This is a genomic window from Marinobacter sp. (assembly GCF_048266785.1).
Lineage (GTDB): Bacteria > Pseudomonadota > Gammaproteobacteria > Pseudomonadales > Oleiphilaceae > Marinobacter.
In genome coordinates this window covers 1-41,405 of sequence record NZ_JBLWYX010000023.1, presented here as the reverse complement: position 1 = coordinate 41,405, position 41,405 = coordinate 1, and the positions used below count along the sequence as shown (strand labels likewise).

The 41,405-nt window shown below is 55.1% G+C and carries 39 protein-coding genes, 1 tRNA gene and 1 pseudogene; 14 read left to right on the top strand and 27 right to left on the bottom strand.

Annotated features, from left to right (window positions below; translation table 11 throughout):
- The 3 genes and pseudogenes from ACN0V1_RS19705 to ACN0V1_RS19695 form a co-directional block, all read left to right on the top strand.
- Positions 1-252, top strand: a pseudogene (locus ACN0V1_RS19705) (hypothetical protein); the annotation flags it as partial.
- Complete coding sequence (locus ACN0V1_RS19700; RefSeq protein WP_417546613.1) at positions 249-1,241, top strand: tyrosine-type recombinase/integrase; 993 nt, start codon at positions 249-251, stop codon at positions 1,239-1,241. The pseudogene ACN0V1_RS19705 and the gene ACN0V1_RS19700, both read left to right, overlap by 4 nt.
- 101 nt (positions 1,242-1,342) lie before the next feature.
- Positions 1,343-1,570 carry a hypothetical protein gene (locus tag ACN0V1_RS19695; protein ID WP_417546612.1) on the top strand — a complete coding sequence of 76 codons (228 nt, stop codon included), beginning with the start codon at positions 1,343-1,345 and terminating at the stop codon, positions 1,568-1,570.
- A gap of 77 nt (positions 1,571-1,647) precedes the next feature.
- Here the strand turns inward: ACN0V1_RS19695 and ACN0V1_RS19690 are convergent.
- The 4 genes from ACN0V1_RS19690 to rpsU form a co-directional block, all read right to left on the bottom strand.
- Positions 1,648-1,724 (bottom strand) — tRNA-Ile (locus ACN0V1_RS19690).
- Positions 1,725-1,820: 96 nt separating this feature from the next.
- Positions 1,821-3,662 (bottom strand): RNA polymerase sigma factor RpoD, encoded by a 1,842-nt coding sequence (gene rpoD / locus ACN0V1_RS19685; RefSeq protein WP_291943704.1) that lies wholly within the window; start codon positions 3,660-3,662, stop codon positions 1,821-1,823.
- A gap of 118 nt (positions 3,663-3,780) precedes the next feature.
- A complete protein-coding gene (dnaG, locus tag ACN0V1_RS19680; RefSeq protein ID WP_417546611.1) occupies positions 3,781-5,508 on the bottom strand; it encodes a DNA primase in 1,728 nt (575 codons plus the stop codon).
- Positions 5,509-5,658: 150 nt separating this feature from the next.
- On the bottom strand, positions 5,659-5,874 hold the full coding sequence (rpsU, locus tag ACN0V1_RS19675) for a 30S ribosomal protein S21 (RefSeq protein ID WP_072794797.1): 216 nt from the start codon (positions 5,872-5,874) through the stop codon (positions 5,659-5,661).
- Between the two features lie 240 nt (positions 5,875-6,114).
- On the opposite strand from rpsU, the gene tsaD reads away from it, so the two are divergent.
- Entirely contained in the window at positions 6,115-7,173 is a 1,059-nt protein-coding gene (tsaD, locus tag ACN0V1_RS19670; protein ID WP_417546610.1) for a tRNA (adenosine(37)-N6)-threonylcarbamoyltransferase complex transferase subunit TsaD, read from the top strand.
- Position 7,174: 1 nt separating this feature from the next.
- Here the strand turns inward: tsaD and plsY are convergent, their stop codons facing one another.
- Positions 7,175-7,765, bottom strand: a complete 591-nt coding sequence (gene plsY / locus ACN0V1_RS19665) for a glycerol-3-phosphate 1-O-acyltransferase PlsY (protein WP_417546609.1) — start codon at positions 7,763-7,765, stop codon at positions 7,175-7,177.
- Positions 7,766-7,921: 156 nt separating this feature from the next.
- Here plsY and ACN0V1_RS19660 point away from each other — a divergent pair, with 156 nt between their 5' ends.
- Positions 7,922-8,284, top strand: a complete 363-nt coding sequence (locus tag ACN0V1_RS19660; RefSeq protein ID WP_417546615.1) for a dihydroneopterin aldolase — start codon at positions 7,922-7,924, stop codon at positions 8,282-8,284.
- Entirely contained in the window at positions 8,274-8,801 is a 528-nt protein-coding gene (gene folK, locus ACN0V1_RS19655; RefSeq protein ID WP_417546608.1) for a 2-amino-4-hydroxy-6-hydroxymethyldihydropteridine diphosphokinase, read from the top strand. The genes ACN0V1_RS19660 and folK (ACN0V1_RS19655) overlap by 11 nt, the downstream gene beginning before the upstream one ends.
- On the opposite strand, the gene pgi is transcribed toward folK (ACN0V1_RS19655), so the two are convergent.
- The 10 genes from pgi to dksA all read right to left on the bottom strand — a co-directional run bounded on the left by pgi (position 8,784) and on the right by dksA (position 20,709).
- Positions 8,784-10,445 (bottom strand): glucose-6-phosphate isomerase, encoded by a 1,662-nt coding sequence (pgi, locus tag ACN0V1_RS19650; RefSeq protein WP_417546607.1) that lies wholly within the window; start codon positions 10,443-10,445, stop codon positions 8,784-8,786. The genes folK (ACN0V1_RS19655) and pgi overlap by 18 nt on opposite strands.
- Positions 10,446-10,478: 33 nt before the next feature.
- Entirely contained in the window at positions 10,479-11,327 is an 849-nt protein-coding gene (panC, locus tag ACN0V1_RS19645; protein ID WP_417546606.1) for a pantoate--beta-alanine ligase, read from the bottom strand.
- Positions 11,324-12,118: a 3-methyl-2-oxobutanoate hydroxymethyltransferase gene (gene panB, locus ACN0V1_RS19640; RefSeq protein ID WP_417546605.1), complete on the bottom strand. Its 795-nt coding sequence runs from the start codon at positions 12,116-12,118 to the stop codon at positions 11,324-11,326. The genes panC and panB overlap by 4 nt, the downstream gene beginning before the upstream one ends.
- Positions 12,119-12,179: 61 nt before the next feature.
- Entirely contained in the window at positions 12,180-12,677 is a 498-nt protein-coding gene (folK, locus tag ACN0V1_RS19635) for a 2-amino-4-hydroxy-6-hydroxymethyldihydropteridine diphosphokinase (RefSeq protein ID WP_417546604.1), read from the bottom strand.
- Positions 12,677-14,059 (bottom strand): polynucleotide adenylyltransferase PcnB, encoded by a 1,383-nt coding sequence (pcnB, locus tag ACN0V1_RS19630; RefSeq protein ID WP_417546603.1) that lies wholly within the window; start codon positions 14,057-14,059, stop codon positions 12,677-12,679. Before pcnB ends, folK (ACN0V1_RS19635) begins: the two co-directional genes overlap by 1 nt.
- Before the next feature lie 694 nt (positions 14,060-14,753).
- On the bottom strand, positions 14,754-16,151 hold the full coding sequence (locus ACN0V1_RS19625; protein ID WP_417546602.1) for a sigma-54-dependent transcriptional regulator: 1,398 nt from the start codon (positions 16,149-16,151) through the stop codon (positions 14,754-14,756).
- 7 nt (positions 16,152-16,158) lie between these two features.
- Positions 16,159-19,122, bottom strand: a complete 2,964-nt coding sequence (locus tag ACN0V1_RS19620; RefSeq protein ID WP_417546601.1) for an ATP-binding protein — start codon at positions 19,120-19,122, stop codon at positions 16,159-16,161.
- Positions 19,112-19,288 carry a hypothetical protein gene (locus ACN0V1_RS19615; RefSeq protein ID WP_291946205.1) on the bottom strand — a complete coding sequence of 59 codons (177 nt, stop codon included), beginning with the start codon at positions 19,286-19,288 and terminating at the stop codon, positions 19,112-19,114. The genes ACN0V1_RS19620 and ACN0V1_RS19615 overlap by 11 nt, the downstream gene beginning before the upstream one ends.
- A gap of 50 nt (positions 19,289-19,338) precedes the next feature.
- Complete coding sequence (gene gluQRS, locus ACN0V1_RS19610; protein ID WP_417546600.1) at positions 19,339-20,214, bottom strand: tRNA glutamyl-Q(34) synthetase GluQRS; 876 nt, start codon at positions 20,212-20,214, stop codon at positions 19,339-19,341.
- A gap of 63 nt (positions 20,215-20,277) precedes the next feature.
- Positions 20,278-20,709, bottom strand: a complete 432-nt coding sequence (gene dksA, locus ACN0V1_RS19605; RefSeq protein ID WP_417546599.1) for an RNA polymerase-binding protein DksA — start codon at positions 20,707-20,709, stop codon at positions 20,278-20,280.
- 180 nt (positions 20,710-20,889) lie between these two features.
- Between dksA and sfsA the strand changes: the two genes are divergently transcribed.
- Entirely contained in the window at positions 20,890-21,621 is a 732-nt protein-coding gene (gene sfsA, locus ACN0V1_RS19600; RefSeq protein ID WP_417546598.1) for a DNA/RNA nuclease SfsA, read from the top strand.
- On the opposite strand, the gene ACN0V1_RS19595 is transcribed toward sfsA, so the two are convergent.
- The 3 genes from ACN0V1_RS19595 to ACN0V1_RS19585 form a co-directional block, all read right to left on the bottom strand.
- Positions 21,605-21,979 carry a Rieske (2Fe-2S) protein gene (locus ACN0V1_RS19595; RefSeq protein ID WP_417546597.1) on the bottom strand — a complete coding sequence of 125 codons (375 nt, stop codon included), beginning with the start codon at positions 21,977-21,979 and terminating at the stop codon, positions 21,605-21,607. The two genes, sfsA and ACN0V1_RS19595, sit on opposite strands and share 17 nt — an antisense overlap.
- Positions 21,976-22,332: a pentapeptide repeat-containing protein gene (locus ACN0V1_RS19590; protein WP_417546596.1), complete on the bottom strand. Its 357-nt coding sequence runs from the start codon at positions 22,330-22,332 to the stop codon at positions 21,976-21,978. Before ACN0V1_RS19590 ends, ACN0V1_RS19595 begins: the two co-directional genes overlap by 4 nt.
- 87 nt (positions 22,333-22,419) lie before the next feature.
- Positions 22,420-23,997, bottom strand: a complete 1,578-nt coding sequence (locus ACN0V1_RS19585) for an AAA family ATPase (protein ID WP_417546595.1) — start codon at positions 23,995-23,997, stop codon at positions 22,420-22,422.
- Between the two features lie 207 nt (positions 23,998-24,204).
- Between ACN0V1_RS19585 and mrcB the strand changes: the two genes are divergently transcribed.
- Both mrcB and ACN0V1_RS19575 read left to right on the top strand, forming a co-directional pair.
- The gene (gene mrcB / locus ACN0V1_RS19580) at positions 24,205-26,448 is read left to right on the top strand and encodes a penicillin-binding protein 1B (RefSeq protein WP_417546594.1); all 2,244 of its coding nucleotides are present in this window, start codon (positions 24,205-24,207) and stop codon (positions 26,446-26,448) included.
- Positions 26,445-27,023, top strand: coding sequence for a tetratricopeptide repeat protein (locus tag ACN0V1_RS19575; protein WP_417546593.1), 579 nt, complete (start codon positions 26,445-26,447; stop codon positions 27,021-27,023). Before mrcB ends, ACN0V1_RS19575 begins: the two co-directional genes overlap by 4 nt.
- A gap of 114 nt (positions 27,024-27,137) precedes the next feature.
- Here ACN0V1_RS19575 and ACN0V1_RS19570 read toward each other — a convergent pair whose 3' ends face one another.
- From ACN0V1_RS19570 to ACN0V1_RS19540, 7 genes are all read right to left on the bottom strand, one after another.
- Positions 27,138-27,704, bottom strand: coding sequence for a PEP-CTERM sorting domain-containing protein (locus tag ACN0V1_RS19570; protein ID WP_417546592.1), 567 nt, complete (start codon positions 27,702-27,704; stop codon positions 27,138-27,140).
- Between the two features lie 407 nt (positions 27,705-28,111).
- Positions 28,112-29,032 (bottom strand): lipase family alpha/beta hydrolase, encoded by a 921-nt coding sequence (locus ACN0V1_RS19565; protein ID WP_417546591.1) that lies wholly within the window; start codon positions 29,030-29,032, stop codon positions 28,112-28,114.
- Between the two features lie 336 nt (positions 29,033-29,368).
- The gene (hemL, locus tag ACN0V1_RS19560; RefSeq protein ID WP_417546590.1) at positions 29,369-30,649 is read right to left on the bottom strand and encodes a glutamate-1-semialdehyde 2,1-aminomutase; all 1,281 of its coding nucleotides are present in this window, start codon (positions 30,647-30,649) and stop codon (positions 29,369-29,371) included.
- Positions 30,646-31,332 carry a thiamine phosphate synthase gene (thiE, locus tag ACN0V1_RS19555; RefSeq protein WP_417546589.1) on the bottom strand — a complete coding sequence of 229 codons (687 nt, stop codon included), beginning with the start codon at positions 31,330-31,332 and terminating at the stop codon, positions 30,646-30,648. The genes hemL and thiE overlap by 4 nt, the downstream gene beginning before the upstream one ends.
- Positions 31,320-32,108, bottom strand: coding sequence for a bifunctional hydroxymethylpyrimidine kinase/phosphomethylpyrimidine kinase (thiD, locus tag ACN0V1_RS19550; protein ID WP_417546614.1), 789 nt, complete (start codon positions 32,106-32,108; stop codon positions 31,320-31,322). Before thiD ends, thiE begins: the two co-directional genes overlap by 13 nt.
- A 12-nt stretch (positions 32,109-32,120) precedes the next feature.
- Positions 32,121-32,543, bottom strand: coding sequence for a protoporphyrinogen oxidase HemJ (gene hemJ, locus ACN0V1_RS19545; protein ID WP_417546588.1), 423 nt, complete (start codon positions 32,541-32,543; stop codon positions 32,121-32,123).
- 3 nt (positions 32,544-32,546) lie between these two features.
- Positions 32,547-34,337 (bottom strand): chloride channel protein, encoded by a 1,791-nt coding sequence (locus ACN0V1_RS19540; protein WP_417546587.1) that lies wholly within the window; start codon positions 34,335-34,337, stop codon positions 32,547-32,549.
- Between the two features lie 155 nt (positions 34,338-34,492).
- Between ACN0V1_RS19540 and argC the strand changes: the two genes are divergently transcribed.
- From argC to erpA, 4 genes are all read left to right on the top strand, one after another.
- A complete protein-coding gene (gene argC / locus ACN0V1_RS19535; protein WP_291946231.1) occupies positions 34,493-35,530 on the top strand; it encodes an N-acetyl-gamma-glutamyl-phosphate reductase in 1,038 nt (345 codons plus the stop codon).
- 10 nt (positions 35,531-35,540) lie between these two features.
- Entirely contained in the window at positions 35,541-36,281 is a 741-nt protein-coding gene (locus ACN0V1_RS19530) for a DUF6776 family protein (RefSeq protein WP_291946233.1), read from the top strand.
- A gap of 2 nt (positions 36,282-36,283) precedes the next feature.
- Positions 36,284-36,763, top strand: coding sequence for a bactofilin family protein (locus tag ACN0V1_RS19525; RefSeq protein ID WP_291946235.1), 480 nt, complete (start codon positions 36,284-36,286; stop codon positions 36,761-36,763).
- An 84-nt stretch (positions 36,764-36,847) separates the two neighbouring features.
- Positions 36,848-37,180 (top strand): iron-sulfur cluster insertion protein ErpA, encoded by a 333-nt coding sequence (erpA, locus tag ACN0V1_RS19520; RefSeq protein WP_222120526.1) that lies wholly within the window; start codon positions 36,848-36,850, stop codon positions 37,178-37,180.
- Between the two features lie 39 nt (positions 37,181-37,219).
- Here erpA and ACN0V1_RS19515 read toward each other — a convergent pair whose 3' ends face one another.
- Positions 37,220-38,317: an anhydro-N-acetylmuramic acid kinase gene (locus tag ACN0V1_RS19515; protein ID WP_417546586.1), complete on the bottom strand. Its 1,098-nt coding sequence runs from the start codon at positions 38,315-38,317 to the stop codon at positions 37,220-37,222.
- A 6-nt stretch (positions 38,318-38,323) separates the two neighbouring features.
- Positions 38,324-39,712: an OapA family protein gene (locus ACN0V1_RS19510; protein WP_417546585.1), complete on the bottom strand. Its 1,389-nt coding sequence runs from the start codon at positions 39,710-39,712 to the stop codon at positions 38,324-38,326.
- A 301-nt stretch (positions 39,713-40,013) separates the two neighbouring features.
- On the opposite strand from ACN0V1_RS19510, the gene tyrS reads away from it, so the two are divergent.
- The gene (gene tyrS / locus ACN0V1_RS19505) at positions 40,014-41,216 is read left to right on the top strand and encodes a tyrosine--tRNA ligase (RefSeq protein WP_417546584.1); all 1,203 of its coding nucleotides are present in this window, start codon (positions 40,014-40,016) and stop codon (positions 41,214-41,216) included.
- Positions 41,217-41,405 lie beyond the last annotated feature (189 nt).

The following is a 41,405-nucleotide window of genomic DNA, read 5'->3' as shown; positions in this document are numbered from 1 at the left end:
TACAAACGCGCAAAAAAGGAACCCGGTTGCGGCAACGAAAAGAACGTCTCCCTGGCCTTCGGAAACCTGCTTTCCATATATGCCCGCAACCGGTTTAACCCTCGTCAGGCCTGGGACTGCCTCAAAAAATCCGGCCTTTGGGAGGATCTGTGCGCCTATTACCGAAGGCGAGAAATCTATGAAAACGAACTCTTCCAGCTCGTCCAGGATGGACTCATAAGACGACGACTGCTGACCAAGGTGGCAGCATGATTAAGAAGTTATCTTCCGGGAAATGGCAGGTCGATATCCAGCCAGGCGGAAGAGGGCAGAAGCGCGTCCGGAAATCCTTTGACTCAAAGACAGATGCGCAACGGTTTGAGCGTTGGGTTATGGCTCGTAACGATGCCGGGGAAGAGTGGAGCCCGAAAAAAGATAGACGAACGCTCCTGGAGCTTATCGATCTTTGGTATCTCCACCATGGGCACTCGTTGAAGGACGGGGAGTCCAGAAAGCGAAAGCTGGTAGCCATCTGCGAAAAGCTCGGGTATCCAAGGGCTGCCAAGGTTACATCGGGAGATTTTGCTGCTTACCGGCTTGTCCGTATCCAGGAAGGCATGTCACCAAACACGCTGAACCATGAACAGGCCTACCTGACAGCCGTTTACAACGAACTGATACGCCAGGGGCAATGGAATGGTGAGAACCCTCTGGCAAAGCTCAGGCGGCTAAAGATCGACCAGACGGAACTAGCGTTTCTGGACCAGGATCAAATCAATCTTCTCCTGGATGAATGCAAGGCATCTTCCAATCCATCGGTGTACTACGTAACAATTCTCGCGCTCTCCACGGGGGCCCGTTGGTCAGAAGCGGAAAGCGTAACCCAGGCAAACTTCACCCCCTATAGGGTGACCTACAACGCCACCAAGTCCGGTAAAAGTCGATCGGTCCCGCTTTCCAAAGAGATCTACAGCCAGGTCATCGAGGAGCTGCCGTTCCAATCCTGCTACAGCGCTTTCCGGTCGGCATTGGAAAGAACGGAGATAACTTTACCCAAAGGCCAGTTAACCCACATCTGCCGCCACACCTTCGCCAGTCATTTTGTGATGAATGGTGGTCACATCCTGACTCTCCAGAGAGTCCTTGGGCATTCCGACCTGAAGCTTACTATGAGATATGCCCACCTCGCCCCGGATTTTCTGAGTGAGGTAGTGGAAAAGGGTCCAATTAAAACAATTTCGAAGCTGAGGCAAGTTGTCTGATTGCGTAAGTTATATTATAAAAATACAATAAAAAACAACAAGTTGAATAATATTAGGTGGCGGTGTATGTTGGTGCTTCAAATACACAATGTAGGTGTCTCATGTCAGAATTCAAGAAAATCACGACGGTTGGAGTCAAAGGACGAGTTTGCGAAAAGTACGATGCTAATTCAGACCCAGTGCCTGGATATTTGTTTATCGTTTTCTGGGACGATAAACAGATCGGCGTCGCAACTACTTTCGAAGAGGCGGAGAAAATCGTTTACGCCCATCGTTTGAAGCTAAAAGCCGAGCGCGATCACTCGAATAGACCAAGTCTAAAAATGTGAACATCCTAGCCACCGTTGACGTTCTGTTGACAGTTTTGGTTCGTGATGTAACAGAGGGGTGGTAAGTCATTGAAAAATGGTGGGCCCACCTGGACTCGAACCAGGGACCAAAGGATTATGAGTCCTCTGCTCTAACCAACTGAGCTATAGGCCCGTTCAGCGAACGCTGTCAGGAAGGTGTTTCCTGTGAGGGAAACAAAGCGGGCGCCATTATACCGGGGAGGCGCGGCGCCCGCTACTGTTGTGGTACTTATCCGTTGCCCTGATCGTCAATAAAGCCGCGCAGGTGGTCCGAACGGGACGGGTGACGCAGCTTGCGCAGTGCCTTGGCTTCGATTTGACGAATCCGCTCGCGGGTTACGTCGAACTGTTTGCCGACTTCTTCCAGCGTGTGATCAGTGTTCATTTCGATGCCGAAGCGCATGCGCAGTACTTTGGACTCACGAGCAGTGAGGCCGGCCAATACGGAGCGAGTGGCTTCGCGCAGGCCTTCTGCGGTTGCAGAATCCACTGGCGAGAGCGCTTGGATGTCTTCGATGAAGTCGCCCAAGTGGCTGTCTTCATCGTCACCGATTGGCGTCTCCATGGAGATTGGCTCTTTCGCGATCTTCAGTACCTTGCGAATCTTGTCTTCCGGCATCTCCATGCGCTCGCCCAACTCTTCCGGCGTGGGTTCACGACCCATTTCCTGAAGCATTTGACGGGAAATCCGATTGAGCTTGTTAATGGTTTCAATCATGTGCACCGGAATACGAATGGTGCGCGCCTGGTCCGCAATGGAGCGGGTTATGGCCTGACGAATCCACCAGGTAGCGTAGGTCGAGAACTTGTAGCCTCGACGATATTCAAACTTGTCGACGGCCTTCATCAGGCCGATGTTGCCTTCCTGGATGAGATCCAGGAATTGCAGGCCGCGGTTGGTGTACTTCTTGGCAATAGAAATAACCAGACGCAGGTTGGCCTCAACCATTTCTTTCTTGGCGCGACGGGCTCTTGCCTCACCAATGGATACGCGGCGGTTGATTTCCTTGATGTCGACAACGTCCAGATCCACTTCGGTCTGCACATTTTGTATGCGCTTCTGAAGCCGGATGATTTCATCAATGCGCTCGCCCATTGGCGCAGCGTAGACCTTTTTGCTCTTGATGATTTTTTCGGCCCAGTCCTGATTCGCCTCATTGCCCGGGAAGGATTTGATGAAATCCTTGCGTGGCATTTTGCAGTCACGAACGCAGATCTGGAGTATTGCACGCTCATTCTGTCGCACGAGGTCGTTGGTGGAGCGCACGACGTTAACCAGCTCATCAAAAGCTTTGTTGCCCAGTTTGAAGGGCGCAAAAACCTGACCCAGCTCGTTTAGCGCATGCTGGGTCTTCTTGTCAGCGCGACCGTGCTTTGACAGAGACTCCTCTGCGGTGGCCAGTTTCTCCCTGAGCTGCTCGAAACGCAGACGAGTCTCTTCGGGATCCGGACCGCTCTCGGGTTCTTCTTCCTCTTCGTCTGAATCGTCTTCAGATTCTTCACCTTCCGGCACCTCAGCCTTTTGGGGAGGTTCCGGCATGAAGGGTTCGGCGCCGTCGGGATCAAGAAAACCGGTAACGATATCGGTGATTCGGCCTTCGTTTTCGATGATACGGTCGTAGGCCTGAATAACGGTGCCAACGGTGCCGGGAAAGTGGGCAACCGCTGCCATGACATCACGGATGCCTTCTTCGATGCGTTTGGCGATGACAATTTCGCCTTCACGTGTCAGCAGCTCAACGGTGCCCATCTCACGCATGTACATGCGTACGGGATCCGTTGTGCGGCCGGCATCGGATTCCACGGCGGCGAGAGCAGCAGCAGCTTCAGCGGCTGCTGCTTCGTCGGCTGTGGAATCGCCGTCGGTCATCAGCAGTGTGTCGGCATCCGGTGCCACTTCAGATACCTGAATGCCCATGTCGTTGATCATGCGAATGATGTCTTCGACCTGATCCGGATCGGCAATGTCTTCCGGGAGGTGGTCGTTCACCTCGGCGTAAGTCAGGTAGCCTTGTTCCTTGCCTCTTGCGATGAGGTCTTTCAAACGTGATTTCTGCGAATTGCCTGACATAGACACCCTGTGAACCCGCTTAAATAAAGATAAAATGAAACAGCCATTATAGCTGCCGCTCTAATGCTCTGCCACCGAATGGTTAGATGGTGATCAATGTGCCAAGTTTCAAGTGCTGTTAATCCGGGGTTCCCCCGCTCAGCGCTCTAAGCTCTTGCCGCTCCTCGGCAGTAAGGTTCGCGAAATTGCGTAACAACGTGGCCAGCTTTTGCTGCCTTGCTGCTTCTTCATTCGGGCTCAGCATCTCTCGTGCTGCGGCCAGAGTGCTTTCCCTTGCCGGGATGTGCTCAATGCCGTCAAACAGATGATAGAACCGCTCGCGCGCCCGGCTGTCGAGAGCCAGTGTTGTTATAAGTGCTTTCCGATTCCGGATATCATGTTCCAGAATAAATCCGGCAAAATTCCCGGCCTGAGTGTACTGGCGGGAGTGCTGCGCCAGTTCAGTGACTTCACTCGCCATATCCGGCGCTTCCAGAAGCGCCAGGCACAGAATGCTGTCTTTGCTCAGCTTTACGTCGATACGCTCTTCGGTGACACGATCGCGCCGCTCACCTTTCCAGTTTCCCCGCTGCTGGGGTGGGCGGTTCTGCCACTGAGTACGGCCCCCACACAAGCGCAACATTTCGTGCCACATAGCATCCCGCAGGGTGCTTCTGGGCATCTTGTTCAGCAGCGGCTCGGCTCTGGCTCTGAGCTCGCCCCGGTTTTCCGGTAGCTGAAGATCCAGACCCTCGCTCTGACGGTCAAAAAGATACCGGGAGAACGGCGTCGCGCCATCAATGCGTTTCTGAAACGCTTCTCGGCCTTCCTTGCGTACCAGCGTATCCGGATCTTCGCCCTCCGGGAGCATCAGGAACTGTAAATGCAGCCCGTCTGCCATAAGCTCAAGAGCATTATCCATTGCGCGATCTGCGGCTCGGAAGCCCGCCTGATCGCCGTCAAAGCAGAACACCACATGCCGTACCTGCCTTAACAAGGCGGTCAGACTGTCCTGATTTGTTGCTGTGCCAAGGGTCGCAACGGCGTAATGAATGCCATGCTGGGCCAGGGCAATCACATCCATGTAGCCTTCCACTACGAGCAACTTGTCGAGCTGTTTCAGTACCTGCTTTGCTTCAAAAAGGCCGTATATCTGGCGGCTTTTGTGAAAAACATCCGACTCCGGGGAGTTGATGTATTTGGCCTTGTCTTCGCCGAGCGTCCGCCCGCCGAAAGCTATGGTTTTGCCCCGGCTATTGCGGATCGGGAACATGACCCGGTTACGAAACAGGTCCCGTGGTCGGCCATACTTGTCAGAGACAGTGCCGGTTTCAATCAGCGGCCCCTGTAAATCCTTGCTTGCAGCATCAAACAGGGCTGTGCCTGCTGCCGGCGCATAACCCACCTGATATTGCTGGATAATATTCTCATCCAGGCCCCGCTGTTTCAGATAGTCGCGGGCAAAGGCGCCTTGCTGGCCATGCAGTTCGGACTGGTAGAATCGACTGGCGAAGTCCAGCGCATCTGTCAGCGTTCTCGCCTGCTGGATTTCCTGCTTGGCAGCCTGGTCGTATGGCACTTCCAGCCCGGCCCTGCGCGCCAACTCTTCGACAGCTTCGGTAAAGCCCAGACCCTCAAATTCGCGCACAAAGCTGATGGCATCACCATGAGCGCCACAGCCGAAACAGTGATAGAAGCCTTTGTCCGGCCTTACATTGAATGAGGGCGTTTTTTCATCATGAAACGGACAGCAGGCTTTGTAATTGGCGCCGGCCTTTTTGAGTGTAATGCGCGAGCCGATCAACTCTGCAAGATCTACCCGATCGAGCAGGTCTTCAACGAAGCGTTGGGGGATCAGTCCGCTCATAGAGGCTCCACTTCAGGCCGGCTACATGCCAGGACCAATAGCCAAAAATGCCGCCGAAGCCAAGCCCCGGCGGCATTTTTTGATCGCTCTGTGCAGCCTGTGGCTTTACAGGCAATCAGTGCTTTGCAGTCAAGCGGCGTCTGCTAAAACTCAGTACAAACGCTCAAACTTGCGCTGTTCACGCTGAAGCTTCTTGAGATGACGCTTAACGGCAGCAGCTGCTTTGCGCTTACGAACGGAAGTCGGCTTTTCATAGTGCTCACGACGACGTACTTCCGAGAGTACACCCGCTTTTTCGCAAGAGCGCTTGAAGCGACGCAGTGCTACGTCAAACGGTTCATTCTCTTTCACTTTAACAGCTGGCATTCGACAATCACCTACCTGATAGATTCGGTTTCATTTGGATGCGCATCTGGCAGTGCCAGACCGGCTCGATCCCTGGTCAAATTGGATAAAACGCGACCAGTTCGTAATTTAGGGCGGCAATGATAGCGCCTGGATCGTGGCAAGGTCAATGTTTGTTCGATGAAACTGCCAGTGAGTTTCGGGTTTCTGCTAAAATGCGAACCGTTTATTCATTTACGCCAACCGATATGGCCAGGTTATATGTTGATTCTGGGTATTGAGACCTCCTGTGATGAAACCGGCGTCGCCTTGTTTGACACCGACAAAGGGCTGCTAAGCCATGCGCTGTTCAGCCAGGTTGACATGCATGCCGATTATGGCGGCGTGGTGCCAGAGTTGGCATCCCGTGACCATGTTCGCAAGCTTCTCCCGCTGTGTGACCAGGTTCTCTCCGCGGCGGGTCTTACCCGTAGAGATATTGAGGGTATTGCTTATACGGCAGGGCCGGGCCTGATTGGCGCTCTTATGGTGGGTGGCTCGGTTGCCCATGCCGTGGGGTTTGCCCTCGATATACCGGTGCTTGGCGTGCATCACATGGAAGGCCATCTGCTGGCGCCCATGCTTGAGGACAACCCGCCGGCATTCCCGTTTGTGGCTCTTCTCGTGTCGGGCGGACATACACAACTGGTGCGTGTGGATGGCATCGGCGAATATCAGATGCTCGGTGAATCTGTGGATGATGCCGCCGGCGAGGCGTTCGATAAAACGGCCAAAATGCTGGGGCTGGACTATCCTGGTGGCCCCCGGGTAGCCGCGTTGGCAGAAAAGGGCGTTCCGGGCAGATACCGGTTTCCACGGCCGATGACGGATCGGCCGGGCCTGGATTTCAGTTTCAGTGGTCTGAAAACCTTTACTCTCAATACGGTCAATGCAGAAAAGAAATCAGTTGATGGGCTGAGTGATCAGGTGCGAGCTGATATCGCCCTGGCTTTTGAAACTGCTGCAGTGGAGACCCTTGTGATCAAGTGCCGGCGGGCACTGGAGCAAACAGGCTGCGATCGCTTGGTGATAGCGGGCGGAGTGAGTGCTAACAAGCGGTTACGGGCAGGCTTGGAGAAAATGGCCGAGAAGTTGCGCGCCCATGTGTTTTATGCGCGCCCGGAATTCTGTACCGATAATGGTGCGATGATTGCCTATGCCGGCGCCCAGCGTATGAAAGCGGGGCAGCGCGATGGTGAACGGATTGTGGCTGTGCCCAGGTGGCCGATGAATGAGCTGCCGTCGCTCACCGAGGCGCGGCTGACAGGGCTTGTCGATTGAGCTAGAAGCCAATTTCCCGCCCTTGGGCGAGCCGTATAAGATTATCGCGGTGACGCACGATAATCAGGATCGCCAGTAAGCCGAACATGGGGAGGTTTGCCGGATCGATGAATGCGCTGATGGCTGGGCCGCTTACGATGGCTACCACAGACGCCAGTGCGGAAATCTTCCAGCGCCAGAGTACCAGTAACCATAGTGCAGTCATTATGAGCGTAGTGATCGGCGCCAGGGCAAGGCCTGCACCCAGTGCAGTTGCAACGCCTTTGCCGCCCTTGAACCGGTAGAACACCGGAACCATATGCCCGGTAACGGCACACAAGGCCACAATTGCCTGTACCAAGGGGGATAGCCCTGCGTTGTATGCGAGCCAGACGGGCAGCCAGCCTTTTGCGGCATCCAGGGCCAGAGTTGTCAGAGCAGGGAGCCAGCCACCGGTGCGGTATACGTTGGTTGCGCCCGGATTGCCTGAGCCCTGGGCCCGCGGGTCGGGCAGGGCCCAGAGCCGGCAAACCGGCAGTGCGAACAGCACTGAGCCACCCAGGTAGGCAGCCATACACAGCAGAACAGTTATTGTCGGATCACTCAGGGCCATTTTGCGAGCTCGGAGACAAAGACGTGTCAGGGTAATGTGTGCGAAAATGCCCGCCCTCAATTGGCAGGCCTGTGTGGTTACAGTATCCGCAGTCTGTACGTTATTCAATCAGCAGTGTGCGGGATCGCCCCGGGAGACCCTTTGGCAGACAGTGTAATGATCGAAGGCCTGGTTGTAGAAACCGTAGTGGGTGTATACGACTGGGAGCGCGAAGTGGCCCAGGCACTCGTTGTAGATCTTGAGATGGCGTGGGATAACCGTATTCCAGGCGCGTCTGATGATGTGGCGGACGCACTTGATTATGCTGCCGTAAGCGCGCTGGCTGAGCAGTGCCTGAAAGACCTCAAGCCAAAGCTGCTTGAACACGGTGCTGAGGTTCTGGCGGATAGACTGCAGCGGAAGTTCGGCATTGGCTGGCTTCGTCTTACGCTGCGCAAGCCCGGCGCCGTGCCTGCTGCCCGATCCGTGGGTGTCTGCATTGAAAGATCTGCTTCGAAAGGAGAGCTCGGTGGTAGCTGATCAGGTTCCGGTTTATATCAGTATTGGCAGCAACATCGACAGGGAGCGCAATGTACGTGCGTCTCTGGATGCTTTAGCAGGCTGGTTTGATGAGCTTGAAATCTCCCCGGTATATGAAAGTGAAGCTGTAGGGTTTGACGGCTCGCCATTTCTGAATCTGGTTGTGGGTGTTAAAACCCATCTTTCCGTAGGCGAGCTTTCACAGTACTTCAAACAACTGGAAACAGAAAACGGCCGTCGCCGGGATGCTCCGAAATTCAGCGCAAGAACGTTGGATCTCGACATTCTCACCTATGGAGAGGCGGTGGGCCGAATGGACGGTGTGGAGTTGCCCAGGGGCGAAATTCTCCAGAATGCGTTTGTGCTGCGCCCGCTGGCAGATATTGCTCCGACAGTGAAACACCCTGTGTGCCGGACTAGCTACCTTGAGCTTTGGCAGGCATATAACACCGACCAGAAACTCTGGCCGGTGAACTTCATCTGGCAGGGGCGAACGATTTCACAGGTGGTTTGCTGAGCGAAAAACTGCGATCAAATTATCTGTGGCGCTGTCACTTGCTTCGCTCGATGTGTTCGATCCCAGCAGTCTTGGCAGAATGTTTTCGCCCAGCTTTTTGCCCAGCTCAACGCCCCACTGATCAAACGAATCAACGTCCCAAATGACGCCCTGAACAAAAGTCCGGTGTTCGTAAAGCGCGATCAGCGCGCCGACGGTTTCCGGAGTCACCTTGTTCATCATCAGTGTGTTGCTGGGCTGATTCCCGGGTATCACCTTGTGTGGCGCCAGGCGCTCAATGTCTGTTTCTGCCATGCCGCTGGCTGCCAGCTCGGCCTTGGCTTCTTCAAGCGTTTTTCCGGCCATCATTGCGCGGGATTGGCCCAGACAATTGGCGAACAAGTCCGCATGATGTGTGGCGACCGGGTTATGGGTTTGCAGGGGGATGATGAAGTCGGCCGGAATCAATCGGGTGCCTTGGTGAATTAGCTGGTGGTATGCGTGCTGGCCATTGGCGCCGACACCGCCCCAGATTACGGGGCCTGAATGGTAGTCCAGAGTTTTTCCTTGCTGATTCACCCGTTTACCGCTGCTTTCCATGTCCAGTTGCTGCAGATGATCCGGCAAGCTACGGAGGTAGTGGTCGTAAGGCAGTATGGCGTGTGTTTCCGCGCCCCAGAAATTGCTGTACCAGATACCCAGCATCGCCATGACCACGGGCAGGTTCTTTTCCAGCGGCGCGCCGCGGAAGTGAGTGTCCATGGCGTGGGCTCCGGCGAGCAGTGCCCTGAAGTTGTCCATGCCGATGGTCAGTGCGACAGGTAGGCCAATGGCGGACCAAAGCGAGTAACGCCCACCTACCCAGTCCCACATCGGGAACACGTTTTCCGGATCGATGCCAAAGTCCTGCGCGGCGGCTTTGTTGGCTGTAACGGCCATAAAATGACTGGCAACCGCCTGCTCGTTATTGCTACGCTCCATGAACCAATCCCGGGCGACTTTGCTGTTTTCCAGGGTTTCTCGCGTGCCAAACGATTTTGACTGAACCAGGAATAATGTGGTTTCAGGATTAAGCCTTTCGAGAGCTTCACAGATTTCAGTGCCATCGATGTTGGCCACATAGTGGCAACGAAGGCCGGGTGTCCGGTAAGGCTGCAGTGCCTCGGTCACCAGTTTTGGGCCGAGGAAGGAGCCACCAATGCCAATGCTGACCACATCGGTAAACGCCTTGCCTGTAAAGCCGGTGCGTGACTGGTTTCGCACTTCGTGAACGAAGGTGTCCATACGTGCCAGCGTTGCGGTTACCTCAGCGACCACATCCTGGCCATCGACGGCGATGGTGTCAGTTCCGGGGTTACGCAAAGCCGTGTGCAACGCCGGGCGGTCTTCGGTAACGTTCACCTTTTCCCCGCAAAGCAGGGCGGCCCTGCGCTCTTCCAGCTGGCAATGGCGAGCCAGTGCTATCAGCGCTTCGAGGACGTCGTCTGTAAGCCGGTTTCTGGAGAAGTCGAGAGACAGACCCGCACCATCAATGAAATAACGCCTTGCCCGTTCCGGATCGTCAGCAAAAAGCGCCCTCATGGGGCGGTTTTGCAAGCGCTCCTTCAAGTTCGCCAGTTCTTTCCATTCAGAAGAATTGGTCAGTGCGGGGTGTGGCGAAGTCATCAGAGAGTCCTTTCCTGGTGGATCGACAGCGCCTCAGCGCGTTACTGAGATGTTATCAATCAGCCGGGTGGTGCCAAGAAAAGCGGCTGCCAGAATCGTGATGTCTCTGTCTTCTGGCGTGGCAGGCTTCAGGGTATGGCTGTTTGCAATGTTAAAGTAATCCAGGTGCAGACCGGCTACGCGCAGACTGTCTCCAGCTTCTTGTGCAAGCACCTGAAAATCACTGCGTCCATCGGTAATCTTTGCAGCTGTAGCTTTCAGTATTTGATAAATGGCCGGGGCAATCTGGCGCTCCGCTTCGGAGAGATAACCGTTGCGCGAGCTTTTGGCCAAACCGTCTTCTTCCCGGACGGTTGGCGCGCCGATCACCTCAATCGGCATCATCAGATCTCGCGTCATCTTGCGGATGACCGCCAGTTGCTGGAAATCTTTCTCACCGAACACGGCAAAGTCGGGTTGAATCATGTTGAAAAGAACAGAGACCACCGTCGCGACGCCTTCAAAGTGCCCCGGGCGGCTGACGCCGCAATGCCCATCACTGACCTCCGGCACCACTATGCGGGTGTGCCGGGCAAGGCCCTCCGGATAAACTTCCTCGGCAGTTGGCGCAAAAACCAGTGTGTTTCCGGCGGCGCCGAGCTTCTCCTGATCATCAATCAGGGTGCGGGGGTAGGTATCGAGATCCTCATTGGCACCAAACTGCATCGGGTTAACGAAAATGCTCGTGACCACAATATCGGCTGCTTCGGCCGCTTTGCGAACCAGTGAAATGTGCCCCTCATGCAGGTTGCCCATGGTGGGGACCAGGCCAATGGTTTTTCCTTGCTGGCGGTAACCGCGGAGGATGGCACGCAGTTCTTTTAGTGAATGGACGGTTCTCATGCCTTGAACGTATGCTCCTCAGCGGGGAATGTGCGCTCGCGCACTGCTTTTGAGTAGGCCGCGATGGCGCCCCGAATAGAGCCGTTTTCGGCCAGAAAGTCTTTCACGAAACGCGGTTTGCGCCCCGTGGTAATGCCCAGCATGTCGTGCAGTACCAGAATCTGGCCATCGGTATCAGCGCCTGCTCCAATGCCAATCACAGGCGCTGTGACTGCTTGAGCAATCCGCGCGGCCAGAGGTGCAGGCACGCATTCAAGAAGAATAACGTCAGCACCTGCGGCTACAAGTTCGCAGGCGTGATCTATCATCATGTCCGCTGACTTTTCATCGCGGCCCTGCACTTTGTAGCCGCCAAATTTGTTGACGAATTGAGGCGTCAGGCCAAGGTGAGCGCATACCGGTACGGCCCGTTCAGAAAGCGCGATAATGGTGTCTTTCATCCAGTCAGTGCCTTCCAGCTTCACCATGTGAGCGCCCGCCCGCATGAGTTCAGCAGCATTCTCCAGAGCAGCGTCTACGGTGCCATAACTCATGAAAGGCATGTCGGCCATGATCAGAGAGCCGCGGTTTCCTTTGGCAACACAGCTTACGTGGTACACGATCTGGTCCATGGTGACGGGCAATGTGCTGTCGTGGCCCTGAAGAACCATGCCCAGCGAGTCGCCAATCAGGATGACGTCCACCCCGGCTTCGCTGACAACCTGAGCAAAAGTGGCGTCGTAGGAGGTGAGGGCAGAGAAGGCTTCTCCCCTCTGTTTGTATTCCCGCAGGGTATTGATGGTAACAGCCATAAAATCCTTGCCTTTTGGGTAGGTGGGCCAAGACCGTGCCGGGATGACCGGCTTTCAGTTGCTAAGAGTAATCCGGAGGCAGAAGGCGGCGCAACCGGTTGTCTGGGCATTGTGCCCTCAAAGCCGCGATTGCGGTACCGTTTGGCAGCGTCAGGTCGGGCTTCAGGTCCAGTAGCGGCTGCAGAGCGAAATCCCGGTTGGGGAGCTCGCGGTGGGGAACGCTAAGCCGGTCGTCGTTGAGTACATGGTTGCCGAAAATCAGCAGATCAAGGTCCAGTGTGCGTGGGCCCCAGTGGCTTAGCCGTTCCCGCCCATGGGCCTGTTCTATGGCTTGAAGCTGATCGAGCAGAGCATGTGGCTCAAGCCCTGTGCTGAGCCACACTGCGCCGTTTACGAAATCCGGCTGGTCCTGAGGCCCAACCGGGCTGCTGGTGTAAAAGGGCGCCTGGGCGATCAGAGTAGTGTCGGGTAACGCGGCCAGCTCTGCTACTGCTCTTGCCAGCTGGGCTGCGGGCTCTTGCAGGTTGCTGCCCAGGCCGATGAAGGCATCCGTTCTCATCAGGGCGCTGGCCGTGTGACCGGTTTGCGGCGGCGACGCTTTTTCGGTGCATCGCTGCTGAGTTCTGAAAGCATGCGTTCCTGTCCACGCTCGTCCAGACGCTGGAACTCAGTCCACCAATCCCCGAGGCCCGGCTCGATCTCACCGCAGGCTTCCCGAACCAGCAGGAAATCGTAGGCCGCACGAAATCTGGGGTGGCTCATGGTTACGAAGGCCCGCTTGCCTTGACGACGGGGCAGGCGCATCTGAAGCTCCCAGATTTCTTTCATGGGGCCTGAGAATCGCTTGGGTATAGAGGTTGCCTGCACTTGCCGGCCAATGACTTTGCCGATTGCGCCGTGCAATGCCGGCTGCACCGGGTCGCCGTTATCCTGGCGGTGATGCCACTCTTTTTGCAGCGCAGGCCAGAGCATGGCGGCAAACAGGAAGTAAGGCGTAACGGACTTTCCTTGTGCGATACGAGCATCGGTGTTGCGCAATGCCTGGCGAATCAATTCGTCAGGCTCGCCGGAATCGATCGCTTTTACGGTCTCAGGGAATAATGGGGCCAGCAGGTTATGGCGGGTGAGGAGGTCGTAGGTGGCTTCGCCGTGGCCGGCGGAAAACAGCTTCAGGACTTCTTCAAACAGGCGCGCTGCCGGGATGTGAGTCAGCAACGGGGCGAGCTTTCCGATAGGAGCTTCGGTTTCTGGCTCTATATCAAAGCCAAGCTTGGCGGCAAAGCGGATGGCGCGAAGCATGCGAACCGGATCTTCCCGGTAGCGGGTTTCGGGGTCTCCAATCAGGCGGAGTTGCCGGTTACGGAGGTCTTCAATGCCGTTGGCAAAATCAACGACGGTGAAATCGCGGATGCAGTAGTAAAGGGCGTTGACCGTAAAGTCGCGGCGCAGCGCATCTTCTTCCTGGTTGCCGTAAACATTGTCCCGCAGCAGCAGGCCATGTTCGCTGGTTTTGCGATCGTCGTCCGGACTGTCGTTGTCGGCTTCCGCCGCGTTACCACGAAATGTGGTCACTTCAATCACTTCGCGCCCGAATACAACGTGAACGATCCGAAAACGCCGACCTATCAGGCGAGAGTTACGGAACAGGTCGTGTACTTCTTCCGGGGTGGCGTTGGTGGCTATATCAAAATCTTTGGGCTGCTTCCCCAGAAGGATGTCGCGTACACCGCCGCCAACAAGGTACGCCTCATAACCGGAATTGTTGAGTCGGCCGAGAACTTTCTTGGTCGGCTCGCTTATAACGGAGCGTGAGACGTTGTGCTGGTCTCTGGAGATTTCCCGTCTCTGGTAAACTCGGGCTTTCTTCTTCCCGTTTCCCGGAATGAAAGAGCGGAGCTTGTCGACGGACTGCTCGAAGATGGAGGAAAGTGATTTTGGCATTGAAATCCGTGGTTGCGTTGAGCAAAACCGAGAGTTTAACGGTTTGAGCAGGATTTGCACACGTTTGCCTTGGAATCTTGCGTACCCGGATAATCAAAAGGCGGACCCGCTTTCACGAATCCGCCTCCAAAACGTTGACGATCTGCATTGTTTTTATTTTTTAACGGGATTCTTCTTCGTTTTTGTACCCCACTGTATATCCCCAAAATTGAGGCTTCTCAGCAGTGCAAACGGAAAGCTTTGAACACAGCGAGCAGTCAAAGACATCGAACGAGTCATTGGTAGGTGCTGCGTCACCTCGAAGGTGATTCTTCTCTGCATCTCTACAACTCGCACGTGCCAAGGGACTACCAAAAAAGCAAAGTACCCAAAACACTCAATTCGCTCACGTTCTGTTGTTGTTTTTGTTACTGAACGTATTCCCGCAGCTTTTTGTTTTTGTTGAAGCGCCGCTTTGTCACTCTTGTTTTTGTTGTCGTGCGCTAATAAGAGTGCAGTTGGTGTGCCAGTTTTTGAAAGTTGTTTATTAACAATTGGTTGGGGTTTTGCGACATGTAAGTGTTACCCCGTATGCGGTATAAGTGTTACCCGCAACGAGTGCTTTTTCTGCGAAGTGTTACCAAGGGGAACATGCGGTAACAACTGGGTAAGCGTTCATGCTTTTGGAGGGCAGACGGCCCATGCCCGGAAGAAATCAGTCTCCGGAGGTTTTCTTGCGAGGGATGCCAAGGCGTTGCCTGCGCTCCCATAGGGATTTTCGGCTGATGCCCAGTTTCTGGGCTAGCTCCGTCTCGCTCATGCGGTCCTGGTTTTCCAGTACGAAGTGTTGGAAGTAGTCTTCCAGAGAAAGGTCGCTGGCGCCTTCGGTGTCGCGGGTGCGAAGCTGCTCGTTGTCACCCTCCACCAGCGATTCGGGGATGTATTCGTCACCACCCTCGCCGTCGAGATCCAGCAGTGAAGGGGTGATAATATCGCCATCGCACAGGATACTGGCCCGTTCAATGGCATTTTCCAACTCCCGAACGTTGCCCGGCCAGCGGTGTCGCTCAAGCGTTCGCATTGCCTCGGGGTTCAGGTTCAGGTTCGGCTTGCGCACCCTGTCGCCCTGGGTAACAAGAAAGCGCTGGGCGAGCCCGAGGATATCGCTCTGGCGTTCGCGCAGAGGTGGAATCCGTATCTGCATCACGTTGAGGCGATAATACAGGTCTTCGCGGAAACCACCGGTGCGGGTCATTGCTTTCAGGTTCCGGTGGGTTGCAGCGATCATCCGCACATTGACCTTCCGGCTCTGGGTTGACCCCACTTTTCGGATCTCCCCTTCCTGGAGGACGCGCAGCAGGCGCGCCTGTGCTTCGGCTGGCAGCTCACCGATCTCGTCCAGAAACAGGCTGCCACCATCCGCTGCTTCAATCAGGCCTGTTCGGGCAGAGACTGCACCGGTGAAAGCACCTTTTTCATGACCGAACAGTTCAGATTCAATAAGGCTTTCAGGAATGGCGGCGCAGTTCACAGAGATCAGCGGCTTTGTAGCGCGCGGGCTTAAAAGGTGAAGCGCTCGGGCGACCAGCTCCTTGCCGGTGCCGGATTCGCCCTGCACAAGTACGGTTGTTTCTGTTGGTGCTACTTTGCGTATAAGTGTGAACACCCGCTGCATCGGTTCACACCGGCCGTACATTATGCTGGCAGGGTCCCCGTTTTCTGACGGCGCTTCTGAACCGTTGTGACGTTCGGAAGCCGGTGACATGGTGCGAGCGAGAATGCTTTCCACGGCGGCCAGCATTTCATCGTGATCAAAGGGTTTGGCGATGTATTCCACCGCCCCCATTTTCATGGAGTCCACCGCAGAGCGCAGGCTGGCGTAACTGGTCATGATCAGCACAGGTGTACTCGGTGCTCTGTTAATCATTTCCGTGCCGGCGGCACCGGGTAGGCGCAGATCTGAAATAATCAGGTCGAACTGGTCCGGATCGTGGTCCTGTTCGGCCTCTTCCACTGAGCCGACATCCTCAACGTCATAGCCGGCGTGCAGTAGCAGCTTGCGGACGGCGGAGCGAATAATGTCTTCATCTTCCACGATCAGAATACGGGGCATGGCGGTTTCAGAACCTTTCATTCGGGAGGGTGGTGGAGTTGTCTGTCTCCGGCTCATATGCGGGCAGTTTCAGTCGCATGCAGGTGCCAAGTCCGGTTGCGGGGTTGGCAGGGCTTTCAACCTGAATATTACCGTAGTGCTCTTCAACTATGCTGTACACCAGCGACAAGCCCAGCCCAGTTCCCTTATTGGTTGCTTTGGTGGTGTAGAAGGGCTCAAACACGTGGTCAAGCTGATCTGATGGTATTCCTGAGCCTTGGTCAACGACTTCGATGATAGCTGAGTAGCCATCATCCTTGCCAGTTACCCGGATTGAACCGCCCTCTGGCGACGCGTCCCGGGCGTTAGCCAGGAGGTTTACAAAAACCTGCACAAGCCGTTGCTCGTCACCCAGTATCTGGAGTGTTTCGGGGCAGTCGTTGATGTAATGAATGCCAAGTCCTTTGTCGCTCAGGGACAACAGGTTGATGGATTCGTCGATGCAGCGGCGGATGCTCACCGGCTCATATCGGTTCGCCTGAGCATGGTTGCCGGTGCGCGCAAAATTCATCAATGATTGCAAAATGGTTGATATGCGCCGGGTTTGCTGTTGAATCTGGCTTGCGGTATCGAGAATTTCCGGATTATCGGTTTCCAGCTTGAGGTTCTGTGCAAGAGAAGAAATGCCGGTCACCGGGTTGCCTATTTCGTGTGCTACGCCTGCGGCCAGGCGTCCAACCGAGGCCAGGCGCTCGCTGTGCATCAGTTCATCTTCAAGCAACCGGATTTCGGTCTGGTCTTCCACCAGAATGATACTGCCACCATCCGGATGGTCAGGCCCACTGAGGGCAGCCTTGTGCAGGTTCAGCCAGTGGGGTCTGCCCTTGAGGTCCAGCCGGTGTTTGTAGCGATGCAGATCTTCGCCGCTGTTGAAGTCATCCAGCAGGTGGTGCCAGTGGTCTGGCAGCGCCATCAGCCGGGCGCCCACAACATCGTCGGCGGTGATTCTCGTGAGTGCTTCAATGGCATGGTTCCACATGAGGATTTCACCATCCTCGCCCACGGAACAGGCCGGAATCGGCAGGTTCTGCAGGGTCTGGCGGTAGTGCCGGCGAAGGTTGTCCAATTCGCCTGCGAGACCGGTTAAACGGTTCTGATAATCTCCTAAAGCGCGCTCTACGTAGCGAATATCCTGAGCCGTGCCGCCCTGGGCCATGGGTTTGAAACCGAGGTGGCGCTTGACCATATCCCGGGCTACTGACGGCCCCAACAATCCTGAGAGGTTGATTTCAACCTGGTCGCGAAGTCGTCTTAGTTGGTAGGGCCGGTACTCAACATTGGGGAGTTTCAGTTGCCCGAGAGCCCGCTCAACTTCTCGTTTCGCAACTCCCAGACCCAGGGGTTCTGCCATTTGTCGCACAAAGTCAGCGGAGGAGCTTGCAAGCAGTTCGCGGCGTTGCGGGCGGGAGAGTGCGCCCAGGGAGCAAGCCTGTGCGGCGCTTGTTTCCTCACTGGTGCTTGTGCTGAGAACCGAGATCAGTGCGAACACCGTTACGTTCGCTGTCAGGCTTACAAACGTAAATATGTGCCAGTTGCTGTAATCCGGAATCAGGGGAGCGCCCAGCCACTCAAGCAGGTTGGCCGTATGGGAGAACGGCAGCACCAACGTAACCACCCAGATCACCAGCCCGGCAACAAGCCCAGCAATCAGCCCGCGACGATTCCCTTCCGGCCAGTAAATAACGCCCAGGGCACCGGGCAGCAATTGCAGGGTTCCGGAAAGCGAAATTGCCCCGAGAATGGACAAGTCCAGGTTCTTGCCAAGTGTTTCATGGAATAGCAGTGCCAGAAGGATGATTGCGGCAATCAGCAGGCGCTTGGTCCATTGCAGCCAGCGATAGATATCGCCCTGGTCTTTTGGCGTTTTCAGTGGCAACACGACGTGGTTGAGCACCATTCCGGCGAGTGCCAGGCTGCTGACAATCATCAGGCCGCTGGCGGCTGAAAGCCCGGCAATGTACATAAGCAAGGTGAGGGCCGGGCTTTCCAGTGCCTGGGCTATTCCCAGCGTGTAAAAGTTCGGGCCTGTAGTAACCCCCAGCGCCTGACCACCCCACAGAATCAGTGGAACGGGAATGCCCAGAAATAACAGGTAGAGGGGTAGCCCCCAGCTCGCCTTGGCGAGAGCTTTGGGTGACGGGTTTTCGCTGAACGTCATGTGGTACATGTGCGGCAGCACAACCGCGCCGGCGAATGACATCAACATAAGTGCACGCCAACTGCCGTCATCAACGCTAAGGGACATGGTAGTGGCCGGGGTGGTGTTGCCTTCCAGCCAGACGTCCAGGCCGCCCATGCCACCGAATACGCCGAAGAGAACAGCGCCGCCAATGACCAGAAGGGCGATAAGTTTGACCAGCGAGTCGAAGGCAATGGCGAGTACCAGCCCTGGATGGTTTTCGCCATCCTGGTTGCGGCGGGTGCCAAACAGCATGGCGAACAACACTACGATCAGGCTGAACATAAAGCTGATCAGATGTGGTGAGGTTTCCGGGGCGAGGATGCTGGCAGATGTCGATACGGCCTGTATCTGCATGCTCAGCAGAGCAAGGATGGCAACGCCCGAGCACAGAGTAACCAGTGTCCCTGCCCATTGGCTGCGATACCGGTAGGCAAACAGATCGGCGAGTGAGGTCAGTTGATAGGCCCGGCCGATCCTCATGATGGGGTTGAGCAGAACCGGAGCCAGTAAGAAGGCGCCGCTAATACCGAGATAATAGGCAAGGAAGCCGTAACCGGATTCGGCCGCCATGCCGACTGCTGCGTAAACCGCCCAGATTCCTGCGTACACACCAAGGCTCAGGGTGTAAACCAGCGGGTGACGTACCCAGTGGCGAGGCACTATGCCTCGCTCGGTCATCCAGGCAATGCCGAACAGGAGGACAAGATAGAGCAAGCTGGCGAGCAAAAGCCCTGACGCACTAAAACTCATTCGGGTCCCGCCGCCATTCCAGCCAGAACCCTATGGCTATAAGGCCTGCCCATACCACGAAGGGGCTATACCAAGCGTTCCCGGGAGAGGTCCACCAGTCAAGAATGTTGGGTGAAAATATATAGATGGCCAGAACCAGCAGAAAAACCAGACGGTATATATACATCAGGCATGCTATCCGCGCTGAGGTTTGTGAAAGGCTTTATACCATGTCGATCATCGGTCTGTCAGGTGAATGGCGCCACGTCGCCAGTGCGTTCGGGCCCACTCAAGTGACGCTTCGACCGACCCTGCCAGCAAAGATTGCGGTGGCTGCTGGCCCAGCGCCCCGAGAGCCTCAAACAGATTCTTTACCGCACTGGGGTTGTCCAGAGCAGGTGCGCGGTTCTGTTTGCTCAATTTTTGCCCCTGCTCGTTAACGATAACGGGAACGTGGAGCCAACGTGGTGGTGTTGCCGCCAAGGCGTGGTAAATCTGTAGTTGCTGAGCGGTCATGTCGAGCAGATCCGAGCCGCGGACCACGTCGGTAATACCCTGTTCTATGTCGTCCACCACAACGGCAAGCTGGTAGGCGAAAAAGCCCTCTTTTCGCAGAAGAACCGGATCATTGATTTCTGCACGTACACGATGGTGTTGCCGCCCCAATAGCTGGTCCTGCCACTGACGTTGCTCGTCGTTCAGAGCAAACCGGATGGCGGACGGTTGATTGCTGATCGCCGCATTGCTGTTCCTGCAATGCCGGGGATGTCGGCCATTATTGGCCTGCAGTTGTTTGCGTGAGCAACTGCAACGATAGGCAGCGCCCTCACTCAGCAAGTGTTCGACGGCGGAGTGGTAAGCCTCGTGCCGTCGAGACTGGAAGAGGACTGGCTCGTCAGAAAACAGGCCGTGTGCATCAAGGCTATTGAGGATTTCGCCGGTGGCTTCTGGCGGCTCTCGCAGAGGATCGAGATCTTCGATACGGACGAGCCATTGTCCTCCGCAGGATTTCGCTTCCAGATAGCTGGCCAGAGCGGTAACAAGTGAGCCGAAATGAAGCGGCCCTGTGGGGGAGGGCGCAAAGCGGCCCCGATAGTTGCGCGAGTTTGTCATGGGTACGACAGATTGGCCGGCAGGATCTTTAGGGTCTGCGCCGGCCATGTCGATCGTATGGCTTTAGATGCCAGTCTGGCGCTCTCGGATTTCGGCAAGTGTTTTGCAATCAATGCACAGCGTCGCGGTTGGGCGTGCCTCAAGGCGACGGGTACCGATTTCAACTCCGCACTGGTCGCAAAAGCCGTAATCATCTTTGTCGATGCGATCGATGGTCTGGTCGATTTTCTTGATCAGTTTGCGCTCGCGATCGCGGGTGCGCAGCTCCAGGCTGAACTCTTCTTCCTGGGTTGCGCGATCACTGGGATCCGCGTAATTTGCTGCATCTTCCTGCATGTGATGCATGGTGCGGTCCACTTCCTCCATAAGCTGTTGTTTCCATTGCAGTAGCAGCTCTTTGAAGTGCTCGAGCATGTCAGCACTCATGTAGTCTTCACCCTTCTTCATTTCATAAGGGGTGAAGTTGGTGAAATTTTCGTTTGATGTGTTTGCCATTGAACCCGGCCTCTTTTTTATACTTCACAAGGACGCTTTGCTTCCCTACGCACCAGCCCCCGTGGCGGCGCGGCCATAACCTGGATGAAGCGGTCGTCCTGAAACGGGATTTGGCGGAAAATAGCAGATTAGTCACCGGGGTGCCAGCCCTGTGATGCCCACTTCGCATTTGGAGAGCCTATGAAGTTTCCGGAACCCTTGATTGAAGGGCGTCTGATTCAACGTTATAAGCGTTTTCTGGCCGATGTCCGGTTACCTGACGATACGCAAGTAACGGCTCACTGCCCGAATACCGGTTCCATGCTCGGTTGCCAGCCAGCGGATGGCAGGGTTTGGCTGAGCCGCAGCGATAACCCGACGCGCAAACTGGCCTATACCTGGGAGCTTGTTGAAACGACTCCCGGAGTGCTTGCCTGTGTGAATACCGCAAGACCCAACGCTCAGGCACGAGAGGCGATTGAGGCAGGTCGTGTCAGCGAGCTGCCCGGATACGGTGAGTGCCGCTCAGAAGTAAAGTATGGCGAGGAAAAAAGCCGGATTGACCTGTTGCTTTCAGGGCATGAGACAGAACCTGATGCTTGGGTAGAGGTAAAGAACGTAACCCTTGAGGAAAACGGCCAAGGCTTCTTTCCCGACGCGGTAACAACCCGCGGGCAGAAGCATCTGCGAGAGCTGATGACGCAGGTTGCGTTGGGTGATCGCGCTGTGCTGTTTTTTGTCGTGAACCATACTGCCATTGAAACTGTGAGGCCTGCAGATCATATCGACCCGCACTACGGCCAGTTGTTGCGGCAAGCGTGTGATGCGGGTGTGGAAGTGATCGCCTATCGCGCATCCCTGGCTAACGAAGATGGCAGTCCATCTGGCGAAATGACCTTGGCTGAACCGGTGCCGGTTATTCTGGAAGTCTGACTTCCAGAATAACCCCGGCTTCCCGTATATCCAGTGCTGTGAGTGCGTCACCCTGGCAAGGCCCGGCAATACACTCACCGTCCCTGGGTTTGAACAGGGCGCCATGGGTTGAGCACTGAAGGAACAGGTTGTCGGTATCCTTGAAGCGACCGGGCACCCAGTTCAGCTCAATGCCCATATGAGGACATCGATTTACGTAGGCTCTGGGCGTGTCGCCATCCAGAAAGGCGAAGCCGGTGAGAGGCAGGGTGTCGACATTCTGTTCGGCAACGGCCAGCGAGAACTCGAAAAACTGTCCGTTTTCCAATGCTTGTCTAGAACATATTGCCTGCCAAGGGGGCGCGTGACTGCACGTCATTGTTGAGCACAGTATCGCATTCGCGTGCCGTGGTTCAGAGACATCACGATTTCTTCAGCGGCAAGTTTGTGAGGGAAGAAACATCCGGAGATCTTGGCGCCCGCAATGCTCGCTCCTTCCATGAGTGAGTGGCTAAAGTCTATACCTCTGAGATCCGCGCCCCGAAAGTAGGCGTGGCTCAGATCAAGCCCTTGAGCATCCAGCCCGCGCAAGTCGAGCCCTCTGAAATCTCCATGGGCAAAGCTGGGGAGCTCGCTTCGCGCTGATTTTTCGGCATTGAAGGCGGCAATATCTTCCTGGCGAAGCGTTTCGTAGAGCGGATCTTTGATATGGCGCACGGCGTCGGTTTCCATGATCATTCCTTATAACGTTTTATTCCGGTTCTTCAGCGGTGTAAAGGTTGCCCGGGCGTTTTACGGCCTTGATATAGTGCTCGCCGATTAGCTGTGAGTCAGGCCAAAGTGCTGTCGAATTCTGTCAGCAACCGCCTCCGCTACATGCTCCTGATCGCTGCGAAGGTGAGCCGTGTAGGTTTTTTCTTCAACTGTAAGGGGTTCAAACCAGTCTTTCTGGGCATCCAGCAATTCTTCTGTTGCTTCCGAGGCGTCGCCCTTGCGTTTGCGCACCCATTCCTTGCGTAGCTCCTCGGGAGCCTCGCAGTGGATCAGTGCAAAGGGAACCCCCTGGCTCTCTGCGACAGCAGCAAACAGGGCGCGCTCACGTTCTTTCAAGCAGGCGGCATCGATGATAACCGGCAAGCCGGCAGCGAGCAGGTCGCTGGCAAGCGTCGCCAGACGTTCATAGGTCTTTTCGTTGGCGTCGGTGGAGTACAGGTTTCCTCCGGTAGGCGACTTACTGTCCTCCAGCGGTGCCAACCCATGCAGCCGTTTGCGCTCAACGTCGGAGCGCAGGCGGATAAGGCCGAGCTCGCCCGACATGGCTGCGCTGACACACGTTTTACCGCTGGCGGACAGGCCCACGGTGGCCAGCAGGTAACGATTCGGGATGCTGCTGTAATCTTCTGCCAGCTGAGCATACTCGCGGTAACGCTGCATCAATCCTTCTTTTTCCTGCTCGCTCAGTGTCGGGTTGGCCCTTGTGAACAGCGCAATCTTGGCACGCACAAGCGCACGGTAGGCTTTGTACAAGGGCAACAGAGGCAAGGCTTCAAAATCGTCGCGGTACTCCAGATAAGTATTCAGGACCAGGTTCGCCAGAGCAGGCTCGCGTCGGGACTCCAGATCCATCAGCAGAAATGCCAGGTCATTGATGACATCAATCCAGCGGAAGGGCTCGCTGAATTCAATGCAGTCGAAAACCGTAACCTTGCCTTCGTAAACAGTGATGTTAGCCAGGTGCAGGTCACCGTGACATTCGCGTACAAAACCGTCGCTACGACGCCTGGCAATAAGCTCGCGGTGGCGCTCGAAGGTGGTTTGCGTCCAGGCTTCGAGGTTGTCGAGCTGGCTGAGCAGGGTGGCATCGCTGATCATTGGCCGGATCTGGTCGAAGTTTTCCTGCATGGCCGCGTACACCGCTTCCGGTGTGCCCAGAGGTTTGTCTTCTGGTATCGGCTTCAAGCTGTCGTGGAAATTTGCCACCTGCTGTGCAAGGCTGGAAAGCAGCTCCGGTTTTAACTCTCCGGATTCCTGTTGCTGGTCAAATAGCTGGCTCTGGCGGAACTGACGCATTTTCAGCACGTATTCAAACGGTTCGCCTTTGCCGTCAATCTCCGGCTGCTCCGGGGTTCCGGTAATCGGGAGTACTTCCAGATAAAGTGGTTCCGCCAAGCGACGATTAAGGCGCAATTCTTCTTCACAAAAGTGCTTGCGGCGCGCCAGCGTGGAGAAATCAAGAAACCCGAAATCCATAGGTTTTTTGATCTTGTAGGCGTACTGGCCGGTCAGGATTACCTGAGAGATGTGAGTTTCGATAATCTGGAATCCGTCAACCGGATGGTTGTACAGCTCGGGGTTCTGCAGTGCCAGTAACAGATTGCCTGGGGATGTTTCACTCACGGTGTGCTCCTCGCTTCCCTGAACTCATTGATTTTTATTGCCCTATCATAGCGGCCAGGTTACAGAAATAACACATAGTTGATGTGCCTTATATCGTGCAGGCTTCGTTATAATCCGCCTATGAAAAAAAACAGATCCTCTTCGAAGCCAAATAGAAAACCCCAAAGTAAAAACAGCCGGAACGGTCGCAGCGCCTGGTTCTGGAAAATGTTTGTCCGTGTGTCCGCCATCGGCCTTGTGTTGCTGGCAGGCTGGATGGTCTATCTCGATGCGGTTGTCACTGACCGGTTCGAGGGGCGGCGGTTTGAAGTGCCCTCGCGGGTTTATGCGCGCCCTCTGGAGCTATACGACGGTGCCGGTGTGAGCTCCGGAGCACTTGAGCGTGAGCTGGCGCTGTCTGGTTACAGGAAGGGTGACGGTGTAAGACCTGGCAGCTATCGTCGCAACGGCGGACACTTTGTTATCAGCACCCGTGGCTTCCGCTTTCCTGATGGCGATGAACCCCGGCGGAAGCTCGCGCTGAACATCTACGGAGACCGGATTCAGGACTTTTCCGTATCCGCCGGTGACAGCGCCGCGATTGTGCGGCTGGAGCCAGCCCGCATCGGCGGCATCTATCCAGCTCACAAAGAAGACCGGATTCTGGTGCGGCTGGATGATGTTCCTGCACTGTTGCCTGCTGCGCTTATAGCGGTAGAAGACCGGAAATTCTATGACCACTTCGGAATTGCTCCCACCTCTATCGGTCGCGCCATGCTGGCCAACATGCGCGCTGGGCAAGTCGTTCAGGGCGGCAGTACCCTGACACAGCAGTTGGTAAAAAACTTCTTTCTTACCCGGGATCAGACCCTGCTGCGCAAGGGCAATGAGGCTTTGATGTCGATTCTGCTTGAGTTGCATTACGAGAAAGACGACATACTGGAAACCTATCTGAACGAAGTGTATCTGGGACAGGCCGGCACCCGAAGCATTAACGGGTTCGGGCTGGCGAGCCAATTCTACTTTGGTGATTCACTGAAAGATCTGGATGTGCATCAGATTGCACTGCTCGTGGGGATGGTCAAGGGGCCAAGCTACTACAATCCTCGCCGGCATCCGGAGCGAGCCACGCAGCGGCGAAATCTGGTTATCAGCGAGATGGAAGATGCGGGCCTTATCGATGCGACAAAAGCTGCCCGTGCTCGAGGTTTATCACTTGGCGTCAGCGCACAACCGTCGTACTCGGAGAACCGTTACCCTGCCTATATTGATCTTGTCCGGCGGCACCTGGCACGGGATTACAAGGAAGACGACCTGCGCAGCGAAGGGCTTCGGATATTCACCACCCTAAACCCGGCTATTCAGTATGCCGCTGAGTATGCCGTGACTGACACCTTGCCAAGATTGGCCAACGGCGACACGGGCAAAGCTCTGGAAGCGACTCTTGTAGTGACCGCCAAGGATACCGGTGAAGTTCTGGCGCTCGTAGGTGGTAAAGACCCGCAATATGCGGGATTCAATCGGGCACTGGATGCCAACCGCCCGATTGGCTCGCTGATCAAGCCGTTTACCTACCTGACCGCGCTGGAGCAGCCGGAGCGCTATACCTTGATGACTCCGGTGCTGGACAAGTCGTTCACCCTGGAATTTGATGACGGGAAACGCTGGCAGCCGAAAAACTACGATGGTAAAGAACGGGGTGAAGTTCCTCTGCATCTGGCTCTTTCGAAGTCTTACAACCTGCCGGCAGTGCGGGTAGGCCTGGATGTTGGCGTTCCGGCTGTGCGCAAGACCTTACGTGCCTTCGGTGTGGTTACGCCGATTTCTGAATACCCGTCCATGCTATTGGGCTCGATTGCCATGAGCCCTGTAACCGTCGCACAGATTTACCAGGGGTTGGCGACTTCCGGGTTCAACACTCCGTTGCGCACTATAAGAGAAGTGACAGATTCCGGCGGGGAGGCGCTTTCACGCTACAGCCTGAAAGTGGACCAGGTGGCAGACCCGGCTGCGGTGCACTTGTTGCAGTACGCAATGCAGGAAACCATGCAGGAAGGCACCGGGCGCTCGGCTTACTACTCGGTTTCCAAGGAACTGACGCTGGCCGGCAAAACCGGAACAACCGACGATGGTCGTGATTCCTGGTTTGCAGGGTTCAGCGGTGATCTTCTGGCAGTCGCCTGGGTAGGGCGCGACGATAACGGCCCGACGGCACTGACCGGCGCCACCGGGGCTTTGCCGGTGTGGGCGCGGTTCATGGCACAGGTGCCACAACACGGATTTTCCCCCGTGGTTCCCGATGGCGTGAATTATCACTGGGTAAATACCGAAAAACAGGCATTAACCGATGAGTATTGCGATAATGCGCGCCTTCTGCCGTTTATATCGGGTAGCGAGCCGACACAGAGGGTGTCATGCTCCGGTACCCTTGAGCGGAAAATTCGAGGTTGGTTTGAAGGATTGTTCCAATGATTAGGCAAGGTGTTTTTCACGCAGGTATGTTGGCAGTGTTTTTGAGCCTGGCCGGGTGTGCCTCCGGCCCGGGAGGTTCTATTTATGTGCCGGCAGGTGGCTCCACCCGCGCGCCGGACCCGCCGCAGACCACGAAGGGTGGGGAGGATAGAGAAAATCCACAGGTTTGGCGCAAAAGTGAACAGCCTGAAGCCCGTGAGCCGGAGCAGACGCAGCGCAGTAATAAGCCGAGTTACCGTGACGCGGGGGATGAGCTGTCACCCGCGGCTTTGAGCCTGGTTCGCGAGGCAGACAAGCTTTTGAAGAGTGGTGATGCACAGGGCGCCATCGTCCGGCTGGAGCGTGCGCAACGGATCGCGCCCAGGTCGGCAGAGGTTTACTTCAAACTGTCGCAAGCCTATGTGGCCGGTAACAAGCTGGGGCCCGCCGAACAGTTTACCTTGAAGGGTTTGTCGCTGGCGGGGAATGATACCCGACTGCAGAGAGCAGGCTGGTTATTGCTGGCGGATATACGCCGGGCGCGGGGTAATGTGGCGGGAGCGAATCAGGCGGAGGCGCGAGCAGGGGCTCTGTGAGTTTCAGAATAGGTCAGGTTGACAAAAGGCCCCGGAGTAGCCAAGTCGTCGACCTAAAGTGGGTCTGAACGGCTTGGCAACTACCGGGTTTTGTCGTGTCTCCGTAATACGATATCAGGACTTCATAAGTCGACGCTTAAACCCTAGCCCAACGAGACCTAATCCGAGAAGGGCCATTGTTCCCGGCTCAGGCACATCAACGGTTACGGTGCCACCGATCGGAGCGATATGACTGATCGTAAGCTTGCTGGTGTCTGGTAGGTTAAAACCTGCCGCAATCACTGCAGTGTCAATGACAGCCCAGTTAAGCTCAGACGTATTTTCGAAAAGCCCATACCACTGCGCATTCTTGATAAAAAAGTACTCGGTCGGGCTCGACAGCTCAAATCCGATCACCGTCGAACTTCCATCAACCAATGCGTAGGGCTGCGTTTCAACTTTCGTACCGTAGGTTGTTGGACTCTCGCTCAGACTATTCAGCAGATTATTGATCCAACAAAGTTCCGTGGTGGGGCTGTTTCCGGATCCACAGACTCCAGCGGGGTTTTGGTTAAGGTCGTTAGTTTCGCCCAGCAGCGCGTCAATACTTCCTACATCAATCCCACTTATAGAATAAGCTGAGGCCAAGCCACCCCAAGAGAGGGCTGCCACTATAACCACAGATTTTGATAAAACTTTCATACCGCCACCCCCTGTCGGGGCTATTAAATTGAGCCCCTTAATTCCGTTTAAAACCAGTCGTTACGGCAAATACGACCGCATCTTTGAAAAAATAAGCATAACCAATGCCAAAAACTATTAATTCTTTAAAATCAGTGTGCTAAGAATTATCCAAGCAACAATCAAAGAGGAGGTCTGTAAGAATTATCGACAGACTATCCACCAAAAGCTGCCTGCCACGCTCTGTAACCGCTGGAAGCAGCCCTTGATAGAGCGCATCCAGGCTTGTGTGTCGAAAAAATTCACATAGAAGGTCCCTTGCCCGGCCCCTCAATCTGCCCAAGAAAAACATGCCCCGCCAGACATTAAGCTTGGCGTTACCCGTAGAAGGTCGTAAGAGTCAGGCCATCCCACCCGAGAGGCAGCGGCTAGAGGCCGGCGTTCTTCAGTCGGTTGGCGTGCAGTTTGTATACCGCCTTGGGGTCTGTCTCAAACAGGCTGTGCAGGCCCAGCAGTTGGTTAACTTCATCCAGGTGGTTCATGAAGTAGTTGTCTCGAATTACCTTGCCGAAGTGATTGCTGCAACGGCCCACCAGGCCATCATTCTGGCTGAAACCGAAGGCTAGTCTGGTTGTGCCGAGCAAGGCGTCTGAGAGATCCAGCACGTTGGTCAGAACCCCGGTGCCGCCCCACGAGTAGAATCGTATGCCGTTTGCTGAATACGCGCCTTCGCCGCAGGCAGTTATTGGCATGCCGGCCGGCGCAAAGTTGTTGAACTCTGCGCTTCCCTGGGAGGTCAGTGACTGCAAGCTGGAGCGCACGTCCTGATTGTAACCTCCACCGGAAAGAACATCGATAAGGCCGCCAAGGGCATTACCCAGGGTCACAGCCAGGCCCTCTGCCGGTGAGTTGTAGATAAGGTCCGCAACGGGGGAGCCAGCATGGGGAGAGCCAACTGATGTTACAGACGCGACCAGGTCAGGGCGGACTGTTGAAATATACCGGGCGGTGGGGCCACCATGACTGTGACCGATCAGGTTCACCTTGCCATGAACGGCCGCGATGGCCTGGATCTGAGGCAACAGGGCTTCTCCACGGGCAATGGTGCTGTCCAGCGCAGGAACCTGGGCGGTATAGACATCCGCGCCGTTCTTGCGCAGATCCTCTGCGATGCCGTACCAGTAGTCCACGCCAATGATAGAGTCAAAGCCAAACATGCCGTGAACCAGTACAACGGGATAACGGGTATCGGCGTAGGTTGACGGCTTGGGATTCCACCACCAGGCGGCAGAAGGGGCTGACCAGGCAATGGTTACGACCAGTGCTAATGTCTTGATCCAGAGTTTCATTGTCTTTTCCTACAGTTTGATGTTGTGTTTGTTATTCAAACTGCGGCTCAACCTAACGGGTTGCTCCAGATACTGCATACCTGTACCGAGTGCGCGAACGCTCCGGTACGAGGCCTCTGTCTTCCATATTGTTCTTGTTAAGTTTATGCCGGCAGAGCATCTCTAGTGAGATGTGACCATAATTTGATCAGCAGGGTAGGTAAGTCAACGACAGAAGGGGCAAACCCGGTGTATTACCGTTAAAATGTGACGGTGTTCGCGAAGCTGGCCCGACAGGACAGGTTAATGCCTTGGACTCTGCCGGGAGCCAGTTCGAAAAATTACTTGTCTTGTGTTTTAAAGCGTAGCCATAACCTTTTTCGCAGCTTTGACCGTATCTGCAATGTCTTCATCCGTCAGGGCTGCGCTGGTGAAGCCAGCTTCAAACGCGGAGGGGGCAAGATAAATGCCCTCCTTAAGCATGCCTTGGAAGAACTTCTTGAAGCGCTCCACGTCGCAGGCCATTACCTGGTCAAAGCGCGTAATGCTGGATTCTTCTGTGAAGAAAAAGCCAAACATGGCACCAGCGCCCTGGACTGCAAGCGGAATCCCGGTAGCGTCTGCCGCAGCCTTCAACCCGTCCCGCAACGCGAGAGTTTTTTCAGTCAGGCGATCGTGAAAGCCCGGCTCTGAAATAGCGTTCAGCGTGGCAAGACCAGCACACATGGCCAACGGGTTACCACTCAGTGTACCGGCCTGGTAAACCGGCCCGAGAGGGGAGATGTGTTCCATGATCTCGCGCTTGCCTCCGAAGGCGCCAACAGGCAACCCGCCGCCGATGACCTTACCGAGCGCCGTCAGGTCAGGGGTTACGCCGAACAGACCTTGAGCGCCGCCGAGCGATACCCTGAAACCACTCATTACTTCGTCGAAAATCAGCACGGTTCCGTGCTCGTCGCAAACTTCGCGAAGGCCCTCCAGGAAACCCGGAACCGGCGGGATGCAGTTCATGTTGCCGGCAACCGGCTCTACGATAATGGCGGCAATCTGGTCGCCCATTTCTTTAAAGGTTTCACGCACACCCTCAATGTCGTTGAAATCGAGAGTCAGAGTGAGCTCGGCCAGGCAGGCAGGTATGCCGGGTGAGTTGGGAACACCCAGGGTCAGTGCGCCGGAGCCAGCCTTAACAAGCAGTGAATCCACGTGGCCGTGGTAGCAGCCTTCAAATTTCACGATTTTGTCGCGGCCGGTGTAGCCTCGGGCCAGGCGAATGGCGCTCATGGTGGCTTCGGTGCCGGAGTTCACCATGCGCACCAGGTCTATTGAGGGTACCAGTTCGCACACTTTTCGCGCCATATCGGTTTCGATTGCGGTGGGCGCACCATAGCCGACGCCAAGGTCAACCTGGGCGTGCAGGGCATCTTTGATGCGCTGATCCGAGTGTCCAAGAATCATAGGGCCCCAGGAACCGATGTAGTCTATATAACGCTGGCCGTCCTCATCGTACAGGTAGGCACCCTTGGCATGTTTGAAAAAGATCGGCGTGCCGCCCACACCGCGGAACGCGCGAACCGGGGAGTTAACACCACCGGGGATGTATTTCTGAGCCTGTTCGAACAAGGTTTCGGAGTGCGTCATTTGTGAGAGCTCCTGTTATCGGGATATAGAAAGAGTGGGTGGTGGCTGGCAAACAGCCTCTGAAATGTTTTTGCTTTCTGTTCTATTGTTTCGGGATCGCCCCCGAAAAGCCCACCAACAACCGCCAACAGATCAGCGCCTGCCCGGATGAGCAACTCACCGTTCTCTGTAGTGATGCCGCCAATGGCGGTAACCGGCCGGTTGAAGCGTTTTGCTTGGGTCAGTATGTCGGTAGAGGCTGCCGGAGCCCCTGGCTTGGTCGACGATGTGAAAAAACGGCCAAAGGCCAGATAGTCTGCGCTTTCCTCCAGGGCGGTCCTGGCCAGTTCGAGGTCTGCATGGCAGGTAATGCCGATTATTGCGCCATCGCCAAGCAAGTGGCGCGCTTCTGCGGCGGAACCATCTGTCTGGCCAAGGTGGACGCCAGCAGCGCCTACGCGTCGGGCAAGCTCTGCGTCGTCATTAATAAGCAACGGAACGCCCGCAGCAGCGCAGATTGACTGAAGGTTTCTGGCTTGTGCCACGCGCTCGGCCATAGGAGCGAATTTCTCGCGATATTGTACCATCACAGTGCCGCCGCGAATCGCCGCCTCTACGGAAGTGATCAACGTTGCCGCGGGGGTAAGCTGGCTGTCGGTAATGGCGTAAAGCCCAACCTGGATAGGGTTGTTCATCGTTCCCACAAAATGCCCCGGTCCGGAACCGGCTGGCCTCTGCCTACCTCAAGTGCGTGCAGAATAGTGCGATGCACGTAGTTCTGGGCCTGGGAAATGGCGGCACGGGCGGAGAGCCCCTGGGCCCGACCGGCAGCAATTGCGGCTGCAAGAGTGCAGCCGGTGCCGTGGTACTCGCCACCAATACGCTCGATATCCCACGATATGGGGGTAGGTGAATGGTTATAAAGCGTATTTGTGATACGAATACCTGTGCCATGCCCCCCGGTTGCAAGTACCGACGCGCAGCCATTCTTGATCAGTTTGCGCGCAGCCTCGTCCGGGTCATCGCTCTCTCCGAGCAATGCCAGCTCTACCCCGTTCGGGGTGATCATCTCGGCCAGTGGGAACAGTCGCTCTTTCATGCTGGCAAGAATGTCCTCGTCTGCAAGATCACCGCCGCCCGCCGCCTTGATTACCGGGTCGGTTATCACGGGAATATCCGGGTGCTGTTTAAGGAATTCCACCAACACATCGACTACTGCAGCGTTCCCCAGAGCGCCAGTTTTAACGGCGTGTATGGGTGCGTCTTCAGAAATGCATTTGAGTTGCTGACGAATCAGATCCGGATTGACAGCTTCGGCACCGTATACGTTCCGGGTATCCTGAACAGTCAGGCAGGTGAGCACTGGCAAAGGGTGACACCCAAGCGATGTGATGGCCTGAATGTCCGCCTGGATGCCGGCACCGCCGGAAGGGTCAAGGCCGGAAAGAACGAGTACCTGAGGGCGGGTGTAGTGTCTGATAGCTAAAGCTCCCTAGAAAGGTTTAACAACGGCGAGAATAACAACTGCCAGCAGGATGAATACTGGCAACTCATTGAACCAGCGGTAGAATACATGACCGCGCGTATTGAGGTCGTCGCGAAATACCTTGACCAGGTATCCGCAATAAAAGTGATAGACAATCAGCAGTGCCACAAGTATCAGCTTTGCGTGCAGCCAGCCCTGGCTGAAATAGCTTGATAGATTATAGCTGAGCAGCCATACGCCAAATATCACCGTAGCAATCATCGAAGGTGTTGTGATGCCCCGATAGAGCTTCCGCTCCATGATTTTGAAACGTTCACGCCCCGGCTCGTCTTCACAAGCGGCATGATAGACAAATAACCTCGGCAGATAAAAGATGCCAGCGAACCAGCACACCAGAGAAATTATGTGGAAGGCTTTCACCCACAGCATTGATCAGCTCCGTCGATATTGATAATAGCTTTCGATGTCAGATTTAAGCACTACGCCATAAATCCGTTGAATCATAGGTGCTACATGGCGTTGTACATACAGTGCCTCGGCACTGGTCGTCTCAAACTCGTGCAGGGCTTCTTCGAGCGTGGCCTGATATTGTACCGGCGCAATGTCACGCCGGTTGGCGGGGATATCCATCAGATCAATGGATTCCGGTGTTTCAGCTTCTTCATCGCTCGCCACTTTCTCAGAATCTTCCAGATATCGCGCCAGATCGACAGCCGGCAACAGAGAGGTCGGTCCGTTGCTGCCTTCCACCACCAGCCATTTTGGCTCAGCTGTCAGCGCTTTTCGTGCTTCCTCGATCGTCAGATGCCTGTCTATGCGCAGAATGCTCTTGTCCATGATCGCGGCCACAGAGACCCGGCGCAAGGCTTGAATAACCGGTGAACTCTGATAGCTCAAACCCTGGCTTTTCAATACCGTCAGGAACAGGGACCTTTTCCCGAAGGCCTCGCTCGTGATGAGGCTGGAGGTGGTGATGATAAGCATGCCAGGAAGAATGATATGAGGGTTACGGGTCAGTTCCATTAGCGCCATCAGGGCAGCCAGCGGCGCCTGCAGGACTGCGCCCATCATAGCGCCCATTCCGAGCATGGCATAAAAGCCAACTGAGGAGGCGTGGTCCGGCATGATCTCCGCGCCGACCAGCCCCATGGCTCCGCCAATCGTTGCGCCCATAAACAACGTTGGGCCGATAATGCTGCTGGGCATGCCCAAGCCAACTGTCAGGGCGGTAATCAAAAGTTTCGCGATCCCCACACTGATCAGCAGCCAGAGGCCGAGCTCACCATTAATGGTTTCATTGACGGTGTCATAGCCGATCCCCATGGTCTGGGGCACCATTACAGCAACAGGCACCATGAGTGCGCCGGCGATTATTACGCGCAGCAGAATCGGTCGGTGATGAAAGCGCCCCATGGAATCGACCAGGTGTATAAAAAGCGCCGCCGAGATACCGATGATAACGGCGATCGCCAGAATCCATGGTATCTCCAGCGGCGAATTCATGGTCAGTGCGGGAACGCTGAAAGCGGGCTCCGAGCCATACACAGACTGTGTCACAAAAGCTGCGCTGACTGAGGCAAGAATAATGGGCGTAAAGCCCGCAATGGTGTATTCCATCATCACCACTTCCATGGCGAAAATGACCCCGGCAATCGGGGTGTTGAATGAGGCAGATATTGCAGCGGCGCAGCCGCAAGCAACGAGAGTGCGGATGCTGTTATTCGGTAGCCTCATCCACTGCCCCATCAGGCTGGAGAACGCGGCGCCCAAGTGCACTGCCGGGCCTTCGCGGCCAGCGGACTGTCCCGTTACAACGGTTGTGACGCCGACAATGAACTGAATAAAAGCACTTTTGGCAGTGATATAACCCTGGTGATAGTTCAGACGTTCCATGACATGAACCACACCGACCTTGCGGTCGTGCGTTGCGAGGCGGTGCAAAAAAAAGCCGAGACCAAGGGCGCCGGCAAAAGGCAGAACTCCTCGTATAAGGATGTCCAGGTTCTCGAACGCCTCAGATGGGAACGCCTCAGAGCCATCGCCAGGCAAGAAATATCCCAGAGGCCACTCTATGGCCAAACGGAAAATCAGGATCACTCCGCCGGTAACCAATCCCGATAACAAACCGAGGACAGCCAACTGAGGCAATGAGTCAACGCCGGACATCCTGCGTGGGAACGCGCTGATCAGTTTTTCGCCAAGCTGCTGCCAGAATTTTTTCATGGATGCCGGTGGTCCGGAACAAGAGGGTGGCCCGCCAAAGGGTTTCTGACAACATTGTAACCGTCGCCCTGTAAGCTGCAATAAGTCCTTGGTTTATCATGATAGACTTCGAGATTAAACTTCTAAATCCTGATACGACGTCGCTGGAGAGCAAGGTGATTAAAGTAGGTATCGTTGGCGGCACCGGGTATACCGGCGTTGAGCTGCTCAGAATTCTCGCTGTTCACCCGGAAGTTGTGGTGAGCTGTATCACTTCAAGGTCGGAGGCTGGCATGCCTGTGGCCGACATGTACCCGAACCTTCGCGGGCATTTTGATCTCGCTTTCTCCGAGCCAGACTCCAGTGTGCTGGCGGCCTGTGACCTGGTCTTTTTTGCGACACCACACGGCGTTGCAATGCGGATGATTCCGGAGTTGATGGCTTCCGGTGTGCGGGTTGTTGACCTATCGGCAGACTTCCGCCTCAAAGATCTGAAGGTCTGGTCTGAGTGGTATGGCATGCCTCACGAAGCGCCGGAGTGGGCTGAGAAAGCAGTTTACGGATTACCCGAAGTCGTGCGCAGTGAAATTTCCAAAGCGCAGTTGGTGGCAAACCCTGGATGTTACCCTACGGCTGTGCAGCTCGGTTTCCTGCCGCTGTTGGAACTTGGCCTGGTAGATCCTTCCCGGCTGATTGCCGACGCAAAATCCGGTGCGAGCGGCGGTGGTCGGCAGGCGAAAATTGGCATGCTGCACGGCGAAGTGAGTGAAAGCTTCAAAGCTTACGGTGCTTCGGGCCATCGGCACTTGCCGGAAATCCGTCAGGGTTTATCCGCAGCCGCAGGCGTCAACACCGGCGTTACGTTTGTGCCGCACCTTGTTCCGATGATTCGTGGTATCGAGGCGACACTCTATGCGGAGCTGAAGAATCCGGCTGACTTTGATCGTCTACAAGAGTTGTTTGAAGAGCGTTATCGCGATGAGCCATTTGTGGACGTGATGCCGTTCGGTAGTCATCCGGAAACCCGCAGCGTACGGGGAGCCAACTTGTGTCGTATGGCGCTGCATCGTCAGGAGCAGAGCAATATTATTATCATCTCCTCGGTAATCGACAACCTCGTTAAAGGCGCTGCCGGTCAGGCAGTTCAGAATATGAATATCATGTTTGGCCTCAAAGAAACGCTGGGCCTTGAAGCGCCTGCATTGCTGCCTTGAGGAGCCCCCAGTGAGCGAACAACGCAAGCCGACCGATGAATATGTGATAATCCGTCATCAGCCGGGCTACCGGTTGAGGCGGGCAGTAATTCTGGTGGTGTTCACGGTGATAGCTGCCGCTGCGGGCTATGCAGCAGGTTTGGCGCAGGGAGGGTTTCGATTCACCAGTGCGGAAGCCTCCAATGAGCAACTGGAGGCTAAAGTTGCGACGCTGGAAGCGAACTATCGTGAAGCCCGGCAACAACTGGTCAATCTTGAACGTGGCAAACTGATTGATGAGCAGGCACTGAACCAGGCTCGAAAAATAATTGTTGATCTTGAAACCCGTGCCGGCGCCTTGAAGTCTGACCTGACGTTCTATAAAAATATTATGGCGCCCTCTGAGACCAGTAAGGGATTGCAGGTTGACCGCTTTTCCCTGGCCAGCGATCGTCAGGTTGGTGTTTATAATTTCAAACTGGTACTTACGCAGGTTGGCAACAACAAAAGCTATATTTCAGGTGTCGTGGCCGTCAACATAATCGGCGCGCGGGATGGTGAGAAAGAAATCATCGCGCTGCGCGACCTGTCTCAGGAAATTGAGGCTCTTGGCGTGAAATTCCGCTTTCGGTATTTCCAGGATGTTGAAGGTAAACTGGCGCTGCCTGATGGGTTCGAACCGCTGGAGGTGCAGGTGGTTGCTCAGGCCGAAGGGCGCAAATCCTCGCAAGCTGAGCGCACATTCAGCTGGGATGACTTAACGGAGAAATAGAAATGCTTGGCAAGAAAAAGCAGAAGCCCCGCCGGCCGACGGGCAATTTTGACACATTGATTTCATCGCGCACCACCATAGAAGGTGATGTGCATTTCTCTGGTGGTTTGCATGTCGATGGTCATATCCGCGGCAAGGTGTTGGCTGAGGATGGCAGTGATGCTGTCTTGCGAGTCTCGGAGGTAGGTGAGGTTACCGGCGACATAGCGGCCCCGCACGTTATTATCAACGGCACGGTTCACGGTGATGTCCATGCGTCCGCGCATCTTGAACTCGCTGAGAAGGCCGCTATTAACGGCAGTGTTTATTACAATCTCATCCAGATGGCGATGGGGTCGTCGGTCAATGGCAATCTTGTTCACCAACGTGAACCTTCCGGATTGCTGACGCAGGATAAGGCGCCAGGCGCCGGATTCGTCAATGCTCTGCCAGGTGCCGGTGTCGACGAAGCATTGGAAGGCGATGGTGGAAAGTCCGAATAGTTGATTGTTTTACTCAGGAATACCATAATCCCTGTAGTTGTAGCAGGTAATCCGGAGGCGAGCTTGAGTGTAGTTCAGCAGCAAATGGCAGCACCGCTGTTTTTCAGCGACAGTGCGGTCAACAAAGTACGCGAACTGGTTGAGGAAGAGGGAAACCCCGAACTCAGGTTGCGCGTGTTCGTTACCGGCGGTGGATGTTCCGGTTTTCAGTACGGATTCTCATTCGATGAAAGCCAGGATGAAGAAGACACGACAGTAGAACGGGATGGCGCCATTCTTCTGGTCGACCCCATGAGCTATCAGTACCTTGTGGGAGCCACTATCGATTACCAGGAAGGTTTGCAAGGTTCCCAGTTTGTGGTTCAGAACCCCAATGCCAGCTCTACCTGCGGCTGTGGAAGCTCGTTTACGATCTGAGGGTTGTGGGCCGTCAGTTGCGCAGAAAAGACAGCGAGTTCAGGCGGGGTATATGGCGCCGAGTATTCGGGGCCCTTTGGCTCCGGTTACTTCTGCCAGATTTCCCGGCTTGCGCTCGATTGTTTGTCGGGCCAGCCATGCAAACGCCGTCGGCTCCACCCATTGGGGGTCAAGGCCTAATTCAGTGGTATCGAGTACACGGATAGGGCTGAGGGCTTGGGATAGCTCTCTCATCAGTAGCCGGTTACGAGTACCCCCCCCGCAAGCATAAACCGTCATGGCTGGTGATTGAGGCATTTGCCGGACTGCCGTTATCACTGACAACTGAAGCAGTGTGCGTTGAACGTCTTCTGGCCGGGTTTTTTCATGTCGCTGAACCAGAGTTTTAACCCACTCGAGATTGAACTTTTCTTTTCCGGTGCTTTTTGGGGCAGGACGGTCGAAATAAGCGTCGGATAGCATGTCGGTCAGTAGGGCCTGGTCGACGATTCCCTCCTGCGCCCAATGGCCGTCTTCATCGTAGGGTCGCCCCGTCTGATCATGGCACCAGGCATCCATCAAAGCGTTGGCGGGCCCAGTGTCGAATCCGGTTGCCGGACTATCAGGATCGGACGGAATCCAGGTTATATTCGCTATGCCTCCGAGATTCAGGATGCACCTGTCTTCGGTTTCGGAGCCAAAGAAAGACTGATGGAAGGCCGGAACCAATGGGGCACCCTGACCGCCTGCGGCCATGTCCCGGCTCCGGAAATCACCTACCGTTGTAATCCCGGTCCTTTCCGCAATGATTGCCGGATTGCCTATCTGAAGAGAGAACCGGCCCGGGCCGGAAGGTTGATGGCGCAGAGTCTGCCCGTGGCTACCGATCGCCCGGATTGGTGAGTTATCAACACTGGAATTGCAGATCAGAGCTTCTGCAGCGTCCGCAAAAAGTAACCCCGTCAATGTATCAAGCTCGCCCACCTCATCAGGTGTTGCCTGGTTCTGGCTTGCAAGCATCAGGCGGTGACGGAGGTTTTCGGGGTAGGGTATGGAGTGTGTACCGTGAATACGGACAGTGTTGCCCTGGAAGGACACCAGCACGGCGTCTATGCCATCCATGCTGGTGCCGGACATAAGTCCTATCCAGGAATCCATCGGGCTTCAGTCTTCCGAGGTCATGGCAAGTTGCTGGTAGTTGGTTCTGAAGGCTTCAAACTGAGCAACTTGTTGTCCGGTAAACTTTTTGAATTGCGCCATTTCAGAGGCTGGAATCGGTTGGGCGTCCGGGAGTTTTACAGTCCTGGAATTGCGCGGCGAGCCATTAACACGGAATTCGTAGTGAAGGTGAGGCCCGGTTACCATGCCAGAGGACCCGACATAACCGATCGTTTCACCCTGCTTCACCCGTGTTCCGCTCTTCATGCCTTTGCCAATTCGACTCATATGAGCGTACAGAGTTGTTATGTTGTCGCCATGTTTCAGGACAACCGTGCGCCCATATCCGCCTTTCCAGCCGGCAAACTGAACCCTGCCATTCCCCGCAGCCTTGATCGGCGTGCCCGGGGGCGCTGCATAATCAGTGCCTTCATGGGGTCGGACAACATCCAGAACCGGGTGGCGGCGCTGAAGGTTAAAAGCAGAAGATACACGGGCGCTTATTGGCGTGCGCAAAAAGGCTTTACGCATACTCTTGCCATCAGGCGTGTAATAGTCGCTGTCGCCGTTGCTGTCTGTGTACAACAGGGCAATATTGTCCTCGCCCCGGTTTATAAAGCGGGCTGACAATATGCGGCCGGTGCTGAACTTTTCTCCGTCGAGATACAGTTCCTCATAAACCACTTCAAACTGGTCGCCTTTGCGGACATCGTAGACAAAATCGATATCCCAGCCGAATATTCCGGCGAGCTCCATTGTTAGCCGGTCGTTGAGCCCGGCTTCACGCGCAGCAAGATAAAGCGACCCGTCGATCGTGCCGGAGGCAAAAGCAGGTTTGGGTTCGGGCTCCCGTAGGTTTGTCTCGCCTTTAAAGGACTCTTCCTGCTTTTGGATTTTCAATGATTCCAGCAAGCTGCGCTGGAGTTCAATTGCAGCAAGCTCGCCTTCGTTATCGGTCGCGAAACGAATGGTCTCGCCGGCATAAAGGCGCTGTAGTTTTTTGGCCTCGCCTTCACCGTGAATGACTGAGAGCATGATGCCATCATTGAATCCCGCTTTTTTGAAGAGGGAGGACAGGGTGTCGCCAGATTTGATCTTGAATGTTTGCCATTCCAGGCGCGGTTTTGCTTCAACAGCGCTCGCCAGATTTGGAGCTTCCGGGGCGACTTCTATCGCGTCCGCAGTAACGGCAACTGTCTGATCCGGGGAAGCTGCAGGCGTGAGCTTCTGTTTTTGCGAATGGATCTCCGATGCACTGCCCTGTTCCAGGTCAAGAGCGTAGGACATCCGTTTGGCCTCAACGTCCGCGCTGGGGCTCATCAAAATAGCTGCTGTCACCACAACGGTTGTAGCTGCAGCAATGGTAATGTGGGATTTCGGGAACATTTTCAGCACGTATCGCATCCGTTTTAATCGGTATTCCGGCAGCTTGTGCTGCCTAATTAAAGCTGCTGTTCAAGTATAGATCAACAGATTACCGTATAAAAAGCGTGTGGAACAGCGCAGAACATTACGGTTGTTGCGCTGCCCGACGGATTTCTTGCGGCGTCATTGATATAATGCGCCAGCCCAAACCGCATGTTTTGTTTAAAAACTGAGCATTTACACTGTAGCAGGGCGCCAGGTAACTCACAGATTTCTTTTGTTGAAGTCTGTAACTGATAATTGTCTGAAACCGATTGGGGATGAATGATTCATGGCATCTATTGATGAAGCGCTAGCTATTATCAAGCGAGGCGTAGACGAGCTTATACCGGAAGACGATCTGATTGCGAAATTAAAGGAAGGTCGCCCTCTGCGTATCAAGGCAGGCTTCGACCCCACCGCCCCCGATCTCCATCTCGGGCATACTGTGCTCATCAATAAGCTGCGTCAGTTTCAGGATCTCGGCCATGAGGTTATCTTTCTGATAGGTGATTTTACCGGCAAGATCGGAGACCCCTCAGGCAAGAGCGCTACCCGCCCTCCGCTGACGGATGAACAGGTTGCCCAAAACGCGATTACCTATAAAGAGCAGGTATTCAAAATTCTGGATCGCGAGAAGACCCGGGTGGTCTTTAATTCCGAGTGGATGAGCAAGATGACTGCGGCGGACATGATCCGGCTGGCGGGACAGTATACGGTGGCCCGGATGTTGGAGCGGGATGACTTCACCAAACGCTACCGTGCTGAGCAGTCTATCGCCATTCATGAGTTTCTGTACCCGCTGATACAAGGGTACGACTCAGTAGCTTTGAAAGCAGATGTTGAGTTGGGCGGCACGGATCAAAAGTTCAATCTTCTGATGGGGCGTATTTTGCAGAGGCAATATGGTCAGTCTCCGCAAGCGGTATTGACCATGCCGATCCTTGAGGGGTTGGATGGCGTACAGAAGATGTCGAAGTCTCTGGGTAACTATATCGGTGTTAATGATTCCCCGGGTGAAATGTATACCAAGCTGCTGTCCGTGCCAGATGAATTGTTGTGGCGCTACTTCGAGCTTCTCAGCTTTCGCCCTCTCGCGGAGGTAAGCGAATTCCAGAAAGCGGTGAGCGAGGGAGCCAACCCTCAGGACTACAAAAAGCTGCTTGCTGAAGAGATAATCGCACGCTTCCACAGTGAAGAGGATGCAGAAACTGCTCACAAGTCGGCGGGTAACAGGGTGGCGCTTGGCGATATTCCTGAAAATGTTCCCGTTGTCGAGGTTTCGCTGGATGGCCAGTCGGAGGTGTTGATGGCTTCTGTGTTGCGTCTGGCTGGGCTCGTTAAGAATGGTGCAGCAGCGCGTGACGTTCTCGGTCGAGGTGCCGTATTCGTGAATGGCGAGAAATTTGAAGGCGATCGGGTATTCGTAGAGGGTGATAGTTGTGTTATTCAGGCAGGAAAGAAGAAAATTGCCCGGGTTTTGATCACTGCCTGATCGATTTCAGGTCATTTTGGACTTTTTTCAAAATGGCCGTTGACAGATCTGCGAGTGTCTGTAGAATGCGCATCTCCTTCGAGGGACACACCGCTGAGGCGGGGTGATCTGAGAAGGGCAACTGTTTGAAAGTATTGAAGAAAACGAGTTTGAAGTTTCTTTAATTAAACGGTTGACAAGGCGGCGAGA

Bases quoted from the DNA above. Each gene is read 5' to 3' on its own strand.
- sfsA (WP_417546598.1), top strand. From the start codon at position 20,890: ATGAAGTTTCCGGAACCCTTGATTGAAGGGCGTCTGATTCAACGTTAT.
- ACN0V1_RS19625 (WP_417546602.1), bottom strand. From the start codon at position 16,151: ATGCCCCGTATTCTGATCGTGGAAGATGAAGACATTATTCGCTCCGCC.
- rpoD (WP_291943704.1), bottom strand. From the start codon at position 3,662: ATGTCAGGCAATTCGCAGAAATCACGTTTGAAAGACCTCATCGCAAGA.
- mrcB (WP_417546594.1), top strand. From the start codon at position 24,205: ATGTTTGTCCGTGTGTCCGCCATCGGCCTTGTGTTGCTGGCAGGCTGG.
- ACN0V1_RS19570 (WP_417546592.1), bottom strand. From the start codon at position 27,704: ATGAAAGTTTTATCAAAATCTGTGGTTATAGTGGCAGCCCTCTCTTGG.
- ACN0V1_RS19565 (WP_417546591.1), bottom strand. From the start codon at position 29,032: ATGAAACTCTGGATCAAGACATTAGCACTGGTCGTAACCATTGCCTGG.
- ACN0V1_RS19525 (WP_291946235.1), top strand. From the start codon at position 36,284: ATGCTTGGCAAGAAAAAGCAGAAGCCCCGCCGGCCGACGGGCAATTTT.
- ACN0V1_RS19575 (WP_417546593.1), top strand. From the start codon at position 26,445: ATGATTAGGCAAGGTGTTTTTCACGCAGGTATGTTGGCAGTGTTTTTG.
- ACN0V1_RS19700 (WP_417546613.1), top strand. From the start codon at position 249: ATGATTAAGAAGTTATCTTCCGGGAAATGGCAGGTCGATATCCAGCCA.
- ACN0V1_RS19660 (WP_417546615.1), top strand. From the start codon at position 7,922: ATGATCGAAGGCCTGGTTGTAGAAACCGTAGTGGGTGTATACGACTGG.
- hemJ (WP_417546588.1), bottom strand. From the start codon at position 32,543: ATGCTGTGGGTGAAAGCCTTCCACATAATTTCTCTGGTGTGCTGGTTC.
- folK (WP_417546604.1), bottom strand. From the start codon at position 12,677: ATGAGAACGGATGCCTTCATCGGCCTGGGCAGCAACCTGCAAGAGCCC.
- pgi (WP_417546607.1), bottom strand. From the start codon at position 10,445: ATGACTTCGCCACACCCCGCACTGACCAATTCTTCTGAATGGAAAGAA.
- ACN0V1_RS19620 (WP_417546601.1), bottom strand. From the start codon at position 19,122: ATGAGTTTTAGTGCGTCAGGGCTTTTGCTCGCCAGCTTGCTCTATCTT.
- ACN0V1_RS19595 (WP_417546597.1), bottom strand. From the start codon at position 21,979: ATGACGTGCAGTCACGCGCCCCCTTGGCAGGCAATATGTTCTAGACAA.
- panB (WP_417546605.1), bottom strand. From the start codon at position 12,118: ATGGCTGTTACCATCAATACCCTGCGGGAATACAAACAGAGGGGAGAA.
- dksA (WP_417546599.1), bottom strand. From the start codon at position 20,709: ATGGCAAACACATCAAACGAAAATTTCACCAACTTCACCCCTTATGAA.
- pcnB (WP_417546603.1), bottom strand. From the start codon at position 14,059: ATGCCAAAATCACTTTCCTCCATCTTCGAGCAGTCCGTCGACAAGCTC.
- ACN0V1_RS19615 (WP_291946205.1), bottom strand. From the start codon at position 19,288: ATGTATATATACCGTCTGGTTTTTCTGCTGGTTCTGGCCATCTATATA.
- gluQRS (WP_417546600.1), bottom strand. From the start codon at position 20,214: ATGACAAACTCGCGCAACTATCGGGGCCGCTTTGCGCCCTCCCCCACA.
- erpA (WP_222120526.1), top strand. From the start codon at position 36,848: ATGGCAGCACCGCTGTTTTTCAGCGACAGTGCGGTCAACAAAGTACGC.
- hemL (WP_417546590.1), bottom strand. From the start codon at position 30,649: ATGACGCACTCCGAAACCTTGTTCGAACAGGCTCAGAAATACATCCCC.
- ACN0V1_RS19515 (WP_417546586.1), bottom strand. From the start codon at position 38,317: ATGGATTCCTGGATAGGACTTATGTCCGGCACCAGCATGGATGGCATA.
- rpsU (WP_072794797.1), bottom strand. From the start codon at position 5,874: ATGCCAGCTGTTAAAGTGAAAGAGAATGAACCGTTTGACGTAGCACTG.
- plsY (WP_417546609.1), bottom strand. From the start codon at position 7,765: ATGGCCCTGAGTGATCCGACAATAACTGTTCTGCTGTGTATGGCTGCC.
- tyrS (WP_417546584.1), top strand. From the start codon at position 40,014: ATGGCATCTATTGATGAAGCGCTAGCTATTATCAAGCGAGGCGTAGAC.
- ACN0V1_RS19590 (WP_417546596.1), bottom strand. From the start codon at position 22,332: ATGGAAACCGACGCCGTGCGCCATATCAAAGATCCGCTCTACGAAACG.
- ACN0V1_RS19540 (WP_417546587.1), bottom strand. From the start codon at position 34,337: ATGAAAAAATTCTGGCAGCAGCTTGGCGAAAAACTGATCAGCGCGTTC.
- panC (WP_417546606.1), bottom strand. From the start codon at position 11,327: ATGAGAACCGTCCATTCACTAAAAGAACTGCGTGCCATCCTCCGCGGT.
- ACN0V1_RS19695 (WP_417546612.1), top strand. From the start codon at position 1,343: ATGTCAGAATTCAAGAAAATCACGACGGTTGGAGTCAAAGGACGAGTT.
- tsaD (WP_417546610.1), top strand. From the start codon at position 6,115: ATGTTGATTCTGGGTATTGAGACCTCCTGTGATGAAACCGGCGTCGCC.
- dnaG (WP_417546611.1), bottom strand. From the start codon at position 5,508: ATGAGCGGACTGATCCCCCAACGCTTCGTTGAAGACCTGCTCGATCGG.